At 63.6% G+C, this 46,235-nt stretch carries 39 protein-coding genes and 3 pseudogenes; 22 read left to right on the top strand and 20 right to left on the bottom strand.

Annotated features, from left to right (window positions below; translation table 11 throughout):
- Positions 1 to 476: 476 nt before the first annotated feature.
- Positions 477 to 1,640, top strand: a complete 1,164-nt coding sequence (locus tag AB0Y14_RS12120) for a hypothetical protein (RefSeq protein ID WP_436589515.1) — start codon at positions 477 to 479, stop codon at positions 1,638 to 1,640.
- A gap of 195 nt (positions 1,641 to 1,835) precedes the next feature.
- Here AB0Y14_RS12120 and AB0Y14_RS12115 read toward each other — a convergent pair whose 3' ends face one another.
- Positions 1,836 to 2,987, bottom strand: coding sequence for an ISAs1 family transposase (locus tag AB0Y14_RS12115; RefSeq protein WP_436589514.1), 1,152 nt, complete (start codon positions 2,985 to 2,987; stop codon positions 1,836 to 1,838).
- Positions 2,988 to 3,023: 36 nt separating this feature from the next.
- Here AB0Y14_RS12115 and AB0Y14_RS12110 point away from each other — a divergent pair, with 36 nt between their 5' ends.
- Together AB0Y14_RS12110 and AB0Y14_RS12105 are read left to right on the top strand one after the other, a co-directional pair.
- A complete protein-coding gene (locus tag AB0Y14_RS12110) occupies positions 3,024 to 3,398 on the top strand; it encodes a hypothetical protein (RefSeq protein WP_436589513.1) in 375 nt (124 codons plus the stop codon).
- Between the two features lie 20 nt (positions 3,399 to 3,418).
- Complete coding sequence (locus AB0Y14_RS12105) at positions 3,419 to 4,084, top strand: SGNH hydrolase domain-containing protein (RefSeq protein ID WP_436589512.1); 666 nt, start codon at positions 3,419 to 3,421, stop codon at positions 4,082 to 4,084.
- A gap of 94 nt (positions 4,085 to 4,178) precedes the next feature.
- On the opposite strand, the gene AB0Y14_RS12100 is transcribed toward AB0Y14_RS12105, so the two are convergent.
- From AB0Y14_RS12100 to AB0Y14_RS12085, 4 genes are all read right to left on the bottom strand, one after another.
- Positions 4,179 to 6,131 carry a DUF6541 family protein gene (locus tag AB0Y14_RS12100; RefSeq protein WP_436589511.1) on the bottom strand — a complete coding sequence of 651 codons (1,953 nt, stop codon included), beginning with the start codon at positions 6,129 to 6,131 and terminating at the stop codon, positions 4,179 to 4,181.
- 319 nt (positions 6,132 to 6,450) lie between these two features.
- A complete protein-coding gene (locus AB0Y14_RS12095; RefSeq protein WP_436589510.1) occupies positions 6,451 to 6,873 on the bottom strand; it encodes an anti-sigma factor in 423 nt (140 codons plus the stop codon).
- A 922-nt stretch (positions 6,874 to 7,795) separates the two neighbouring features.
- Positions 7,796 to 8,281, bottom strand: coding sequence for a hypothetical protein (locus tag AB0Y14_RS12090; RefSeq protein WP_436589509.1), 486 nt, complete (start codon positions 8,279 to 8,281; stop codon positions 7,796 to 7,798).
- Between the two features lie 567 nt (positions 8,282 to 8,848).
- On the bottom strand, positions 8,849 to 9,061 hold the full coding sequence (locus AB0Y14_RS12085) for a 2-hydroxymuconate tautomerase (RefSeq protein WP_436589508.1): 213 nt from the start codon (positions 9,059 to 9,061) through the stop codon (positions 8,849 to 8,851).
- A 29-nt stretch (positions 9,062 to 9,090) separates the two neighbouring features.
- Between AB0Y14_RS12085 and AB0Y14_RS12080 the strand changes: the two are divergent.
- Positions 9,091 to 9,399: pseudogene (locus tag AB0Y14_RS12080) on the top strand (winged helix-turn-helix transcriptional regulator); the annotation flags it as partial.
- The gene (locus tag AB0Y14_RS12075) at positions 9,362 to 9,499 is read left to right on the top strand and encodes a winged helix-turn-helix transcriptional regulator (protein ID WP_436589507.1); all 138 of its coding nucleotides are present in this window, start codon (positions 9,362 to 9,364) and stop codon (positions 9,497 to 9,499) included. The pseudogene AB0Y14_RS12080 and the gene AB0Y14_RS12075, both read left to right, overlap by 38 nt.
- 55 nt (positions 9,500 to 9,554) lie before the next feature.
- On the opposite strand, the pseudogene AB0Y14_RS12070 reads toward AB0Y14_RS12075, so the two are convergent.
- Positions 9,555 to 9,923, bottom strand: a pseudogene (locus AB0Y14_RS12070) (VOC family protein); the annotation flags it as partial.
- Positions 9,924 to 10,152: 229 nt separating this feature from the next.
- The gene (locus AB0Y14_RS12065; protein ID WP_436589506.1) at positions 10,153 to 10,719 is read right to left on the bottom strand and encodes a recombinase family protein; all 567 of its coding nucleotides are present in this window, start codon (positions 10,717 to 10,719) and stop codon (positions 10,153 to 10,155) included.
- A 120-nt stretch (positions 10,720 to 10,839) separates the two neighbouring features.
- On the opposite strand from AB0Y14_RS12065, the pseudogene AB0Y14_RS12060 reads away from it, so the two are divergent.
- Positions 10,840 to 11,097, top strand: a pseudogene (locus AB0Y14_RS12060) (YbaK/EbsC family protein); the annotation flags it as partial.
- 272 nt (positions 11,098 to 11,369) lie between these two features.
- Positions 11,370 to 13,643: a glycoside hydrolase family 3 C-terminal domain-containing protein gene (locus AB0Y14_RS12055; protein WP_436589505.1), complete on the top strand. Its 2,274-nt coding sequence runs from the start codon at positions 11,370 to 11,372 to the stop codon at positions 13,641 to 13,643.
- A 139-nt stretch (positions 13,644 to 13,782) separates the two neighbouring features.
- Here AB0Y14_RS12055 and AB0Y14_RS12050 read toward each other — a convergent pair whose 3' ends face one another.
- The 3 genes from AB0Y14_RS12050 to AB0Y14_RS12040 are packed head-to-tail and all read right to left on the bottom strand — an operon-like array spanning position 13,783 to position 18,087.
- The gene (locus AB0Y14_RS12050) at positions 13,783 to 15,417 is read right to left on the bottom strand and encodes an amidohydrolase (RefSeq protein ID WP_436589504.1); all 1,635 of its coding nucleotides are present in this window, start codon (positions 15,415 to 15,417) and stop codon (positions 13,783 to 13,785) included.
- Complete coding sequence (locus tag AB0Y14_RS12045) at positions 15,414 to 16,721, bottom strand: M20 family metallo-hydrolase (RefSeq protein ID WP_436589503.1); 1,308 nt, start codon at positions 16,719 to 16,721, stop codon at positions 15,414 to 15,416. Before AB0Y14_RS12045 ends, AB0Y14_RS12050 begins: the two co-directional genes overlap by 4 nt.
- Positions 16,722 to 16,743: 22 nt before the next feature.
- Positions 16,744 to 18,087: an MFS transporter gene (locus tag AB0Y14_RS12040; protein ID WP_436589502.1), complete on the bottom strand. Its 1,344-nt coding sequence runs from the start codon at positions 18,085 to 18,087 to the stop codon at positions 16,744 to 16,746.
- A gap of 104 nt (positions 18,088 to 18,191) precedes the next feature.
- Here AB0Y14_RS12040 and AB0Y14_RS12035 point away from each other — a divergent pair, with 104 nt between their 5' ends.
- Positions 18,192 to 19,307 (top strand): helix-turn-helix domain-containing protein, encoded by a 1,116-nt coding sequence (locus tag AB0Y14_RS12035; RefSeq protein WP_436589501.1) that lies wholly within the window; start codon positions 18,192 to 18,194, stop codon positions 19,305 to 19,307.
- Positions 19,308 to 19,671: 364 nt separating this feature from the next.
- Here the strand turns inward: AB0Y14_RS12035 and AB0Y14_RS12030 are convergent, their stop codons facing one another.
- The 3 genes from AB0Y14_RS12030 to AB0Y14_RS12020 form a co-directional block, all read right to left on the bottom strand.
- Positions 19,672 to 20,115 (bottom strand): N-acetylmuramoyl-L-alanine amidase, encoded by a 444-nt coding sequence (locus AB0Y14_RS12030; RefSeq protein ID WP_436589500.1) that lies wholly within the window; start codon positions 20,113 to 20,115, stop codon positions 19,672 to 19,674.
- A 3-nt stretch (positions 20,116 to 20,118) separates the two neighbouring features.
- A complete protein-coding gene (locus tag AB0Y14_RS12025) occupies positions 20,119 to 20,283 on the bottom strand; it encodes a hypothetical protein (protein ID WP_436589499.1) in 165 nt (54 codons plus the stop codon).
- 98 nt (positions 20,284 to 20,381) lie between these two features.
- Entirely contained in the window at positions 20,382 to 20,846 is a 465-nt protein-coding gene (locus tag AB0Y14_RS12020; protein ID WP_436589498.1) for an SRPBCC family protein, read from the bottom strand.
- A gap of 343 nt (positions 20,847 to 21,189) precedes the next feature.
- Between AB0Y14_RS12020 and AB0Y14_RS12015 the strand changes: the two genes are divergently transcribed.
- Both AB0Y14_RS12015 and AB0Y14_RS12010 read left to right on the top strand, forming a co-directional pair.
- On the top strand, positions 21,190 to 22,041 hold the full coding sequence (locus tag AB0Y14_RS12015; RefSeq protein WP_436589497.1) for a GH25 family lysozyme: 852 nt from the start codon (positions 21,190 to 21,192) through the stop codon (positions 22,039 to 22,041).
- Between the two features lie 142 nt (positions 22,042 to 22,183).
- Positions 22,184 to 22,912 (top strand): class I SAM-dependent methyltransferase, encoded by a 729-nt coding sequence (locus tag AB0Y14_RS12010; protein ID WP_436589496.1) that lies wholly within the window; start codon positions 22,184 to 22,186, stop codon positions 22,910 to 22,912.
- A 573-nt stretch (positions 22,913 to 23,485) separates the two neighbouring features.
- On the opposite strand, the gene AB0Y14_RS12005 is transcribed toward AB0Y14_RS12010, so the two are convergent.
- Positions 23,486 to 24,724: a PhoH family protein gene (locus AB0Y14_RS12005; RefSeq protein WP_436589518.1), complete on the bottom strand. Its 1,239-nt coding sequence runs from the start codon at positions 24,722 to 24,724 to the stop codon at positions 23,486 to 23,488.
- Positions 24,725 to 25,199: 475 nt separating this feature from the next.
- On the opposite strand from AB0Y14_RS12005, the gene AB0Y14_RS12000 reads away from it, so the two are divergent.
- The 3 genes from AB0Y14_RS12000 to AB0Y14_RS11990 all read left to right on the top strand — a co-directional run bounded on the left by AB0Y14_RS12000 (position 25,200) and on the right by AB0Y14_RS11990 (position 27,860).
- Positions 25,200 to 26,573, top strand: a complete 1,374-nt coding sequence (locus tag AB0Y14_RS12000; protein ID WP_436589495.1) for an MFS transporter — start codon at positions 25,200 to 25,202, stop codon at positions 26,571 to 26,573.
- The gene (locus AB0Y14_RS11995) at positions 26,570 to 27,439 is read left to right on the top strand and encodes an HAD family hydrolase (RefSeq protein ID WP_436589494.1); all 870 of its coding nucleotides are present in this window, start codon (positions 26,570 to 26,572) and stop codon (positions 27,437 to 27,439) included. Before AB0Y14_RS12000 ends, AB0Y14_RS11995 begins: the two co-directional genes overlap by 4 nt.
- A gap of 61 nt (positions 27,440 to 27,500) precedes the next feature.
- Complete coding sequence (locus tag AB0Y14_RS11990; RefSeq protein ID WP_436589493.1) at positions 27,501 to 27,860, top strand: aldo/keto reductase; 360 nt, start codon at positions 27,501 to 27,503, stop codon at positions 27,858 to 27,860.
- A 533-nt stretch (positions 27,861 to 28,393) separates the two neighbouring features.
- Here the strand turns inward: AB0Y14_RS11990 and AB0Y14_RS11985 are convergent.
- Positions 28,394 to 29,851 (bottom strand): MFS transporter, encoded by a 1,458-nt coding sequence (locus AB0Y14_RS11985; protein ID WP_436589492.1) that lies wholly within the window; start codon positions 29,849 to 29,851, stop codon positions 28,394 to 28,396.
- A 376-nt stretch (positions 29,852 to 30,227) separates the two neighbouring features.
- On the opposite strand from AB0Y14_RS11985, the gene AB0Y14_RS11980 reads away from it, so the two are divergent.
- From AB0Y14_RS11980 to AB0Y14_RS11970, 3 genes are all read left to right on the top strand, one after another.
- Entirely contained in the window at positions 30,228 to 30,416 is a 189-nt protein-coding gene (locus tag AB0Y14_RS11980) for a YegP family protein (RefSeq protein ID WP_178980525.1), read from the top strand.
- Positions 30,417 to 30,599: 183 nt separating this feature from the next.
- Positions 30,600 to 31,409, top strand: a complete 810-nt coding sequence (locus AB0Y14_RS11975) for a trimeric intracellular cation channel family protein (protein WP_436589491.1) — start codon at positions 30,600 to 30,602, stop codon at positions 31,407 to 31,409.
- 75 nt (positions 31,410 to 31,484) lie between these two features.
- Positions 31,485 to 33,140: an FAD-binding dehydrogenase gene (locus AB0Y14_RS11970; protein WP_436589490.1), complete on the top strand. Its 1,656-nt coding sequence runs from the start codon at positions 31,485 to 31,487 to the stop codon at positions 33,138 to 33,140.
- A gap of 105 nt (positions 33,141 to 33,245) precedes the next feature.
- Here AB0Y14_RS11970 and AB0Y14_RS11965 read toward each other — a convergent pair whose 3' ends face one another.
- Positions 33,246 to 33,761, bottom strand: a complete 516-nt coding sequence (locus tag AB0Y14_RS11965) for an asparaginase domain-containing protein (RefSeq protein WP_436589489.1) — start codon at positions 33,759 to 33,761, stop codon at positions 33,246 to 33,248.
- Positions 33,762 to 34,132: 371 nt separating this feature from the next.
- On the opposite strand from AB0Y14_RS11965, the gene AB0Y14_RS11960 reads away from it, so the two are divergent.
- The 5 genes from AB0Y14_RS11960 (at position 34,133) to AB0Y14_RS11940 (ending at position 40,785) form a co-directional block, all read left to right on the top strand.
- A complete protein-coding gene (locus tag AB0Y14_RS11960) occupies positions 34,133 to 35,617 on the top strand; it encodes an MFS transporter (protein ID WP_436589488.1) in 1,485 nt (494 codons plus the stop codon).
- Between the two features lie 774 nt (positions 35,618 to 36,391).
- Entirely contained in the window at positions 36,392 to 37,225 is an 834-nt protein-coding gene (locus AB0Y14_RS11955) for a carbohydrate ABC transporter permease (protein ID WP_436589487.1), read from the top strand.
- A gap of 2 nt (positions 37,226 to 37,227) precedes the next feature.
- Positions 37,228 to 38,229, top strand: a complete 1,002-nt coding sequence (locus tag AB0Y14_RS11950; protein WP_436589486.1) for a carbohydrate ABC transporter permease — start codon at positions 37,228 to 37,230, stop codon at positions 38,227 to 38,229.
- 58 nt (positions 38,230 to 38,287) lie between these two features.
- A complete protein-coding gene (locus AB0Y14_RS11945; protein WP_436589485.1) occupies positions 38,288 to 39,592 on the top strand; it encodes an ABC transporter substrate-binding protein in 1,305 nt (434 codons plus the stop codon).
- Between the two features lie 41 nt (positions 39,593 to 39,633).
- On the top strand, positions 39,634 to 40,785 hold the full coding sequence (locus AB0Y14_RS11940) for an ABC transporter ATP-binding protein (RefSeq protein WP_436589484.1): 1,152 nt from the start codon (positions 39,634 to 39,636) through the stop codon (positions 40,783 to 40,785).
- A gap of 68 nt (positions 40,786 to 40,853) precedes the next feature.
- On the opposite strand, the gene AB0Y14_RS11935 is transcribed toward AB0Y14_RS11940, so the two are convergent.
- A complete protein-coding gene (locus AB0Y14_RS11935; protein WP_436589483.1) occupies positions 40,854 to 41,267 on the bottom strand; it encodes a ChaB family protein in 414 nt (137 codons plus the stop codon).
- A gap of 2 nt (positions 41,268 to 41,269) precedes the next feature.
- Positions 41,270 to 42,721 carry a carboxylesterase family protein gene (locus AB0Y14_RS11930; protein ID WP_436589482.1) on the bottom strand — a complete coding sequence of 484 codons (1,452 nt, stop codon included), beginning with the start codon at positions 42,719 to 42,721 and terminating at the stop codon, positions 41,270 to 41,272.
- A gap of 616 nt (positions 42,722 to 43,337) precedes the next feature.
- Here AB0Y14_RS11930 and AB0Y14_RS11925 point away from each other — a divergent pair.
- Positions 43,338 to 44,702 carry an amino acid permease gene (locus AB0Y14_RS11925; protein ID WP_436589517.1) on the top strand — a complete coding sequence of 455 codons (1,365 nt, stop codon included), beginning with the start codon at positions 43,338 to 43,340 and terminating at the stop codon, positions 44,700 to 44,702.
- A 32-nt stretch (positions 44,703 to 44,734) separates the two neighbouring features.
- Here the strand turns inward: AB0Y14_RS11925 and AB0Y14_RS11920 are convergent, their stop codons facing one another.
- The gene (locus AB0Y14_RS11920; RefSeq protein ID WP_436589516.1) at positions 44,735 to 45,727 is read right to left on the bottom strand and encodes an LLM class flavin-dependent oxidoreductase; all 993 of its coding nucleotides are present in this window, start codon (positions 45,725 to 45,727) and stop codon (positions 44,735 to 44,737) included.
- 241 nt (positions 45,728 to 45,968) lie between these two features.
- On the bottom strand, positions 45,969 to 46,235 hold a 267-nt coding region (locus AB0Y14_RS11915; RefSeq protein ID WP_436589481.1), incomplete at its 5' end, for a hypothetical protein.

Raw genomic sequence — 46,235 nt, 5'->3', positions numbered from 1 at the left:
GAAGAACCCCCGCCATTTAAACGTGGAAGTCACAAACTAGCGATCACTCGACCTGGATCGGAGGCGCCGTCAGGTGTTCCAGTGAGGGACCCCCATACGGGCGCGGACTGTCGTCACCGTATGCCGAGGTGGTAGTTATTCGGGGGCAGTCCACGAGAGTCCTCATTGGCCGGGGCACCCACCCTTGTTAGCCGGATTGCGGTGGTGGAGGATGGGGTTGGGCCCCGATCGCGATTGCTCATCGAACGACCTCGGAAGGTCTTGGAGAAAACTCCACGTCATGTGGTTGATGTCCGCGATCAGCTCGGTCGCGACTTCTGTCGGGGCCGGGCGGTACGGCGCTTAGGTGTCGGTGGGCCGATGCCGGGACCCCCACGGGGTGTAGAGGTAGACCAGAAGTGTGGGGAGTGTTATGAACACACACCACCTCGACATAACCCCGACGGCCCACATTCAGCAGCGGAAGGAGCGGACCGGTGACGACACAGCAGAGCCACACGCAGACCCCCGGGCGGGAGGTGGTGATCGGCGTGGTCGCCGATCCGGTGGCTACCCCGCTACAGGTCGCGCAGCAACTCGAACAGGAACTACCAGGACTACTGGCCGAGCAGTTGCCGGATCGCCAGTGGAGAGTCGAGGTGCACCGTGAGCGGTTGCCTCCCAGCGACATGCAGCACTTCGAGATAATGAACCTCGCAACGGAGCACAAGCGGCAACGCGGCTGGGACTTCGCGGTGTGCGTCACCGATCTCCCGCTGGCCATCGACCGGCAGCCTGTCGTCGCTGATGCCAGTAGCAGTCGAAACGTCGCGGTGGTCTCACTGCCGGCCTTCGGCGCGATGGCATTGCGACGTCGAGTCCTGGGAGTGGTGGCACAGCTCATCGTGGACCTGCGCGGCGAGACAACCCCAGAGGAGGGCTCTGAGGAACATCGCCGATCCCGTCTGGACGCACTGGGTGGGGCCTTCCGGCGGGCCACACCCGATCAAGACGGCATCGACCTGCGTATCCTCGCGAGTCGGGGTCGGCTGCGGCTGCTCATCGGAATGGTCCGGGATAACCAACCGTGGCGGCTGGTGTCGGGTCTGCGGGGGGCGCTGGTGGGAGCGTTCGCGTTCAGCGCTTTCTATTTGATCAACGCCACCCTGTGGGAACTCGCGATCACCATGGCGGTGTGGCAACTGGTCGCCGTGGTGCTCGCCTCGATCACCGCGATGCTCACATGGCTCATCGTCTATCATCACCTGTGGGAACGGGTGAGGAATCTACCGGCATATCAACGTGAGCAAGCGGTCCTTTTCAATGCTTCAACCGTGATAACCCTCGCCATCGGGCTGACGTGTGGCTACCTGGGGCTCTTCGTCCTCAACCTGATCGCCGCGCTCATCGTCTTCACCCCTGAAGTCTTCAGCCAGTACGCCGGACCTGAATACGGACTCGGAGAACACCTCCTCGTCGCCCTGTTAACGACCGCCGCCGCAACCGTCGCAGGCGCCATCGGCTCAGGCTTCGAAAGCGAAGAGTCGGTCCACGAGGCCGCTTACAGCTACCGCGAACGAGCACGCCGCGAAGCGCTGCGACGCTCACGAGAAGCCAAGGAAGATGATGAGACGTTGGACGAGACCACGCGCGAAGGATAATCGACTCAGCGAAGAGATCGACCAGGCCCTAAGACGAGGAAGGAAGCTGTGCAGCACGCGCCTCGTCCCCCGAGAATGCATGGACTTTCGGATCGCAGCAGAACAGAAAGCTGGGAGGGGGCCAGGGGCGTGGATATGACCAACATGCCTAGAGTGCGCGATCTGCTCTCCCCAATCGGCAGGGCTCCGGCAAAGTCATGTGAGGCCGAGAATGGTCAGTGGTCGGTGATAGTCGCGGGCTGCCCAGCGGAGGGCGGCGGCGATGTTGGTGTGACCGGCCAGGCGGAAGGCGCTGATGGCCAGGTTGCGCAGGCTGGCCATGACCTGGGGCGCAGCACCGGTGCGGACCTGGGAGCGGTCCTCGTCGTAGGTGACATCGCGGACCCAGTGGACTCGGCTCTCGATCTCCCAGTGCCCCCGCACCAGCGCGCCGAGCCGAGCCGGGCCGGCCTGGGCGGGCGCCAGGCTGGTGATGCAGTAGGCGGTCTCCTTCCGGATGCGCTGGCCGTCCAGGCCGCCGGTGTCACGGCGGATCCGGAAGACCTGCGCGGCATGGGGGAAGTCGATCCCGTCGCCGTCGGTGACCGGCATGGTCCGGGTGGTGCGCTGCTCGGTGCGTCCGTGACCACGCTCGGAACTGACGTCCTCGGCGGCGAAGGCGCGGGACGGTCCGGATAGCGCCTGCTGGCAGGCGGCGAACAGGGTCGGCTGGTTGGCCTTGACGGTCAGCACGTAGTCGGCGCGCTGTGCCGTGACCAGGTCCTCGGCCGTGGCGCGCTGCGTGTGCAGGGCGTCCGCGGTGATCACCTTTCCGGTCAGGTCCACGCCCGCGAGCAGCGGGGCGAGCTCGGTGATCTCGTTGGTCTTGGCCGCCACGTCGCGCTGGGCGATCACGACACCGGCGTCGTGGACGACCGCGGAGAGCAGATGGGCCTGCTCGCCGTCGGCGTCGCGGGCGCCGCGGAGCGTCTTGCCGTCGACCGCGATCGCCTCCAGATCCTCGCGCACGGTGAGGTGCTCGGCGAGCCAGTCGCTGATCACCTCATCGAGCACGGCGGCATCGAAGGCTTGCAGCGTGCGCCGCAGTGTCGTCTCGTGCGGGGCGACATGGCGGCCGCGACCGAGGTGCCAGCGCGCGCCGAGGGTTGCCAGGATCCTTTGGGGCGCATCGGCTGCCCATTCCCCGATCGTGGTCAACGAGCGAGCACCGCAGGTCACCGCCGCCGCGGCGATCGCCAGAATCGCCGAGACCCGGTGCCGGACACCGCGGCGACGGCGGGGGTCAGGCAGCTCGGCGAACCGAGAACGCAGGTCAGCCAGCGACTGGACACAACGCGCAACGGGCATGGCAGAGTGGGACGACAACGAGGCTCCTGGAAAGACGTGGATCTTGGTCGATCACTCGTCCTACAGGAATCTCGTTCTATCTCAGCGCACCGACACGCCGACACCACCAGTCACGACTTTGCCGGGGCCCTGAACTACGGGCTCCTCTCCGGCACGCCAATTCACGGCAGTTGGGAATTTCCATCGCATGTGGAACTGAAGTATTTTCACCTGCGCCAGGATGCTCATAACAGCGACCCCGTGCAGTTCGCTCAGCGTTTTGAAGAAGTCTTCCGGCTCGTTGCGTCAGGTTTACTGGCCACGACACCCGCCGCAGAATTTCCGCTCTCGCAGATCCGGGATGCTCTCGCTTGGAACTCAGCGAACCGCGGAAAAGTGCTCCTGGAAAGCAATGCCGAGGTGCCCCGGTAGAGGACCCGCTTAAGAAAGTAGTGACTATCGGCAACAGCCACGTCGAGCAGTTGAATCCCGTGATCAAGGCCATGGGGGAGAAGGAAAGCTGGGAAGTAATCCAGATCAACCACGGTGGCTGTTTCTACACGACGCTGGAGGAGAATAAGAACGCCTTGGACCAGGGCCAGCAGTGCTCGGACTGGTTCGAGAACGCCCAGGAATGGGCCGATGGCTGGGATCCGGATGTCGTGTTCCTCCAGTCGACCAAATCCACCTACGATGGTGCATCCGAAGTGGTACCCGATGGTGTCGAGGACCACGTTCGCCACTGGACCGAACGCGGAACGGACGTTATCGGCCTGCGTGATAATCCCCGGTCCATCGAGTCCCAGCTCGAGTGTGAAAAGACCAAGTCAGCTGAGGACTGCACCTACACGCACCTCACGGCGCAGACTGCGGACCCAACCACGGAGTGGGAGACCAAGTACCCCGGATACGGCCCGGCGGCATTCAACGATCTGATCTGTCCTAGCGCCCGCTGCACCCCTACGGTTGGCAACGTCTACACCTACGTGGACACCGACCATCTGACCGCGACGTTCGTGCGGTCGACACAGGCCTTCTTTAGCCAGAGGGTCAGCGACGCACTGGATCGAGTGGACGAGAACCGCAACCGGGATGTGAGCCACTCCTCAGCGGCATGAGCGAAACGGAAGGTGTGGGGAAGCCCTAGCTATTATGAGTCATAAGGTTGTGAAGGCGCCCGCGCATGACGACCAGTCTCCGTCGCAGGTAAGGTCAGTCGCAGGCGCTGACCTTGTACAACCCTACCGATCCTGATGTATACACCGGCTTAACAGTGCCCGTTGAGTCGACATCCTCAAGCCCCTTATACATGTCCTTGCTGTCGGATCCAATATCCAGGGTGTCTTCAAATTCTAAATACCACCACGCCTTTTGGTCCCGCACCTCTTGGCAAACCTTCGGATCGAGTTGGGCTTTGTTGAGATGCTGGAGGATGGCCTCGTAGTTTTGAGATGACTGGCTCAAGGAGTGTTTGCTTGTCACGTTCCGGTCATTAAGCGCGTACGCCACAGCAGAACCCTCCCAGGGGTTGACGATGATGGTGTCATCTTTAGGAACGATTTGATCCACGTGGTCGAGGACCTTTTCCTCATCCGTAGTTATGAGGATTGATCCGGGGGTGACCTTGAACTCGTGAGCCGTGGAGGCGGCAGCCTTGGCCATGGGGCCCGACTTACCTATGACAAAGGCGGAGGTTAAAACGAACACGAGGCCAACGGCCGTCGTGGCACGCACTAGGCCTCTCTGCGGCACACCAAAATGACGAAGTGCAAACACGCCAATTCGTACGAGGTGGGAAGCCCCGAACGCCGCTAGGACAACAACCGGGATCGCTGTCAGTGCTGCGAGACGAATTTCGTCGGCGTACCAAGGGCCGACCATCAAGAGACGATAGGAACCTGCAGGCTCAGATGCGACGATCACCCAGAACCAGCACAAAAGTAGCCAAGAACCAACGATCCAGCGGTGATCCTTCGAACGTAATGTCCAAAATATCCCGACAAGGACCAGCATGCTCAGCCCCCACTCGGCCGGGTTCCGGTTGAACCCGTTCGAGACGAACTGGCCTAAGGCATCGACGTCAGAGTACTTCGGTTGCCACGTTGATGTTTCAGGGGCCGGACGTACCTTCCACCAGATCGCAACGCACATCAGCCCCGCGAGGCCTAAGAGCACACTCGGAAGTAGCCTTGGTCCATCGAATTTTCCGGTGATCGAGCGTACGAGCTGGATCAACACCAGTGGGAAAATGAGAAGCGCAGCTGAAGTCAAAGCGTTCGGATGGGCCAAAATGATGCCTGATGCCCCGACGAGCAGGCTCGGCACAACTGGCCACCATGACCTCCATCCTCGGTGAACTACTATCCGCACCGTGGAGATCAACATCGCCAGAAACGCAGGAAGAATCGCATATCCCAGAAGGTTGGGATAAAGAACCCCCCATTTCAGAAGCAGACTGGGGAAGGCGACAGTTGCACCTGACAACCCGGTTGCAGCGGCCACAAAAATTCGGTCCGCAGGCTTCAGTGTTAATGCCAGAGCAAGAACAGAGAGTGGCCAAACGAACGCTGCGACTACGATTGTGGTGGCGTTTGTGGCCACGGGAATGGAGCCGGGAAATACGGAAAAGACAAGGTAGACAAGGTCGTGCCAGCCCCCCGGGTAGAAGGCATCAGACCCGTCCGAGGTGGTCATGGCGCCTAGGCTCAGGCTCGAGCCATTACCCGTCTGGCCAATCCAACGAACCCCGTTCAGATGGAAAATGTTATCGAAACTCTGAGAAATAGCATCGGGGTGAATAAGACTTTTTTTGAGCTGTCCGACGATCGTGGTGGCCGCAATGGCTAGACCAAGCAGACCAGCACCCAAAGAAGTCCCTGAGGGGCCCCGGTCTTGCACTGGATGCCGCTTCATCAACAAATACGAGACGAGCCCGGCGACTGCTATGAAGGTCAAGCTGAGTATGATGTATGGGGCGAATCCCCAGTGCCAGCCTAGTTGCCCTGAAATGACTGATGCTACGACTATGGAGCCGATGGAGAATATTGGCGCGTACGTAGCGCAAAAGCGAAGAGGTAGCCGTAACGCTAGACCGAAGAGAAACCCTGGGAAGAATACTACGGCTAGCCCCACGAGGACAGGCGCTACTATGTGAGTCCAAACCATTAGTTGGACTTTACCAGAAAAATGTCCCATTTTTTCGGCAAACTACGAGTTCTTGCATGTTGCAAGGCACTCATGGGGCAGTTAGACCGTAACCGCCCTGCCTTCGTGATGACTGTTGCATGTCCCCCGTCATAACCGCCACATATAGGTAGCTTCGACCACTGAAATGGAGAGTGGCTACTTCACCATGTAAGAGGCTTAAGGATGGGTAGCGAGTGTCCCCCCCCCCCACCCCCATTGCAAAGTGCCCTTGTCGGGTACCCAAGACAAAAGCCTGACCTAAAAAGTGGGCAAGGCTGCGCAGGTTCAGTCGGTGATTCTATAGTTCGGCGGTCATCATCACATCACTAGTCGGAGCTTCAGAGCCTCCCTCAGGTTCAACCGTCACCGCCACGGCCTCAGCATCACGAACATCACCACTCAGCCACACGCTGGAGTCGCCACCGTTGAAGGTCGTGTCCGGGACGGGAGCCCCATCTTTCATCAGCCAGAGCTGATACTGCTTGCCTTCTCCTGGATCGGTGAAATTCGAACCGAGAAACCATCCGGTGCCTCGTTGCCGGGAAGCAACCACCGTCGCGGCGACCCCATCTTGACTGAGATGTTTGACGGCCACATCCGGTGCGGTCAAAAGATCATCCTGGCGTTGCTGCTGCTGTTGCTGTTGGTCTGCACTGACCTGCTGGCTGTCCTCCCCGGCTTGATGACCTAGGCTCCAACCTCCCAACCCCAGACCAGGCACCAGAATGACCGTGACCCTCGAACAACACGGCCTCCTCCTCGCCTATGCCGGGACCAAACCCAAGCGCACAAGCCTGGCAAGGGCACCCGGCTCCGATTAACACTCGATTCTCTCGCATTTAGCTTCTCGGGCCCTCCCGATAAAGGGGGTGGACCTGGAGGCCGGGCTAGGGTTGGGACTGTCTAGCAGCCTTTAAGCAGGTATTTTTCAATATAGCTAGACGGTTGAGGCCCCTTGCCGTACGAGCTGCGGGGGTCTTTTCCGTGCTTGGGATCAGCTAGTGTAGCCACATGCCTCATGATCTTTGATCGGGTCGATGAATCTCATGAGGCAGACACAGACCCCCGCTCGCCGCAACCCGGCGGGCGGGGGTATTTTAATCCAGGGGATACAAGCGTGGTGGTCACTGTGAGGGTGAAAACGCTGGCTCACCCGATTTGCTCATGTGGTGCTCGATGGTGGGCTGGCGAACCGCTAGAAGGGGCCGTACTGATGTGCGGTGCCTCTTTTACAGGCCAGAGCTCTTTGCTATGGTTCTTTGACTTGGTCACCGAACTATTATGTGGTCGGATTGCTGGTTAAGTGTCTGAGGCCCCCTTGTTTGCCTACCCCGGCCAAAGGGGGCCTCATTCTTGTTCGTTTGCCAGCCTGAACTCGCCCAGCAGCCATCGGTTCTTGGCTCCCCTACACACTAGACACACTAGAACCCTCCCCACTTGACCCTCCCAGAGCAGGTCGGGCCCATTCTTCGTCGTGAGGCACAATGTGCTGTGGCACCTAGGTGCTAGTTGCGAGAACCCCAGATGTCTTGCGTGGCCGAGATTCAAAGCCGTAAAATATAGGGCTTTTAACCTTGCGACTCATAGGCTCCACCTGGCAGGACAGTCCGAATAGGCCTCCCAGTGAAGGGATACAGGCCAGGTCAATTCGTCCCGTCTTGAAAGAGTGCACCGGCTGAGGTGGCAACGGGAGGCAGACCCGCGAGCCGGTAGGCGTCCCAAAGACTAACTTGAGTAGCAGTCAACACAGGTATCCCCGCAGCGGCATCGAGTACATCCCCAATATTGGCGGTGTGCAGCGCGGTCTCGGGAACGACAACGGCCTGGGCTTCAGGTACCAGAGACCGCCTCACCAGCTCGGTGATCTGTTCGGGGCCCCAGTCGGCAACTTCACGGTCGGAGTCTGCTTCATCATCGACACGACCCACCGTTCGGACCCCGACCTCTAAGAGCCGGTCGATAAAGTGCTCAGAGACATCTGGATGGTAGATCGAAGCCAGCGAGATGTAGGAGATCCCCAAATAGGACAGTGCTCGTTGGAACGCCGCGGTAGCGCTAGTCAGGGCGGCAAGAGTATCCAGCTGATACCAGACGCCGCGCCGGCCTTGAAGGAAGCTAGCGCTAGTCACTCCAAAGATCGAGACGTCCGGTTTATCCCTCACCGCCACTCGAGGTGGAATTGACTCGCGAAGATGCGCATCGCTTCCGAGTCGAGGGACCGCGTCGTACCGTTCGCTGGGGGACAGTATTTCTAAGTCACCGACGTCATTCGGCCAGGAAAAACAGACCGGGCGCACTACGGTGGCCGGGGAAGCCCGTTGTGCAAGGTCGATGAAATCGTCCTCGCCGCTATTCGGCGTGGGGTATAGCAAGCAGATCGAACGTCAGCATTGGTCAAGTCTGCCGACCCGATCGAGAGACCTCAACCGGTCTCTTACCGGCAAGATACAAAATGCAAAAACTACGCGGCCTAGCGGTTCTAGTTACTCGCAGGAACGACCGAAAAAGCGACTCGTCCAGGGAGGCTAAGCACCCTCAGAGGACAGATGCAGATCATGAGAGGAGGCAAGCGCCAAGACATCATCAATCGTGCTCATGAAGACATGCTCTCACCCGCGAATCACTCGGATCTACTGGATTTTCTGGGCACCACAGACCTGACCAACCGGGCTATCGAAGGCTGGATGCTATTCTAGCTAGTCAGGTTTCGGCATGGCACGCTGAAGCATGACCCCACCCACGGAATACATATCAGAGTGCACCTCTTCAATCAGCACATGCACCGATTCTTCGGGAGCACCGGTGACCTGGACAATGGCCTCAGTAATACCCTGGACGACATCGCGATATTGAGCTTGACGGTCACCGTTCATCAGCTCCGGCACGATCGCAAGATTGACGATAGGCATAAGATCTCCTCCTCGATTTGACTGCTTTCATGCTTAACCATGCGCGTGAACAGTCCCTTCGAGAAGACGGCACCTTAAAATCAGGACCATACCTAGAGGTAGGCAGTGGCAATAATATGGCAGCACATACCCCAAAAGACTTTTGCGGAGATACTGTGCACCAAACAGTCAACTTGATCGGCGGCAAGTGGACGATGCTGATCCTCTGGCGTCTACTGGAACGCGAACACCGTTATGCCGACCTGCACCGCCAGGTTGGTGACGTCTCCCAAAAAGTGCTCTCGTCCGAGTTGAAAACACTTGTCCAAGCCGGCTTGGTCGAGCGAGAGGTCAATCCCACTACCCCCCCCGCAGGTCACCTACCGGATCACCCCCAAAGGACAGTCTCTTGATTTCGTTTTCACAAGTCTCTGGCACTGGGGCGAAACCCAACTATAAGCCAACCGGCTGGACTCAAGCAAAGAAGTTCCCGTCGAGAACTCGATACCTCAGATCAGCCCTGCGCCGGAGGGGCGATCAGTTCCAAAAGACCTCCATCTGGACCCTCGAGGTAGATGATGCATGTTCCTGCCCGCGGGCCTTCGCACATCAGATACGGTGACCCGACTGCACACCATCGGTAGGCCTGGCACACTTCCAAGGCTTGATCCAAGTCCAACACCGTCAGCGCGATATGGGTCGCCCCGCTGTGGGCAGGGCTTGGCTGTACCCGCCCAGCGGCAGCCGAAGTGTACTCCAAAAGTTCGATGCACTGATGGCCAAGAGTAATCGTTGCCGCATGGATACTGGCACCGGCCACTCCCGTCGTACCAGCCGTAACTGTCTCATCCAGATCAAACCTGCGCTCGAGGGCAAAGCCAAGGCCATCGCAATATCCAGGTCAGGAACGGTTAGTCCAGTATGCGCCACCTCGGAAACAATTGGAGTGTTCATCCCCACGATTCTGGCCCACTCCACTGATGAACGCGAGGCCTTTGAGTAAAAGCTTCACGTGGCTACTCCTAGCGTGCTACATCGGTCGATCCTGCACGGTTCGCCCCTGCAGCATAACCCCCTTCCAGAGGCCCAGTCCGCCATCTCACGACAAGCTCTCAACTACGCTCGGAATCTCGTTCCAGGTGGCGATAGATCGTCGGACGAGAAACCCCAAAAGTCTCCGCGATCTGTTGAACTGTGTACTTGCCCTCGTCGTACATGGCACGCGCCTGCTTCGCTTTAGTCGGGGTCATTTTGAACTTCGGTCCGCCCTTCCGGCCCCTGGCTCGGGCGGCAGCCAACCCGTCACGGGTTCGTTCAACAATCAGATCATGCTCAAACTCGGCAATCGCAGCCAGCATATGAAAGAACAACCGACCACCGGCCGTGGTGGTATCGATCCCCTGGGATAGGGCAACCAATCCAACACCTTGATCCTGCAACCGGTCGGCCACTTGTTTGAGGTTGCCCACCGAGCGCCCCAACCGATCCAGCTTGGTGACCACCAACGTGTCACCCTCCCGCAAGTACTCCAACGCTCTGTCTAACGCAGGCCGTTTCGCCAGGGTGCCCGAGGCGTGATCAACGAAAAGCTTCTGACACCCGGCGGCATTCAGGGCATCTGTTTGCCCCTCCGGATTCTGGTCTCGGGTCGAGACCCTCGCGTAACCGATCATCACCATGCCCACAATGTACCGCAAACGTTGCGGATGATACATAGATTGCGGACACGGTTTGCGATACATAATCCGCCGCGTCGGCGCGTTGCGTCTCGGGATGTCTTATAAACGGTCCGGAAGCATCTCGACGCTCGCAAGGTCTCGTTCGCGGACCAGGCGTCCACCGAAGAGGCAACGGGGATGACGTCGGGCGGGATCACTCCGGTGGGACTGCCGCGCGACTGGAGAATCCTGATCGATCGTCGGGTGGCGGATTCCGACGCCGTCGTGGTCGGCGGGGGCGTCCGAGGCTCGAAACTGCTCGTACCGGGATACGAGCTCGCCCAATTGCCCGGTGCCGAGGTCCTCGAGCTGGCCGTTCCGGTGCAGGCGGAGGAGTAGGCGCGGCCGGTCCAGGTCGGCGCCTGCCCTCAGCTGGTCGAGCCGGCCCCGGTTGCCGACTCCCAGGGACTCTTCCCCGTGGCGATCGTTGTCGGCATCATGGGAGCCATGGCTGTGATGCCGATCAAACCGGCCCGATAACCGGATGGCCCGCCCTTGATCCGGGTGGCCCACCCTTCTGCACCCACCCCTTCACCCGACCAACGCCCCCAACGATCCCCAACGCCCCCCCAATACCCCACCACCGAATCAGCGACATCGAGGGAGACACCATGACGAACGTCCGAGAACTGACTCTCGAGGAAAAAGCAAGCCTGCTCAGCGGCAAGGACTTCTGGACCACAAAGAATATTGGCCGGGCCGGTGTCCCGTCGATCATGATGACGGACGGGCCCCACGGCCTGCGCAAGCAGACGGGGTCCAGCGACAACTTGGGTATCAATGATTCGATCCCCGCCACGTGCTTTCCTCCGGCCGTCGGCCTCGGTTCGGCCTTCGATCCGGATTTGGCCGAGAAAGTCGGCGTCGCCCTGGGGGTGGAGTCCGCGATCGAGGACGTCTCGGTTCTTTTGGGCCCCGGCGTCAACATCAAACGTTCGCCCTTGTGCGGTCGTAATTTCGAGTATTTCTCCGAGGACCCGCATCACGCGGGCGTCGTCGCCACTGGGATGGTGCGGGGCATGCAGTCGCAGACCGTCGGCGCATCCCTCAAGCATTTCGCGGCGAACAACCAGGAGACGGACAGGATGCGCGTCTCGGCCGACGTCGACCCCCGACCGCTCCGCGAGATCTACTTCCGTGCTTTCGAGCGCGTGGTCAAGAACGCGCAGCCCTGGACCGTGATGTGCTCGTACAACAAGGTCAACGGGACGTACGCGTCGGAGCACCCGTGGCTGCTCACCGACGTCTTGCGCGACGACTGGGGCTTCGAAGGTCTGGTCGTCTCCGACTGGGGCGCGGTCAACGACCGGGTCAAGGGCGTCGCGGCGGGGCTGGACCTGGAGATGCCGTCCTCGGGTGGCGTTACGGACGCCCAGATTGTCGACGCCGTGCGCCGCGGCGACCTGGACGAGGCGCTCGTCGACCGGGCGGCGCAACGGGTCCTGGACCTGGTCGAGAAATCCGGGCACCGCGAGAAGCCTGACGACCCCCTCGACGTCGACGCCCACCACGCCCTGGCACGCGAAGCCGCGACGCGATCCGTCGTCCTGCTCAAGAACGAAGGGTCGCTGCTTCCGCTCTCCGAGGGACAGGACATCGCCTTGATCGGCGAGTTCGCCCGGACCCCGCGCTACCAGGGCGGAGGCTCCTCCCACATCAACCCGACTCGGGTGGACACGGCGCTGGACAGCTTCACCCGGGCCGCGGGGGACAGGGTCTCCTTCGCTCCGGGCTTCACGTTCGACGGCGAACCGTCGGAGTCCCTGCGCGCCGAAGCGGTCGAGGCGGCCCGTTCGAGCGACGTCGCCGTTCTCTTCCTCGGCCTGCCCGACGCCGCCGAGTCGGAAGGCTTCGACCGCACCACGATCGATCTGCCCGCCGACCAAATCGAACTCTTGGACGAGGTCGTGGAGGCGAACCCACGGACCGTGGTCGTTCTGTCGAATGGCGGGGTTGTTTCCTTGCCTTTTGCGGACACCGTGCCGGCGATTGTCGAGGGCTGGCTCCTGGGACAGGCCGGCGGCTCCGCGGTCGTGGACATCCTCACGGGCGCGTCCGATCCGTCCGGGCGGCTCAGCGAAACGATCCCGCACCGGCTTGAGGACAACCCCTCCTTCGGCAACTTCCCCGGTGAATTGGGGCACGTGAGGTACGGCGAAGGTATCCACGTCGGCTACCGGTGGTACGACAAACGCGGCCTCGACGTCGCCTTCCCCTTCGGCCACGGCCTCACCTACACCGAGTTCGAGTACGGGGAACCCGCGGTCCGGGTGAACGGCCAAGGCGACATCGACGTCTCAGTGGGCGTGACCAACGTGGGCCCGCGCGACGGACGCGAAGTCGTGCAGGTGTACATCGGGCGAGATGAATCCGCCGTGGACCGGTCCCCGCGCGAGCTCAAGGCGTTCTCCTCGGTCGAGATTGCCTCGGGGCAGACCCGGTTTGTGACGCTGACCGTCGACCGCTCCGACCTCGCGTACTGGGATATCCGGGTGGACCGCTTCGTGGTGGAGGGAGGCACCTACCGCGTGGAAGTCGGTGCCTCGAGTCGGGACATTCGGGGAGAGGCCTCGGTCTCGATCGACGGCGACGATCCCGACGTCGAACTCACCCGGGAATCCTCCCTCGGTGAAGTCCTGGCCCACCCGAAGGCCGGACCTGCGGCACGTCAACGGTTGGCCGAGTTCATGGGCAACCCAGAGGCCGACGACGCCGAACAGAAATCCGAGAGCGAGCCGGGAACCGACCCGGTCTCGGAAGGCCCGGCCGGGGACGAGCCGATGGACCTCGACATGATGATCGCCTCATTCCCTGTGGGGCGGCTCGTCAGTTTCGGGGTGCCGCAGGACAAGGTCGACGAGTTGATCGAGCTGGCACGGAGCTAGACGGCACAGATCGGGGCGGCAGCCCGGTGCGGCTCTTCCGGCGAGGTGGCAGTCTTGGGACGAATACCGGCCGAAAACTGCACGGGGTTGCCGCCTCGCGCCGATCTCACCTGGACCCCGCCGGCCTCACCCCCCCTCGTCACGCTCGGCGGTAGGTGGCCTCACCGCCCACGAAGGTCTGGAGGATCCCGATCTCTTCGATGGAGGCGGACTCCAACGGGTTCGACTCCAGGACCACGAAGTCCGCGCAGTATCCCGGGGCGAGCGTGCCACGGGAATCGCCGAAGCCCGTGGCCTCGGCCGCGTTGACCGTGTACGTCTTGAGTGCGTCGTAGGGGGTCATGCGCTCGCCAGGTCCGATGATGAACCCTTCGTCGGTCGTCCGGTCCACGGCGCGCTGAATACCGAGGAGGGGTCGGCCGTCGGCAACCGGTCGGTCCGAGCTGCCGGCCACGCAGACCCCTGCGTCCACGAAAGACTGTCCGCGGTACAACCACTCCGTCTTCTCGGTGCCGACGAGGCTGCTCATGTGCTGCCCGAGGGACCCGATGAATGCGGCCTGGGGAGTGACGGCGACGCCGAGTTCGGACAGTCGTGCCACCTGGTCAGGGGTCGTCACGCCCACGTGCTCGATCCGGTTGGGGGTGGGGCCCGGCCCGTGATGCTCCTGGCAGTGCTCGATGGTGTCCATCGCGACGTCCACCGCCCGGTCCCCGATGGCGTGGATGGCCAGCGACCACCCGGCGCGGTACGCCTGCTCGGCCACGTCGATCAAACGATCGGGAGGAATCAGGAATTCCCCGCGGGAGTGGCTGCCACCGCACAGCGCGTCGTGCATCGCCGAGGTCTCTCCCAGCAAGGAACCGTCGGAGAAAATCTTGACCGGCCCGATGCTGAGGCGGTCGTCGCCGACGCCGGTGCGTATGCCCAGGTCAAGGCCCAGGCGGGGGCCGGTGACCGATGCGTTGAGTTCGCCCGGTTCCGGTAACGCGTGCAGGGTGTCCATCACGGGCATGACTTGGGCCCTCGCGTGGAGTCGACCGCTATCGGCAGCAGCCTGGTACGCCGAGAACTCTGCGGGTGAATGACCGATCCAGCCCAAACCGACCCCCGCGTCCGTGAAACTCGTGATGCCCTCGCTCGCGTAGCGCCGAGTGGCGAGGTCGAGGCCACGAACGATCAGATCCTCCGGATACGGCTTGACCAGGTTCTGGATGCATTCCTGCGCGTTCTCCTCGACGAGTCCGGTCGGGCGCCCGGCGTCGTCGGTCGGGATGCCGCCGCCACCCGGTGCCTCGGAGGTGCCGTCGAAGTACCCGGCCCTGCGCAGCCCCTCGCTGTTGGTGGTCAGCGCATGACCGGATGTGTGACGGAGGTACAGCGGGCGGTCGCCGGCCGCGTCGTCGAGACTGCTCAGATCGCGGTCACCCGTGAGGGCCGAGGGTGTGAGTCCGGCGCCCAGGATCCATTCCCCGGGGGCGACCGCTTGGGCCCGCTCGCGCACCAGGTCATACACCTCCGGCCACGACGCCGCGGCGGAGCAGTCCAGTCCAAGCAGCGTCTGACCGAACCATGCCGTGTGGCAGTGCGCGTCGATGAAGCCGGGAACCACGGTCGCCCCGTCCAGGTCGAGCTCACGGGCGGCGTGATCCGTGGGGATCTCTTCGTCGAATCCGACGACCAGACCGTGCCACACGCCCATGGACCGCGCCTGGGGCCGATCCGGATCCATGGTGATGATCCGGGCATTGGTGATCAGCAGATCGAGCTTCATGCGGAGACTCCTTCGACGTCGTCCGTGCCCGGTCGCGTGGTCGCGAGGGCCTTCAGCGTCTCGGTGAACATGCTCAGCCCGGCAACCATGTCGGAGTCCTCGGTGAACTCGAGTTCGTTGTGGGATATGCCCTGGTAGGAAGGGACGAACAGCATCACAGTCGGCAGGACGTCCTTGACGTTCGTGGAGTCGTGACCCGCCCTGGTCCGGGTCCGTACCGCGGGAAGGCCCAGATGCTCGGCAATGGACTCGGCCAGGGTCACCCCTTCCGGTGTGTACGACTGTTCCTCCCAGGCGTGGGATCCCCGCAGTTCGATCCGCACGTTCGCCCGGTCCTCGATGTCGTGGAGTGCCGCCCTGAACTCGTCGTCGGCGGCCTGGAGCGTCGACTCCTGACCGCACCGCAGATCGACCAGGAGCTCCGCACCCCGGGCGACGACGACCGGCGAGTTCGGGACCACCGTCAGCTGTCCGCAGGAGGTCACCAACGGGTTCTCCGGGGTCGTGTACTTGTCGCCGATTTCGCGGATGCTGGTGATGATCGATGCCGCGCCGTAGAGGGCGTCCTGTCGGTCCTCGAGAAGGGTGGACCCTGTGTGGGACTGGAAGCCGTGTACCGTGAGCTGGTACTTGCGGGCGCCCCAGGTCTTCTCCACGACGCCGATGGTGTACCCCTTCTCGTCCATGTCCTTGCCCTGCTCGATGTGGATCTCGGCGTAACTGCTGAACTGGGAGAGGGGAACGTCCGTCGGTCCCGGGAGTTCCGCGCCGTCCAGGGCCTCCCGAACGGTCACGCCGTCGGCGTCCGTCACGGCGAGCATGTCGGCCGCGGTGCTCTTGCCGGTGAAGACGGAACTGCCCATCATGGACGGCTTGAAACGGCTGCCTTCCTCGTTGAACCAGTTCACGACGGCGACGTTGTGGCGTGGCGCGTTGAGTTCACCCGAACGCACTCCGGCGGCGAGGCGCGCGCAGGCGTGGGCCCCGCAGAGTACACCGTAGGCACCGTCGAAGCGCCCGCCGTAGGGCTGCGAATCCAGGTGGGAGCCCAGGAGAACATAGGGCTGACCGGGGACGAGCTCCCAGAGTCCGAACTGGTTGCCGATGTCGTCGTAGACGACGGTCGCGCCGTATCCCTCGAGCAGACCGTGGAACCAGTGACGGTTCGCGGTGTCGGCGGGGGTTCCGGCCTCTCTGTGCACACCCCCGGCCGCCGTCGCCCCGTGCGCGCTCATGGAGCGGAAGTCGGCGAGAAAGCGGTCGTCGGTCAGTTCGAAGGTCGTGGGACGTCGAGACGGTGACATGAGGTCCTTTCCTCGTGGTTTCTTAGTGAAGGTATCCGGTGATCTTCTGGCTCAGGCGAGGTGCGCAGGCGCCGCAGACCACGGAGATGAGGGAGACGAGAACAAGCAGGAGGGCCGCCGGCCACCAGGCGTTGTCCGCGGCGGCGACGACGGCCGTGGCGATCAGGGGCACGAAGCCGGCCGCGACGCCCGAGAGGTTCTGCGCCATCGCCATCCCGGACAAGCGGGTGGTCAGGGGGAACAGCGCGCTCAGCACCGCGCCCGAGGTCGCGTACGGGTAGGAGAGCGCTGCGACGCCGAGAGTCATGCCCAGAACCACGAGGATCGGCTGTGCCGTCTGGATCAGCAGGAAGGCGGGGAAAGCGAGGATCGCGGAGGCGATTCCACCCCAGACGATCACCTTGCTCGCCCCGAACCGTGAGCCGAGGTTTCCGCCGGTGATGAGCACCAGGATTTCCACGGCGGCCGCGAAAATCGACCCGAAGAGCAGCAGATTCGGGGAGATTCCCAGTTGTTGTTTCCCGTAGGAGACCACGAACGTGGTAATCAGGTAGAAGCCGCCGACGCCGAGGAAAGCGGCCCCGGCACCCACCAGAATCTGGAGCCACGAGGTGCGCCAGACCGTTCGCAGGGGCGTGCTCTCCTGACGTCCGGATTCCTTGACCCGGAGGAACGCGGGCGACTCGTCCAGACGACGCCGCATGACCACCGCCAGCAGGAGCAGGGGGATCGCGGCGAGGAACGGGATCCTCCAGCCGAAGGAGTCGAAGCTGTCCTGACTCGCGAGCGCGGAGACGAGGAAGAACCCGCCCGAGGCCAGGATGGTGCCGATGGGGGAGCCGATTTGGGGGATGGCGGAGAGTTTGGCCTTGCTCTCGGGAGGGGCGTTTTCGATGGCGATCGTCATCGCCCCGGACCACTCGCCCCCGACGAAGATGCCCTGACAGAACCGCAGGATCACGAGCATGATCGGAGCGACGACGCCGATCGAGGCGTAGGTCGGGAGGAGGCCGATGAGGGCCGTGGCCGCGCCGATTCCGGTTACGGTAATCAGCATGACGGCCCGGCGTCCCACCTTGTCCCCCAGGGAGCCGAAGATCATTCCGCCGAGGGGCCTGGCCAGGAAGCCGACCGCGAGGGTCGCGAAAGAGCTCAGGGTCGCGGCGACCGCGTCGTCGTTGGTGAAGAACTGAACATTGAAGACCAACGCGGCCGCGGTATTGAAGAGGAAGAAGTCGTACCACTCGAGGGCTGTCCCGATCAGGGCGCCGAAGGTGACCTTGCGTGCTTCCTTCGCGGAGAGCGTCGTCGAGAATTCGCCCTCGTCCTCCAGCGGAATAGTCCCTGCATGCTGCGGAGTGCTCATGGTGTGTCCTCGGTCGAAAACAGGTAATAGTGACCAGTATTACAGTTGTAAAAAGACCAACTGAAGGCGAAACTGCCCCGTCTTTCCGGCAATGGAGTGTGCAGATGACCAAAATGACGAAGGTTCAGGCCGCGCTGGAACGCCACATGGAGGAGACCGTCGAGGCCTACGTACGGCGCGTCCTCGAGCTGGAGGACTATCGGGACGGGCTGGTGAGCACGTCCGATATCCGGGCCACCGCCCGGAGAAGCTTCGCCGTGCTCATGGCCCAGGTTTTCACCGACGCACCGTCCCGCGCCGGCGACCTCGAGGAGACGGCCACGGATCTCGTCGCGCGACGGCGCTCGCAGAATGTGCACCTGGACCCGCTGCTGACCGCGGTGCGTCTCGACTTCACCGTGCTGTGGGAGATTCTGAAGCGCATCTGCCAGCCGGACGACGTCGACGTCTTGGTCGACCTGGCCGAGCCCCTGTGGCGCGCCGTCGAGGACTACGCCAACGGTGTCTACCGGGCCCACCTCGAACTGAGTCGGCGAGAGGTCCGTGAGGAGTCGGTTCTGCGTCAGGAATACCTGACCCAAGTCCTGAGTCGTGACATGGGCCCGGAGGCCGTGCGGCAGGCCTCGCGCATGGTCGGATTCGAGACCAACGAACGGTTGGTGCTGTGCGTGGCCCTCGGCGACGAGGGGCGCACTCTTCGGGACGTCGTCTCCACGGCATTGCGGTCTGCTCTGCCGGTGCACTGGGTCAACTTCGGCGGGTACGCGGTGCTGATCTTTCCTTCACGCCTCGGGCACGTGCGGGACCTGGTCTCCCGTGCCCCGTGCGCCGTGCTCGACGACCTGCCGGGGCTGGACAGCGTCCGTCAAAAACTGCGTTTGGGCCAGGTGATTGCGGAGGCCGTGGGACCGAATGACGACGGCGCGCTGACCCCCGAACAGGCGTGGCCGCGTTTGGCGAGGCGCGGGCTCGAGGAAAACGGTTTCGACCTCGCCGAACGGGTGGAGAACGACCTGAACCGAACCCGGTCCAATGAGGCTGCCCGGATCAGGGTCACGGTGGGGCAGTTCCTGCGTTCCGGGTCAGTGGCGGACACCGCCGCGGCCGTACCCTGCCACCGCAATACGGTCCAGAACCACCTGAACAGGTTCAGGGAGCTGACTGGAATCGACCCCGGGATACCGCACGAAGCGGCCCGGCTGGTGCTGGCCTGGGGGTAGTGGGGGCTTTCCGGACGCGAGGTGGCAGATTTGGGGCAGAATAGCGGCGAAATCCGCACGTGGTTGCCACCTCGCGAGGGCGAACCGGGGTTTCGTGCGCGGTCTGGGGCGGTCGTGGCACGTAGATCACGAAGATTGCAACGAGCCCGGAAGGTCGTTCCGGCCCAGCGGCTGCGAAACGTCGACGGCGATCGCGTCACCGAGGTGCGTCCGTCACCCTGCACAGAAATTTGTCGTCGCGCACGAAGAAGCCCTCGCTCCACCGCGCTCAGAGAGCGGATGGGGCGAGGGCTTGGGAGTCGGCCATCGACGGGCCGGGTTGCGAATCCGGCGGTGCCGATGGGTTGTGGACTGCTCGGGGGAATCAGAGGATCGCGGAGACTCCGTCACGGATCGCCTGGATGTCCACGGTGCCGGGGCAATCGGTGGAGACCACGAAGCTGTGCGGAACAATCTGCGACTGTGGGTCGAGCCCGTAGGTGCGGCAGATCGTTGCGCACAGGTCGATCGATTTGTTGTAGGTGTCCTGAGTTGGTGCACGGGACGGGTCGGCGGAGTGCTCGATGCCGATGCTGCGGAGATTGAAATTCCAATCACCGGCGTGCCAAGCGGTATTGGCCTCGTCCACGAACTGGTGGATTTCGCCTTCGCCGATTCCGTAATGGGCGCTGACTCCCGCATTGGGGTCGCTGAAAGTGGCGTCCGCGGCCGCAAGGGTTCCCACGATGTAGTGGATGACGATGCGGTCCACGGCCGTTCCCTCGCGGCCCTCGGTGAAGTTGGGAGAACTGACCTGTATTGCTGCCACGGCCTATTTCCCCTTCCCCAACGGGCAGCTCAGCGGCTGCTTGGATTCCATGGTCTTGTTGGCCGGAGCCGGTGCGGCCTGGGCCGCGGGTGCGGTGATGAGTGCTGTTCCGGTGACGGCCGATGCGGCCGCGCCGAATGCGAGCACGTTGCGTCTCGAAATTGCCATAACGGCAAGGTACGTATTCGGCCGTGGGTGCTCAAAACACGAGACGAGTATTACGCCAGAATGAGTGGAATTATTCACAAATGCTGGCGCGCGAGGTATCAGTTTGTTTCTTCGACGATTCGCTTGATCTTCGCGAGAGTTTCCGGGATCCCGGACTCGGCCGCTTCCTTGCGAATTTCGATCTGGTGATCTGCGTCCTCTCCGAAACGTTGCCGAAAGGATTCCCGGGATTGTTCGGAGAAAGCTGTGTATTCCGTGAGAACACTGCCTTCGCCCTCTGGGGATATTTTGTACCCCCAACGTACACGAGCCGGGACGACCTCCCAAGCGAAGTGGGTTCCGGGCTCGGCGGCGACGACCTCCGACGTCGTCGTCCACTCGCGCTCGGGCGTGCGGTTGTGGCCGGTGAAGGTGGCCCCGACGTCGTGCAGCCCCGGTCCGTCCCAGTCACACCGGTAGCACTGCTGGCTCCACTCGCCCGTCCGGGTGACGTCCGAGATCAGGTCGTAGATCTCCGCGGGGGGTGCGTCGATGTGTATTGAATCGGAAAGTTCGTATGTCATGAGTCCAGTCTAGGGTCCACAAAGCTTTGTGCGATTTGTCGATTTTCATAAATATCTCGACAACTCGAGATTAATTCCATGCGTGTTATTCAATGCTGCGGCAGGCCCCGCCGACCCCGAGATTGCGCGGAATTCCGGGCTGGTGAACTGTTAGCCCTTGTCATTTCAAAGACGAATTGTGGTGTGTGGTCCTGGACATAGGTTCTGGTTTGCCATACGGTCGTGGCCATCGCCTTGCGCCTGACCTATTCATGGTCACGTGCGTGAGGAGTCGGTCGGACCGGGGCCACTTCCCCTCCCGATGCTCATGTTCGCACTCGACACCCCATATTGAGGTACGAAAATGTTCGAATCCGAGAGCCGATCCACGAGTCGGAGACCATGGTCTGCCCTGAGGCGCCGCGGGGCGGCGTGCCTCACGGTCTCGGCGGCGCTTGTTCTCGGCGGAACGCTCCTGGTGGAGCCGGCTGCCCAGGCGGCGTCGGACGCGGGACCCAAAGAAGGTATCCAAGGCCGCGATATTTCGGTGAACCAGGGAACCGATTACCCCTGGAGCGAGGTCGCCTCCGCCGGAGTGGAGTTCGGCCAGGCTCAGGCCACCGATGGCGACTGGGCGTCGCCGACCTTCGACAAGCAGTACAAGGCGATCGGGAAGGCCGGCCTGTACAGGGGCGCGTATCATTTTGCCCGCCCCAATCACAGCAGCGGTTCGGAGCAGGCCCGGTTCTTCATGGACCACGGCGGCAAATGGGTCAATGATGGCACCACGCTCCCCGGCATGGTCGACCTGGAGCCGACGCCGAGCGCCAAAACCGCCGACGAGCAGTGCTACCACCAGTCTCCGGCCCAGATGAGGGCCTGGATTCAGGATTTCACGGTCGAGTACAAGTCCGAGACCGGCCGTGCCCCCATGATCTACACGACCAACGCGTGGTGGAACCAGTGCGTGGGCGACACGACCGCCTTCATTGACAGCCCACTCATGATCGCCAAGTGGGGCAGCGGGTCCTCGGGCGACGTCCCGGCGTCGTGGGGTGACTACGACTTCTGGCAGCACACTGAAAGCAGCAAGGGCAGCGTTGCGGACCGGAGCAGATTCAACGGTCCCAAGTCCCGGTTGCAGGAGCTCGCGACCAATCCCCAGTACGTGCCGACGGGGTCCGCCAACAAGCAGCAATCGCCCTTGGGCTACTGATTCACCGCTTCCAGCCCGCGTGGCCGTGCTTGTGCCCCAGGTGGCCGCGCTTCCCCCGGTTGCGCCCCAGGCGACTGAGTATCACCCGGCTGTGCCTCACGCGGGGTCGCACGGGCGGGATGGGCGGTCCATCATGGGGGACGTGACCGTCCCCGAAGCCTACGCCGCCCGCGCCTCCGAGTACGCCGAGGTGCTCGGTTCCATGGATGCGACGGCCGCGGCCGACCGGGTCACCGTGAGCGAATGGGCTCAGGCCCTCACGGGTCCCGTTGCCGACGTGGGGTGCGGGCCGGGTCATTGGACGGAGTTTCTGCGTCGTCACGGCTGTCGGGTTTCGGGTTTCGACCCCGTCCCGGAGTTCGTCAGCATCGCCCGACGTGCGTTCCCCGCCGCAGAGTTCCGGCTAGGCGATATCCAAGATCTGGCCGGGGCGCCGTCGCGGTACGGAGGCATCCTCGCCTGGTACTGCCTCATCCACCTGGAGCCCGACGTCGTCCCATCGGCCCTGGTTTCCCTGCATTCTGCCCTGCGCCCGGGCGGCTCCTTGCTTCTCGGGTTCTTCGACAGCCCCGCGAGTGACGCCGGCGACGCCGTCGGCTCAGCGGCGTCGCCGGATGACGATTCTTCCTTCCGTGACGAGGCACGTCAGAGTGGGGCGGCTTGGCGGGCGTTGACTCGGGTTGAACTCCAGGACCGGGCCGAACCGTTCGATCACGCTGTGACTACCGCATACAGGTGGCCGTGTGACGTCATGCTGCGGATGCTCCGGGACGCCGGCTTCGTCATCCGGTCGGTCCGACAGCGGCAGGACCCAGGGACGCGGCCACATGCGGACGTCGTTGCCGTGCGACCCGCAGCGGATCATAGATAGCGAGGCGCCTGCCCGATTCAGAGGCGCTCGCCGTCGTTACGTGGCGCTCCAACCCCCACCCAACGACGGGAAACGCCACCCAATCGGGAAACCGCCACCGAAAGGGCGCTCGGATGGCGTCGATTTCCGCTGATTTCGTCGGGAAATCCCCACCGAATCGGGAAACCGCCACTGAACAAGCGATGAGCGTCGGTGGGATTTCGGCAGAACCCGCCGACAACCGCCACCGAATCGGGCAAGCACCACTGAACTCGGCGCGAGCAGCCCCGAATTCGGCGCCTGCGGTCCTGAACTCTGCGGCTGCGGCCCCGAATTCGGCGTGTGCGGTGTCGGATCGAAGCCCGCGCGTGCTCGAGGTGGCAATTTTGGGCTGTTTGTCCCGCGAGGTGGCATTCTCGGGACGAAAAACGCAAGATATTGTCCCAAAACCGCCACCTCGCGGGCCTGAGCGCTCAGGATTGCCGCCTCGCGGGCCGGACCGCTCAAAATTGCCGCCTCGGCGAAAGTAGACCGCCCGACCTGCCCGCCGCCTCACCGCCACCGACCCGCCGACCCGCCCAACACACCAGCCCCCTACACCAGCTCGCCGTCCTCCAGAACATCCGTCACGAGGTCGGCGATCTCCGACCGTTCCGAACGTGTCAGGGTCACGTGGCCGAAGAGGGGGTGTCCCTTGAGCCGGTCGATCACGGCGGTGATTCCGTCGTGCCGGCCGACGCGCAGATTGTCGCTCTGGGCGACGTCGTGGGTCAGGACCACCCTGGAGTTTTGTCCGAGACGCGACAACACGGTGAGCAGAACCGTGCGCTCAAGCGACTGGGCCTCGTCCACGATCACGAAGGTGTCGTGCAGCGAGCGGCCCCGGATGTGGGTCAGCGGGAGAACCTCCAGGATGTCGCGCGAAACGACCTCGTCGAGCACGTTCTTGCTGACCAGAGCGCTGAGGGTGTCGAACACGGCCTCGGCCCAGGGGTTCATTTTCTCCCCTTCCGAACCGGGCAGGTATCCCAGGTTCTGCCCGCCGACGGCGTAGAGCGGGCGAAAAACCGTGATCTTCTGGTGGGTGCCCTTCTCCAGAACGGCCTCGAGCGCGGCCATGAGCGCGAGAGCGGATTTCCCGGTTCCGGCGCGTCCGCCCAGGCTCACGATGCCCACCGACTCGTCGAGCAGAAGATCGATCGCGATGCGTTGTTCGGCCGAGCGACCGCCCGTCCCGAATACCTGCTGGTCGCCCCGGACCAGTCCGATGGTGTCCGGACCGACGGCTCGACCGAGAGCGGATCCCTGAGGAGAGGTCAGCACGAGTCCCGTGTTGACGGCTTCCCCGGCGGCGGCGTCGGTGTCGATCGACCCCGTCGAGTACAGCCGGTCCATCTCGTCTTGATCCAGGAAGATCTCGGACAGGCCCGTGAACCCGGAGTCGACGGCCTGTTCGGCCAGGTACTGTTCGGCCGCCAGCCCGATCGAGGCGGCCTTGACCCGCATCGGCACGTCCTTGGTCACGACGACGACGTCGGACCCCTCTGCCTTCAGGTTCCTGGCCACCGCGAGGATCCGGGTGTCGTTCTCTCCGCGATCGAAGGCCACTGGCAATGGGGAGGTCTCGATGTGGTTGAGCTCGACCCGCAGGGTCCCGCCGGTGTCGCCCACCGGTATGTCGTGGTCCAGCCGCCCGAATTCTTCCCTGAACTCGTCCAGGATCCGCAGTGCCTTGCGTGCGGTGTACCCCAGTTCGGGGTGATGGCGTTTCCCCTCCAGCTCCGAGACGACGACGAGCGGGATCACGACCTCGTGTTCGTCGAACCGCAACATGGCGCGGGGGTCGGAGAGAAGGACCGAGGTGTCGAGGACATAGGTGGTGACGGACGAGCTCACGATGAGTTCCCCTTCGACGTCGTGAACGGGGCGCCTCGTGGCGTTCGGCCTCTGCCTGATCGTGTCGAGGCCGGGACCCCGAGTCGGCGGGTGCCGACTGCTCCCAACCTAGGGTCCCGGGAAACGCAGGCTTCCAGCAACACCCGTGCGGGCCGTGACATTTGCGTGAATGCCTGGTGAATCGGGGCGCGCCCCTCCGCCCCTCCGCCCCTCCGGCCCCCTGGCCACCTCCGGCCCCCTGGCCACCTCCACCTCCTCGCCCCCCCCGTCGGGGCCGAGGCCGCTCGGCCGTGGCCCGGCACCGAGGCGCAATGTCCCCTCCTCGGCTATGATCCAGCTCTCAGTGAATGTATTCTGAGGCGACTGAAATCAAGGGGAACCACACACCGCACCGGAGAAGGGAAAACTCACGATGGCCTCATTCCGCCCTGATGGAGCGCAGAGGGAGCGCACCCCGTCGACGTGGCATACCGTCAAGTCGATCCTCGCCGCCTCGAGCGGAAACCTCGTCGAATGGTTCGACTTCTACGTCTACTCCTTCTTCAGCGTGTACTTTGCCCAGCAGTTCTTCGCAGGGGCGGGCCAGACGGGCGCCTTCATGAGCACGGCAGGCGTATTCTTCGTCGGCTTCCTCATGCGCCCGCTCGGCGGCTTCATCTTCGGTCGGATTTCCGACCGCTACGGGCGCAAGGTGTCCATGCTGTCCTCGATCCTGCTCATGTGCGCCGGCTCCCTCGCCATGGCGATCCTGCCGACGGCCGCGACGGCGGGCGTGCTCGCTCCGATCCTGCTGACCCTGGTTCGGTGCGTCCAGGGCATCTCGGTCGGCGGCGAATACGGTTCGACGGCGACCTTCATGTCCGAGGTTGCGACCTCCGGCAAGCGCGGATTCTTCTCTTCCTTCCAGTACGTGACTCTGGTCGGTGGCCAGCTGCTGGCCAGCCTCCTCGCGGTGATCATGACGCACACCCTCGGCGACGACAAGATCTCCGCGGGCTGGTGGCGCCTGCCCTTCGTGATCGGTGCCCTCGCCGCGCTGGTGTCCTTGTGGTTGCGGTCGGGACTGACCGAGACGACGAAGCCTTCCGAACGCAACGCCAAGGGGTCGGGAAGCCTCCTCGAGGTCTTCCGGCACCCCCGCGCCTTCTGGGTGGTCTTCGGGATCACGAGCATCGGCTCTCTGGTCTTCTACGTGTTCACCACCTACATGCAGAAGTACTTGATCAACACCGGCGGCTTCGACAAGGGGCGGGTCGCGGACACGATGACCGTGTGCCTCCTGCTTTTCATCCTGATGCAGCCGGCGGCCGGTGCGTTGTCGGACAGGATCGGCCGCAAGAACTCGATGCTGATCTTCGTGATCGCGATGATTGTTCTGCCGGTCCCGTTGCTCGCCCTGATTGGTTCGCAGAGTTCGATCCTGGTCTCCGGGGTGTTCATTGTGGTCGCGATGTTCTTCGTCAGCTTCTACACGTCGATCTCCGGCGTGGTGAAGGCGGAGATGTTCCCGGCCCACGTGCGCGGGCTCGGCGTCGGGTTCACGTACGCCATTGCCAACTCGCTGTTCGGAGGATCGGCGGAGTATGTCGCCCTGTTCATGAAGAACCAGGGAATCGCCGGAGTGTTCCCGTGGTACGTGGTCGTGATGGCGGTTCTCGGCCTGATCGCCGTGGTCGCGATGCATGACAATCGCAAACACTCGACCCTGGAGAATCCCGAAGGCAGTGCGTACGCGGTGCGATCGCGGGAATCGGTGACGTCTGGCGCCGAGAGCGACCGATCGTGACGTCCGGGGAGGTCGACCGGGTCGACGTCGTCGACGGCCGGCTCCTGGTCGCGCGCCGGCGCGGACATGAATCATTCGGCATCCCCGGTGACGACCAGGACCCCGCGGAGATCGAGGAGACCACGTGGGCCACCGCGGAGGACGACGCCGTCCTCTCGACCTCGGCGCGCGGCGTCGTCGCCACGCTCGCGGACAAGGGCGAAATCCGTCGGAAGCGACCCAGGCCGCGCGCGATCCTGTTCGATCTGGACGACACCTTGGTGCACACCAGGGTCGTCAAGTGGAGGCACCATCAGGAGGTGGCGCGCCGCTTCTACGGCATCGACCTCACCGAAGCCGAGCTCGCGGAGGCTTGGGGCATGCCTTTCGACTCGATGATCGCCCGGTTGTACAGGAATTCCGCTCCGCTCGACACCATGCGTGCCGACAACCAGTCGATTGCCTCAGACTTCCACAAGACCGAGATCCATGGTGCCGTGCGTGCGGTGACCGGTCTGCTCGACCGCGGGTACGAGGTGGGGGTGGTGACATCCACGAACACCGACTTCGCGAACGCCGATCTGGAACGCCTCGGATTCCCGGTGTCGCGGTTCCTCGGGGTTCAAGGGGCCGACCGTTCCGCGTTCCACAAACCGGATGGCAGGGTCTTCGACGAATTCTTGGCCCAGCTCGCCTCACGAGGCATCGGTCCCGCGGAGACCGTGTACGTGGGCGACTCCCTCGCTGACCGTGCGGCTGCTCTTGCCGCGGGACTCGACTACATCGGTATCGAATCCGATCTCCCGCGCGACGCCGCGCCGGAAGGGCACCGACCGCCCGTTCTCGAGACCGTGGCGGAGGTTCCGGCGGCTCTGGGTGAGCACTGAGCGCCTGCCCAAGTTGCGTGCCTAGCCTGAAGTGGTCGGCAACAACCACCAAGGAGGCGACATGACCGCACAGGAACATTGTCCTGGAGGACCCGTCGCAGTGAATGGCCGGACGCCCTCGCGCATGGGGTACGGGATGGGGAGCCTGGGCCGGGCCCCGGATTCCGCCGAGGAGCGCGCACGGTCCGTGGTTCTCCTGCGTCGCGCCTTCGACCTGGGCGTCCGGATGTTCGACACGGCCCACTTCTACGGCAACGGGCACGCGAATGGTCTGCTCGCCGAGGCGTTCGCGGACCGGCGCGACGACGTCGTCCTGGCCACCAAAGCCGGGGCCAAAGTGGTGACGGGATCCAAGGTCCCGATGACCGCGGCCCAGAAGCCGGCGGTTTGGCCGGGCTGGCCGCGTCGGCCGCGCCATTGAGAGCCGGTTCCCCGAATGGGTGCCGGTTGCCGCCGTTAGGTGGCGGCTTAACCCCCACCTAACGACGGCAATCGCCACCTTTTCGGGTAACCGGCACCGAAGGCGGCTGGGCCGCCGGGGCGATGGGGCCGCTAACCCCCACGCGATCGGGTAACCGCCTCCCATCATCGGGGGTCGTTGGTAAGCGCGACCGAAAGCGGCTGGTCACCGAAAGTGGCTGGTCACGTGGGGCTAGGGAAGAGTCCTCGCGGGCCAGGATGACCCTGCGCCCCTGCGCCCCTGCGCCCCTGCGCCCCTGCGCCCTTCGCCCTCCGCCCCAATGCTGCGGCCGGCGTCGGGAACCGCGGGGGCCGCAAACCTCACCGTGCGAAACCGCAGCCCCGAAACCTCACCACCCCGAAACCCGCGCCCGCACACCCCCAAACCCCGGAACCGCAGATGCACGAAGGCCCTGGCTACGTCGGTGCGGGACGTGCCCGCCCGGCGGAGCCAGGGCCATGAGATTCAGTTGATGCCGAATCGGCTGTGCGGAGTCAGGCCTTGGCCATTTCCGTTTCGTACTCCTCGTTGAGGTCGGCGACGTGTTCGCGGGCCTCAGGCTTGGACTCGGCCGAGGGGGTCGAGCCCCACAGCGGCCGGCCGTTGCTCTCCGGGGTGAAGTAGACCGCGATTAGGCCGATGGCGCCGGCAGCCATGAGGTAGTACGCCGGCCACATCAGATTTCCGGTGCCTCCCACCAGCGCGTTCATGACGGTCGACGTCGTTCCGCCGAAGAGCGAGATGGCGATGTTGAACGAGATCGACAGCGCACCCGCCCGGACCAGGGTCGGGAACAGGGACGGCAGGGTCGAGGGCATCATCGAGCTGAAGCAGATCAAGCTGAGGCCCATGATGAGCAGGCCGAACATGACCGTGAGGTCCGCGCTGCCGCGAATCAGGAGGACGGACGGGATCGAGAGCACGATCAGTGCGATCGAGCCGACCACGATGATCGTCTTTCGCCCGATCCGGTCCGAGAGGCGGCCCAGTACGGGGATGGTCACCAGGCAGACTGCCATGACGATGATCTGAAGGATCGATGAGGTGAACTCAGAGACGCCGCCGTCGCCCTGGATCGACTTGACCGAGTCGAAGTACACCGGGATGTACGAGGTCAGCATGTAGTTGGTGACGTTCCACGCGAGAACCAGGCCGGTGCAGATGAGCATCGAGGGCCAGAGCTTGAAGATGTTCTTGAATTCGCCGCCCTTCTTGGCCCCGCCGCGGCTCGATTTCTCGGCCTTCTCGGCTTCCTTCTCGAGCTGCAGGTAGGCCGGGGTGTCAGCCAGCTTGGAACGCAGGTAGACGCCGACGAGACCAAGCGGCAGCGCGATGAAGAACGGCAGACGCCAGCCCCAGCTGAGCATCTGATCGTCGGTGAGCACGCCGGTCATGACGGTCGCGATGATGGCGCCCATCAGGTAGCCGCCGAAGGTTCCGACCTCGAGCAGGGAACCGAAGAAACCGCGCCTACGGTCCGGGGCGTACTCGGCGATGAAGGTCATCGCGTTTCCGTACTCACCACCGGTCGAGAATCCCTGCAGCAGGCGGCACGCAAGCAGCAGGAACGGTGCCCACATGCCCACGGTCGCGTACCCGGGAAGAATACCGATGGCGAAGGTTCCCAGCGCCATCATGATCATGGTCATCGCGAGGACCTTGTTGCGGCCGATCTTGTCCGAGAGCGGGCCGAAGACCATGCCGCCGATGGGGCGGACCAAGAAGGCAACCGCGAACAGCGCCGCCGTGATGATCTTGCCGATCGCGCCATCCAAGTCGGGGAGGAATACCTTCTCGATCGTGACCTGGAGATACGCATAGACGCCGAAGTCGTACCACTCGGTGATATTGCCGATGGCGGCCGCGCTGATGGCGCGCTTGATGACATTCGGTTTGGTGACCGTCACATCGTCGACGTTCCACCGCCGACGGACGTTCTCTGGTCCGAACATGTCCTAAAACCTTCCATAAGGGGGTGAATCCCTGGGCGCAGGATGCGGGCAGGGCTCAAAAAATCAAATACTGATAGCCGACCATACAACTCATAAGGAGGCTATGTATACGGATCGGAGCCGCCATGCCGGGTGAGAGGAGGCCTGTCGATGCCGGTGCATCCCACTGTTCGCAAGGGAAGGAGCGGGCTTCGACTGTGGTTCCGACCACTGATCAGGATGCTTGTCATTTGTGTACAAACTCATCGCTTCGCTCAGTAGTAACCGAGCGGATCGTGAGTGGTCGCCAAAAATTTGCCCAAAAATATTCACAGGCAATGTGATCTGGGTCTACTCTCGGAGCATCAGAGGACAGCATCCCGGAAAGGAGCCCACCGTGGCAGGGAAGTTCGAGATCTACGAGGACAAAGCAGGAAAATTTCGGTTCCGCCTGAAGGCCGGTAACGGCGAAGTCGTTGCAACGGGCCAGGGGTACGAGAGTCTTGCCTCGGTGAAGAAGGGCGTTTCCGCGGTTCAGCGAGCGGCCGACGGCGCCACGGTGAACGAGCTCGAAAAGGAAGACTGATCCCGAGCGTCTTTCTGCCCCCTGTCGCGTCCGCCAGGATGTGGCAGGGGGTTTTGTGCGTTCGACCCGGCGATCGGCGCAACATTGGCCAAACCGTTCACCCGCGGGGCGGCGCTCACTAAGATCGAGATGTGCCTGAGGTCGGCTCGGGCCGTCCCTCGGTGTGGAAGCAGGTGGCGAACGGTGACCGAATGGGATCCGAGTATCTGGTTCCGGATCGTCGACGTCGGGGCGGTCGTGACCAACGGGCTCCTCGGTGGCGCGCTCGCCCGAGCGTTCAGGTTCGACGTCGTCGGTTTCGTGGTGCTGGCCATCGTGACCGGAATGGGCGGCGGCATCATCCGCGATGTCCTCCTCAACACCGGGTTTCCCATAGCCTTGACGGACGGCGGGTACTGGGTTGCCGCCATCGTGGCCTCCGGGCTCGCGTACACCATCGATCTGGGGACGCGGTGGGCCGATCGCGCCCTGATCCTGGTCGATTTCATCGGTATGGGTTGCTGGGCGGCCACGGGCACGTCCAAATCCCTGGCCCTCGGCCTGCACTGGATTCCCTCGGTGATGTTGGGCGTGACCACGGCGGTCGGTGGGGGAGTCATTCGCGACGTCATGGTGAACAGGATCCCCTCCGTCCTCGGCGGCAGCTCCCTCTACGCGACCGTGGCCGTGGTGGGTGGCCTCGAGATGGTGGTCTTCTCCGAATTCTTGCACCGGCCCGACGCCGGTATGGCCGTTTCCATTCTGACGTGCGGCGTCGTCGGGGTCCTGGCTCGGTGGCGGAACTGGAAACTGCCGGAGCCCATCGATCTCAAGGTGCCCCGTCCGCGGTTGACGCTTTCCTTCGGTGCCCGCTCCCGTCGCGCTCGGCGCATGGAGGGGTGGACTCCGGGCGAGCCGCTCACGAAGAACCTGGAAGCTGTCACGGAGGAGCAGATCCAGGCGCATCGGGAAAAGAAGAGGCGTCGGCTCCGTCGAAAGCGGGCTGGGGGCTGACCAACCGTCGGACCTGCGCAACCGTCGACACCGAATGCGCGCGGGCCCGTCGCGACGAACCCGGAGGTGGGGAACATGGATGCTGACATCATTGTGGTCGGAGCCGGCTTGGCCGGACTCGTGGCCGCGGCGGAGGCGGCCGATGCCGGTCGTTCCGTCCTGGTCCTCGACCAGGAACCGGAGCAATCCGTGGGCGGCCAGGCCCACTGGTCGCTGGGCGGGCTGTTCTTCGTCGACTCTCCGGAGCAGAGGCGCTCGGGCATCCGGGATTCCTTGGAGCTGGCGCACCAGGACTGGATGGGTTCCGCCCAGTTCGATCGCGAATGCGACTCTTGGCCCCGACAGTGGGCGGAGGCGTATCTCGATTTCGCGGCGGGGGAGAAGCGATCCTGGTTGCGGGGCATGGGGCACCGGGTGATCCCGATCGTCGGTTGGGCCGAACGTGGCGACGGCCGAGCGGAGGGGCACGGCAATTCCGTGCCCCGGTTCCACATCACATGGGGCACAGGCCCGGGTCTCGTGGCCCCGTTCGAGCGTCGGTGCCGTGACCACGCCCGGTCCGGCAGGCTCCGGTTCGCTTTCCGACACCGTGTTGAGGGGCTGGTGAAGACCGGAGGCGCGGTCACCGGAGTCCGGGGTGACGTGTTGCGACCGGACCTCACGCGGCGCGGGACGGCGAGCAACCGCGACGTCGTCGGTGGTTTCGAGTACTCGGCCCAAGCCGTCATCGTGACCTCGGGCGGTATCGGCGCCAACCACGATCTTGTGCGCGAGAACTGGCCCGAACGCCTCGGACCCCCACCGAAGACCATGGTTTCGGGAGTGCCCGCCCACGTGGACGGGAGGATGCTGCGCACCGCCCAGAACGCGGGAGCGCGCGTCATCAACCCGGACCGGATGTGGCACTACGTCGAAGGGATCCGGAATTGGGACCCCATCTGGGGCAACCATGGGATACGCATTCTTCCCGGCCCGTCAAGCTTGTGGCTCGACTCCGACGGCGTCCGCCTCCCGGGCCCGAACTATCCAGGATGCGACACCCTGAGCACCCTCGGTCACCTGCGTCGTACCGGGCACGAGTACAGCTGGTTCGTGCTGACTCAGAGGGTCATCGAAAAGGAGTTCGCGCTCTCGGGATCCGAACAGAACCCCGACCTGACGGGCAAGGATTTCAAGCTGCTGGCTTCCCGCGTGCTCTCGAAGGGAGCGCCCGGGCCGATCGAGGATTTCAAGAAGCACGGGGAGGACTTCGTCGTTGCAGAAAACCTGGAGGACCTCGTGGACGGAATGAATCGGGTGGGTGACTCCGGGCGAGAGATCGACGCCGACCGGTTGAGGAAGTTGGTCGAGGACCGCGACCGTGAGCTCGCGAACCCTTACGGCAAGGATGCTCAGCTGACGATGGTGCGTTCCCACCGCAAACATCTCGGTGACCGCATACTGAGGACTGCCCCGCCCCACGCATTCCTGGATCGTCGAAATGGGCCGCTCATCGCGGTTCGCCTCAACATCCTGACCCGAAAGACCCTCGGAGGCCTGGAGACCGATCTGCTCGGCCGGTGCCTGGGCATGCAGGGGGATCCGATACCGGGTCTCTATGCCGCGGGCGAGGTCAACGGGTTCGGCGGTGGGGGAATGATGGGGTACAACGCCCTGGAGGGAACTTTCCTGGGCGGTTGCTTGTTTTCCGGTCGGGTTGCCGGACGCGCGGCCGCCGACGCCGTCGCCTGAGCCACCGACGCCGCGACCCGAGCCGCTGTCGTCGCGGCCGGAGTCGCCGTCGTCGCCGGCCGGAGCTCAGCCGTGTCGCCCGATCCGGCCCGACGAAGGGGGGCGTTACTGCTTGTCGACGAAGACCCCGCGAGAGCGGTCCTTGGATACCGAGCCCGCCTCGAAGATGCGACCGCTCATCGAGATGTACACCCCCGGTTCGAGCAGCTGGACGCTGGCCACCGCGGAGCCGAGGTTGAAGGGCGCGTCGGTTTGCCGCATGCAGGAGGGCTGCATGGCCCCGGTCAGCACGATCGTCTTGGCCGCGATCGCTTCCGGATGTCGTGCGAGGTATTCGGCGGTCTCGGGCATCGTGTCGGTTCCGTGGGTCACGACCACGCGGCTCGCCTCGGCGTCGACCAGCGCCTGGACGAGCTCGGCCCGGTGTTCGTCGGTCATGTCTAAACTGTCAATGGCGACGACGGACCGCACCTCTGTCTCGATGTTCGTCGCCGCCTGGTCCAGGATGGGCCCGATCGTGGGCTCGTCGATCTCGAGCCCGCCGGCCACCGAATAGTATTTGTCGATCGTTCCGCCCGTGGTCAGAACGAGGATTGTCTGGGCGGTGCGGGGTGCGGGCACGGGTGGCTCCTTCGGGAATGACGTCGGTATCGGATGTGGCCGAACAGGCCCGGCGCACGGTATCAGCCTATCCGGGCTCTCGAACCCTCGAGGCACCGGTGCTGTGCTGTGTAATGGGTCACAAAAGACGTCGCAATGTGCGAGAGATTCATCGCGTCTCTCTGGCGGGGCAACCAGGTCCGTCCGATGTGGGTCAAGTTCGGAAGAATAGGTGTCTGACTAGCGGAAACGCGACTCTTTCGAGTTTTTTGGCGCGGCGTGCGATCTCGCAGTGCAGGGTCTTGGAACGTGGAACCCGGGCCATCTCAACGGTTGCACCCGAGGGTCAGGGGAGTACAGTGGCACGCGTTTGTCGAAAAGAAAGCGTACTTATGAGTGATTCTCAAACTTCACAATCACCCTCCCTAACCGCTGACGATATCCACGTTGTCGACCAGGCCGAGATGAAGAAGGCGCTTCGTGCGACCCTCCTGGGGAACTTCATGGAGTGGTTCGACATCGGCGTCTTCGCCTACGTGATGACCTACATCGCGCTGGTCTTCTTCCCGTTGCCCGCCCCCTGGGACAGCTTGGCGACGTTCGCGACCCTCGCGGTGACCTTCCTGGTCCGTCCGCTTGGTGGTCTGATCCTCGGTCCCATTGGTGACAAGGTCGGTCGACGCAAGGTCCTGGCCTTCACCATCCTCATGATGTCCCTGGGCACCTTCCTCATCGGTTGCCTGCCGGGATACTCGACCATCGGCGTTCTCGCGCCGATTCTGTTGATCCTGCTCAAGTTCGTGCAGGGCTTCTCCACCGGTGGCGAGTACGCCGGTGCCGCTACCTTTATCGCGGAATACGCTTCCGACCGTCGTCGTGGTTTCTGGGGCTCCTTCCTGGACTTCGGTTCCTACCTCGGCTTCGCCGCTGCCGCCACCCTCGCGACCGTGATCGAGGTCGTCGGTGGCGAACAGTTCATGACCGATTGGGGCTGGCGCATCTGCTTCTGGGTTGCCCTCCCGCTCGGAATCGTGGGTATGTACATGCGAACCCACATCCAGGAATCGCACGCCTTCGAGGCGCAGAAGGACGCGCAGGACGAAGAAGCGAAGAACGAGAACAAGACCGTCATGGACGAGCTCATGGAGGTCGTGCGCGCGCACTGGCCGCGCCTGCTCATCGGCTCGGCCATGGTCATGTGTGCCCAGGTGGTCGGCTACGCCGTGACCACGTACATGCCCGAATACCTCTCCGACGTTCTGGGCTACGACACCCTGCACGGCAATGCCCTGCTCGTTCCCGTCCTGATCATCGTGTCCGTGAGCTTGCCGATCTTCGGCGCGATCTCGGACCGTGTGGGACGCCGCCCGGTCATGCTGATCGGTTGCGTGATCGGCGTCATCGGCTCGATCCCGTCCTTCGTGCTCATGACGATGGGACACACCTGGTCGACGTTCCTGGGTCTGCTGATCATGGGCATCATCATGATGTTCCAGGTTTCGATCCAGGCATCGGCGTTGCCCTCGCTGTTCCCCACCAGGGTCCGTTACACCGCGATGGGAATCATGTTCAACCTGGCCGTCGCCGTCTTCGGCGGTACCACAGGTTTCGTGATCACTGCGTTGCAGAACGTATTCCACTCCGATCTGATGGGCGCGTACTACATCATGCTCGCCTGCATCGTGGGTGCCATCGGCGTGTACTTCATGAAGGAATCCTCCGGGCGCAACCTCCACGGCTCGATGCCCGCGGTCGAGGACGAGGAAGAGGTCTCCGACGTCATCGAGAACATCGAGGAGAACGAGAAGTACGACCTGTCGACCATGCCCATCGACATCGTCGACGACCCTCGCGCCGACAAGGAAGGTGCGCTCTGATCGCAGAGCAACGTCCGGTCTGAGGCCTTCGGCCTTGCGGCCTTCGGGCTGGCGGCCCTCGGGTTGGTGACCCGGATCGGCATCGTCACGGGGCCGGTCTCCCTCGGGGAGGCCGGCCCCGTTGTCGTTTTCACCGACGTTCACCGCACAGTGCCGTGGTCTCGGTCTGCGCAAGCCGCCGACGTCGTGCGCGGCCCCTGGCCCCCGGTCCCTCGGCCCCGGCCTGGTGCCGTTCGGAAGTGGATACCGGATCGAGAGGCGGTTTCCGCCGTTTGGTGGCGGCTAAACCCCCACCTAATGACTGGAAACAGCACCGAATCGGGTAACCGCCACGCTACGGCGCTGTACTTTGGGTCGTTCCGGGCGCGAATCTGCCGGTAGCCGCCACCGAATCGGGTAACCGCCACCCCATGGCGTAGTACTTCGCGGCTCTCCGGAGGCCTCGCCGCCGTTAGCCGCCACCGAATCGGGTAACCGCCACGCGATTCGTGCGTCTCCGACACCCCCGCCCGCGCCACGCCACACCCCCCCCTACGCCACGCCACACCCACGCCAACACGCCCTCCACCCCACCCCGGATCGAACTCGCCGATGTGACTTGCGATTATGGGGCTGTTCACCCTTATGTGGCCTCTGTTTAAAGGGCCGAGGCTAATATTTTTGGTTGTGACTGTACCGACAATTCCCGGCCTAGAAGGCTCCGCACCGGGGAAGGAGCCGCCCCGACGTCGTCGACGGAGGGGATCTCGACGCACGCTGTTGGCAACCGCTTTGGTGGCACCGAACTTGCTGCTCTTGCTGCTGTTCACCTACCGACCTTTGCTCGACAACATTCGCCTCTCGTTCTTCACATGGAACATCTCGGCGACCAGGCCCGCGGTGTTCGTCGGTCTCACGAACTACATCGAGTGGGCCAAGGACCCGGAGAGCTGGCAGGTCGTACTCCAGACGGTGGTCTTCACGGTCTCGGCCGTAGGCGGCTCGATGGTGCTCGGTCTGGCTTTGGCCTTGTTGCTCGATCGGCCTCTTCGTGGCCGGAACGTGGTTCGTTCCCTGGTCTTCGCGCCGTATGTGATTTCCGGGGCGGCGGTCGGCGTCGCCTTCCAGTTCGTGTTCGACCCCAAGTACGGGATGATCCAGGATCTCCTGGCCCGGATCGGGATGGAATCTCCCGAGTTCTACACCCACCCGCGGTGGGCCCTGTTCATGATCATCACGACCTACGTGTGGAAGAACCTCGGGTACACGTTCGTGATCTATCTGGCCGCATTGCAGGGGCTTCGCAAGGATCTGGACGAGGCCGCCGAGATCGACCGCACGTCGGGCCTCCGCAAATTCTTCCGCGTGACCCTCCCGCAATTGCGCCCCACAACCTTCTTCCTGTCCGTGACCGTGCTGCTCAATTCGATGCAGGTGTTCGACATCATCAACGTGATGACTCAGGGCGGCCCGTTGGGCAACTCGACCAGCACGATGGTCTATCAGGTCTACCAGGAGACCTTCGTGAACGGCCGGGCGGGTTACGGCGCCGCCGTCGCGACTCTCATGTTCCTGGCCGTTCTGGTGGTCACCGTGGTTCAGGTTCGTCTGCAGGACCGGAAGGGATAGTCATGCGCAACACAGATCCGACGACGCCGTCGACCACGGCCGCCCCGTCGACCACGACGACGCCCCGCGCCTCCACGGGGACCACCAGCCCCGCGCCCCTGCCGTCTCACCCGGACCGGACGCCGGGGACCAACGATGTCGAGATGGGCCGAGACCGCCGACGGGCCCTGAAGCAGGCCAATGGTCTGCTGGGCATGAAGGTCCTGGGCTACCTCGGCGCTCTGCTCGCCGCCCTCGTGATCGCCCTCCCGTTGTATTTCGTGGTCGTCACGTCCTTCAAAACGCATCCTGACATCTACTCGGACCCGATTTCCTGGATCCCGCATCCTTTCGCCCCGGAGAACTACTCCTACGTGTGGAACGAGGTGGACTTCGGACAGTTCCTGCGCAACTCCGTGGTCATCACCGTCGTCTTGACCGTGGTCAAGGTCGTTCTGGGCGTGCTGAGTGCATACGCCTTCGCTTTCCTCAGGTTCCCTGGCCGGAATGTGCTGTTTCTCTTGGTGGTCGGGACCCTCATGGTTCCGAATGAGATCACCATCATTTCCAACTACGCCGCGGTGGCGCAGCTCGGGTGGAGGGATTCGTTCCCCGGCATCATCGTGCCGCTCGCGGGCGTGGCCTTCGGGACGTACCTGATGCGGAACCATTTCTTGTCCCTGCCTACCGAGATCCTGGAAGCCGCGACCATGGACGGCGCCGGATTCCTGCGCACGCTCTTCCGCGTGGTTCTGCCGATGTCCTGGCCGACTCTCATGGCCTTCGTTCTCATCACCGCCGTCACCGAATGGAACCAGTACCTCTGGCCATTCTTGATGTCGGACACCGGCCGCGTCGCACCGTTGCAGGTTGGCCTCACGCTGCTCCAGAACAACGAAGGACCCACCAACTGGGGTCCCGTCATGGCCGGAACGCTGCTCGCGAGTATCCCGATGATCGTCATCTTCCTGCTGCTGCAGCGTTCGATGATCAAGGGCCTGACCGCGGGCGCGGTCAAGGGCTAGCTGCGCGGTCGATTCACCGCATCCCTCATTCCAACCTTCCGAGAAGGAGAACTTCGTCATGGCCTCTCTGAGCCGTCGTCACGTCCTGGGCCTTGCGGGGCTGGGCGCCGCGTCCCTGGCTCTTTCGGCGTGCGCGGGCACCGGCAGCAGCGCGAACCGGCCGAAGCAGAAGGGCAACGGCACGTTGCAGTTCTGGTCCAACCACCCCGCCGAGTCGAAGAAGACCGAGCAGAAGATCGTGGAAGCATGGAACGCCGCCCACCCGGACACTCCCGCGCAGCTCGTGGACGGAGGCAAGAATTACGAGGAGCTCTCCCAGAAGTTCAATGCCGCGCTCGCGGGCGGAGACCTCCCGGATGTCATCGTCGCCTCCGACGTCACCTGGTTCAATTTCGCGTTCTCCAAAGCGACGACGCCGCTCGATGACCTGTGGGCCGAGAACGGGATCGACCCGAAGTCGTACGTCTCCACGTTCGTCGAGGACTACACCTACGAAGGCAAGCACTACGGCGTGCCCTACAGCCGCTCGACCGCTCTGCTGTACTTCGACCGGTCGGTCCTGGAGAAAGCCGGGCTGCCTCTGGACCGGGGGCCGAGTACGTGGCAGGAATTCGACGAGTGGGCCCCGCACATCATGGATGCCAGTGGTGGAAAGCCCGCCCTGACGATCCCGGACGGAACCGCCTATCTGGACTGGTATTTCGAAGGCATCGCGTGGGCCTTCGGCGGTCGGTACTCGGAGGAGTGGAACCTCAAATTCACGGATCCCAGGACGATCGAGGCCGGTCGGTTCCTGCAGGCTCAGGTCCGGAAGGGACACATCGAAATCACCAAGGATGCGATCAACAACTTCGGCATCGGCACGGCGAGCGGTCTGCTCGAGTCCACCGGATCCCTCGGTGGTCTCAAGGAGATCGCGGGATTTCCGATCACCACGACGCCGCTGCCCGGCCCCGCGCCCGGGTGCCCGACGGGTGGCGCGGGCCTGTCCATCCCCGATGGAATCAGCGACGAGCGCAAGAGGACGGCGATCAAATTCGTCGACTTCCTGACCAATACCCAGAACACGATCACATTCACGCAGGCCACCGGCTACATTCCGGTGCGCACCGCGGCCCACGAGGATCCGGAGGAGGTGGCTTTCCTCGATCAGAACCCGAACGCGAGGACCGCGTTCGGCCAGCTTCAGGGCAACACCAAGCCTCAGGACTACGCACGGGTGTTCGTCAACGGTGCTGGCCGTCGTATCGGGGGCGCCCTCGACAAGATCACGACTGGCGACGCCGACGTCGAGAAAACCTTCGGCAGTCTCCAGGCGCGGATCGGTGACGCCATCAACCGCGACATCAAGCCCTACCTGTAGAAACTCCGCTCCCACGAACCAAGTCAAGGAATCAACTCATCATGGTCGAAGTCCATCTCCAACACATCTCTCGCATATTCGACGAAAAGAAGCGCCCCGCGGTCAACCGGGTGTCCCTCGACGTCCGCGACGGCGAATTCCTGACCCTGGTGGGGCCCTCCGGCAGCGGCAAATCAACGTGCCTGCGCATGATCGCCGGTCTCGAGCCCGTGGACGAGGGCACGATCCTCATCGGAGGCAAGGACGTCACGGAATCCCGGGCACGGGACAGGAATGTGGCGATGGTCTTCCAGTCCTACGCGCTGTACCCCAACATGACGGCGCGCCAGAACATGGCCTTCGCCCTTGAGAACGCGAAGGTGCCCAAGGCTGAGGTTGCGGAGCGGGTCGACAAAGTGGCTCGGATGCTCGAACTCGAGGATCTGCTCGATTCCAAGCCTGCGGCGATGTCCGGCGGCCAGCGGCAACGTGTATCGATGGGCCGGGCCATTGTCCGAGAACCCAAGGTCTTCCTGATGGACGAGCCGCTGTCCAACTTGGATGCCAGGCTGAGGGTCTCGACCCGTGCCCAGATTGCCTCGCTCCAGACGGATCTGGGCGTGACGACCATCTACGTGACCCACGATCAGACCGAGGCCATGACCATGGGGGATCGAGTTGCCGTGCTCAAGGACGGCGAAGTGCAACAGGTCGATGCCCCGTTGCACTTGTACCAGTACCCCGGAAACACGTTCGTGGCCGGGTTCATCGGTTCGCCGTCGATCGGATTGTTCGAGGCCGTACCGGTCGAAGAGGGCACAGCCCGTTGGGGCGGCGTCGCGGTCCCGCTCCCGGAGCACCTGGTCGGTCGCGCGAAGGGCAGGGTCATTGTGGGCGTCCGTCCCGAAGAATGGGACATCGTGCCGCAGGCCCCGTGGGTCCGGGAACGGCCCGGGGCCGAGGACGCCGGAACCACTTCCGAAGCGACCGGGATGCGGCTGAAGGTCGAGCACATCGAGCAATTGGGGTCCGAGGCTTTCGCCTACTGCGTCCCGGTCCAGGAATCCGACGTTCGTTTGCGGGGCGGGAGGATCGCACTGCGGGTCGAGAGGTCCGGGGAGCTCGAGATTGGCGACGTCGTTGACGCGACACCCCGTACCTGTTCGTTCTTCGACGCCGAGTCGGAAATCAACCTGGAGTACCTCGGGGAGTAGCCCCGAGGGCCAGGCCCGAGGGGTGCCTAGGGAGCGGAACCGGCCCGGGAGGGGCGGGTTCGTGTTCCTCAGGAGCCTGAAGTGCGGCGCCGACTTTCCTTTTCGAGGGCCTCGACCAGTTCGTCCTTGCTCATCTCTGACCGGCCCTCGATACCGAGCTTCTGGGCCTCCTCGTACAGGTGCTCCTTGGACGCGTTCGCGTCCACGCCGCCCGCGGTTTCTCCGCGGTCCCGTCGGGACGACTCGGCACGGTCGTCCGAGTCCCCGTACTCCTCCTTCTCCTGCCACGCGTCGCCGACCTTTTCGTGCGTGTGCTTCAGCTGAGCGTAGGCGGTCCGGGCGGCGCGCTCGGCGTCCCCGTACTCGTCCATCGCGGAGTCGTAAGTCTGAGCGAACGTGGTCTGGGCTTTGCGGTCCGATTTCTTGATGGTCTCGGGCAGCTCATCACGAATCGGCTCGCCGTTCTGATTCGTTTTCGGCATGATCAGTTCCTTCCTCGTTTTCGACGTGGTGTGCGGGGCGGCAGGAGCTCCAGCACGTCCGGAATCGCTCGGACGTCCTTCGAGTCGAAACCGTCGCGCACGAATCCGGCCCAGGTGGCCCGGAGCGCGCGGCCGGCGTCGTCGAGGGCGTCCGGGTCGAAGGTTTCCATGAGGTCAGGTCCCGTGACTCCGGCACCCGCGTTCTCCCCGCTCTCGGTCCAGGAAGTTCCGGGGAAGAGGAGGGGCAGCTCGGCGATGTGGCAGCAAGCGAGGGCGGCATCGGGCTTGCCGAACACGAAGCGGTACAGGCCTGCGCGTCCGCCCGCGTTGGCGAGTCTTTGGGCCCAGATGGCGTTGTCGACGGCGTAGACGATCTGGGTCGCGGCTCGCACGATTGGTTCGACGATGCCCTGACGGCCGCGCCGGAATCCGGCCAGGACCTTGAGCAACGGGACTCGGCCGGTATAGAGCGCGGCCTCGCGCGCCGTCGTCCCCATGAGGACGTCGACCTTCCCGGCCAGTTCCTTCCACCGTTTCTTGAGGAGCTTCTCGGGCGGCAGGGGCCGTTGGCCGTACCTCGGGGAGAAGGGCATGAGGGCGGCGCGTCCGTGGAGCGCCGCCTTGCGGTTGATGACGCTTTCGGCTTCGGCCAACTCGGTTGTGGTCGCCTGACGCATACGACCGGTCTTCTCGGGGCCGGGGGTGATCGCATTCCACGCGCGACGTCGTCCGTGGACGATCCCGAGTGGCGCGCTCTGGGGGATAGCGCGTCTGATCATGCCCCGAATTTCGGGAACCATGAGCAGGTCCCAGCACGCGTGGCCACCGGCTGACTGGCCGGCGATCGTGATGCGGTCCGGGTCCCCGCCGAAGGCTTCGATGTTCTGGTGAACCCATTTGATGGCCTCGACCTGGTCGAGCAGGCCGGGGTTGGCCTCGCGGGTCCGTCCGTCGCCGAGGTACCCGAACAGCCCGAGACGATAGGTCACGTTGACGACCACCAGGTCCTGCTCCTGTACCAAGACCGTGGGATCGTAGTGGGGCAGGTCCCCAGCGCCGCCGATGTAGGAGCCGCCGTGGATCCAGACCATCACAGGTAGCCCGGACCTGCGGTTCTCGGGTCGGGTGACGGTCAGCCGCTGGCAATGTTCGTCGAATCCGAGCCGTTGGAGCTCCAGATCGGTCTCGTCGAATCGCTGCGGGCAGGCCGGCGCCGGAGTGTCGGCGGTGAAGGGCTCGGTGTAGGCGTAGGCGATCGGCGCCCCGAAACGCTCCGCGCGGGCATACCTGATACCCCACGCCTTCACGACGCCACCTTGCCGGACCGTCTCGAACGTTCCCGCGGGAGCGCTCACCCTGTCCCACGGCCCGACCGACCTGTTCCCCGGGGCCGAGGAGTCCGTGGCGGGTGCAGAGGGCTGGGGAAGAGCAGTTCCGTTGCTGGTATCCGTCATGGTCCCGAGTCTAGGACGCGAAGCTACGAAGAAACACAGAATCCGCTGTTGGTCCGTCTTGGTTTGGGGCGGGATGCGGCGGGGGCGAGGTGCACGGGGCGAGGTGGCAATCTTGTGCGCTTTTGGTGGTCGAATCCGCCCAAGCCTGCTACCTCGGGCCGGCAAGGGTCCCACGGGTGCACGGGATTGCCACCTCGAGGGGGTTGCCGACGACGTCGTCCCCACGTTGTCCCCGTATCCTTCCGTGATTGCCCGCCCTGAGCGCTCATGGGTGGCGGTTGCCCGAAGGGGAGGCGTTTTCCCTCGTTAGGTGGCGCTTTAACCTCCACCTAACGGCTGCAATCGCCACCGAATCGGGTAAACCCCACTCAACGCGGCGGGCAGAAAATATCGGAGCGCCGCCCGAAACGCTCCCAATGACAGCAGTCGTCGCCGCACCCGCAGCCACCGCGGCAGCGTCCGCACAAAATTTACTGACCGATCGGTCGCTTAAATCAGATACGATACTGTATTCTCACCTTTTATGAGTCATAGATCACACTCACCCGAAGGGGTCACAAGCTCCAGTCAGTCGGTCGACCAGCCGAACAACAGCCTGAAATCGCGTCACCTCGTGATGATGGCTCTTGGGTCGGCGATCGGCACAGGCCTGTTCGTCGGCACAGGCTCCGCGATCAAAGCCGCCGGTCCGGCCGTTATCGTTTCCTACCTCGTCGGTTGCCTGCTCCTTGTCCTCGTCATGCGGGCGCTGGGCGAGATGGCGGCCGCGGATCCGGCCTCCGGGTCCTTCTCGACCTACGCGGGCAAGGCGCTGGGTCCCACGGCCGGCCGTGCGTTGGGTTGGTTGTGGTGGATCCAGATGGTCATCGTCATCGCGGCGGAGTCCACCGCCGCGGCCCAGATCGTCAACGAGGCGTGGCCGGTTCTCCCGCAGTGGGTGCTCGCCCTTGTGTTCATGTGCGCATTCACCCTGGTGAATCTCCTGCACGTGGAGACTCTCGGGGAGACGGAATTCTGGTTCGCCCTGTTGAAGGTCCTTGCCGTCTTGGCGTTCCTGGTGGTGGGCGTCCTTCTGCTGATCGGCCTGCTTCCGACGCCGTCACCCGGCACGAGCAACCTGACGGATCACGGCGGATTCATGCCGCACGGTGTCTCGGGTGTGGCGGCGGCGCTGCTCGTCGTCGTCTTCGCCTTCGGTGGCACAGAGCTGGCGACGATTGCCGCCGCCGAAACCAACGAACCGGCCAAGAACGTCACGACGGCGATTCGGACCATCCTGGTTCGCGTGCTGGTTTTCTACGTCGGCGCGGTGGCGGTCATGGTCCTGGTCATGCCGTGGGACGACGACAGCCTCTCTGCCAGCCCGTTCGTCGCGGTACTGAGCGTGGCCGGTCTGCCCGGCGCGGACAAGGTGATGACCGTGATTATCGTGCTCGCCCTGTTGTCGGCGCTCAACGCCAACATCTACGGCGGCTCGCGCATGCTCTACTCGCTGGCCAGGAGGGGCTCGGCCCCGCGCCGCTTCGCCGCCATCTCGGACAAGGGCGTCCCGTATTCGGCTGTCATTCTCTCCGTGCTCGGTGGTTTCGTCGCCGTGGTGCTGAATTACCTCTGGCCCGAGGTCATCCTCAACATCATGCTCAACATCATCGGTTCCACGATCCTCGCCGTGTGGACCTTCGCGCTGATCTCGCAGATCGTTCTGCGCAAGCGGGCAGACAAGGAAGGGCGCAAGCTGCCGCTCAAGATGTGGGTCTTCCCCTGGGGTTCCTATTTTGCGCTGTTGCTGGTCGCCGTGATCGTGATCCTGGGCCTGACCGACACCGAGGTGCGCTTCCAGCTCATTGCGACGACGGCGCTCATTTGCGTCATTGCGATCCTGTCCAAGCTGCTGGTCAAGAACAAAGACGCCTCTGAGTTCAACGACCTTCCGCCGAACACCGCCGCGATCCAGAAGATCGAGAACCGCGAAGGGGAGTAGCGGGTGCATCGTCGGCTCGGCGGCGACGTGGATCAGGCGTCGTCGTCGAGCCCCCAAGCCTCCGCAAGGATCTCCATCGAGCGGGAAGACTCCTCGGTGGAAGGCGCCTGGAGCGAGATCATCAGCTCATCTGCCTGGGCCATCGTGGCAAAACGGTCGAGGTATTCCTTGATATCGGGGCCGGTGCCCTGCGCGGTGAACCGGAGCATCTCGATGATCTGTTGGCCCGCCGGCGAATGGACCAGCATGTCCAGCTCGGACTCGGTCAGATCACGACCGCGACCCACCATGGCCTCGACCCGCTTCCTCCGGACCTTGCGAGTCTGTTCTGCCGCTTCCTCCGCTGTATCGGCAGCGGTGACATTGACCGCTGCGATCACATACGGCTCGCTCAGATGCTCGGAGGGCTGGAAGTTCTCGCGATATGCCGTGGTGGCCTGCTCGAGGGCAGCCGGTGCGAAGTGGGACGCGAAGGAATATGGGAGTCCGAGTTGTGCAGCCAACTGGGCTCCGAAAAGCGAGGACCCGAGGATGTACAGCGGGACGTTCGTGTTCCTGCCGGGGATGGCCTGAACCCCCTCGATACGTGACTTCCCCTCCAAATACCCCTGGAGCTCGACGACGTCACTCGGGAAGCGGTCCGCATCCTGGGGGTCACGGCGCAAAGCCTGAACGGTCTTCATATCGGTCCCGGGTGCTCGACCCAGGCCGAGATCGATGCGGTCCGGGTACAGCTCCTCGAGGGTCCCGAACTGCTCAGCAATAACCAAGGGCGAGTGGTTGGGAAGCATCACGCCGCCTGAGCCGAGACGAATGCTCTCGGTCTGGGAGGCGATGTGCGAGATCAGGACTGCTGGAGCCGCGGAAGAGATATGGGGCATGTTGTGGTGCTCCGCGTACCAGATGCGTGAGAAGCCCAGCCGCTCGGCCTTGCGGGCCATGTCCACGGAGCGCCTGAAGCTGTCCCGGGGAGTTTCCCCGCTGTAGACGGTTGCGAAGTCAATGAGGGACAGAGGGAGCACGATCTTGCCTTTCGACGATGTTGGTCTACCCGTTCAACGCTGGGGCGCCTCAACTCATTCCGGGCTGTTTTTCCTTGTGGTGGTGGGGTTGTGTGGTTTGTGGTGTGTTTCACGTGGGTGTGGGTTGGTGTTTGGGGGTGGTGGTGTGTAGAGTTTTTTCTTGTCGCCGCGAGGCTCGGGGGCTTGTTCTGACAGGTTCTTCCGGTTCTGGTCTTGGTGCGTGACTGTTCTCGAAGGTTTTTCTTCATTCTTTTGCCTGGTGTGCTGGGTGCGGCTGTGTGTCGTGTTCTGGTGGGTCGGGTGGTGTGGGGTTCGGGTTCGGTTTGCGGGCCGGGTTTGGTTCTGGTAGGTTGGAGAAGTTGCCGCGATGGTTTTCGTGGTGGTGCGACCGGCACTGGTTTTTCCTCATTTTTGTGTGGGGTTGGTTGGTGTGTGGTTTGTTGTTTGAGAACTCAATAGTGTGCTTTGTTTGAATGTTGTACCAAGTTTTTTGAATTCTTGTTGGTTTCAA

It is taken from the genome of Rothia sp. HC945 (assembly GCF_051370785.1).
Classification (GTDB): Bacteria; Actinomycetota; Actinomycetes; order Actinomycetales; family Micrococcaceae; genus Rothia.
The sequence above is the reverse complement of the archived record's forward strand: the minus strand, read 5'-3'. Positions and strand labels throughout refer to the sequence as shown.

What these genes read in the sequence shown, in the direction of transcription:
- AB0Y14_RS12115 (WP_436589514.1), bottom strand. Translation starts at nt 2,987, where the DNA reads ATGCCCGTTGCGCGTTGTGTCCAGTCGCTGGCTGACCTGCGTTCTCGG.
- AB0Y14_RS12100 (WP_436589511.1), bottom strand. Translation starts at nt 6,131, where the DNA reads ATGGTTTGGACTCACATAGTAGCGCCTGTCCTCGTGGGGCTAGCCGTA.
- AB0Y14_RS12085 (WP_436589508.1), bottom strand. Translation starts at nt 9,061, where the DNA reads ATGCCTATCGTCAATCTTGCGATCGTGCCGGAGCTGATGAACGGTGAC.
- AB0Y14_RS12065 (WP_436589506.1), bottom strand. Translation starts at nt 10,719, where the DNA reads ATGGTGATGATCGGTTACGCGAGGGTCTCGACCCGAGACCAGAATCCG.
- AB0Y14_RS12055 (WP_436589505.1), top strand. Translation starts at nt 11,370, where the DNA reads ATGACGAACGTCCGAGAACTGACTCTCGAGGAAAAAGCAAGCCTGCTC.
- AB0Y14_RS12050 (WP_436589504.1), bottom strand. Translation starts at nt 15,417, where the DNA reads ATGAAGCTCGATCTGCTGATCACCAATGCCCGGATCATCACCATGGAT.
- AB0Y14_RS12045 (WP_436589503.1), bottom strand. Translation starts at nt 16,721, where the DNA reads ATGTCACCGTCTCGACGTCCCACGACCTTCGAACTGACCGACGACCGC.
- AB0Y14_RS12040 (WP_436589502.1), bottom strand. Translation starts at nt 18,087, where the DNA reads ATGAGCACTCCGCAGCATGCAGGGACTATTCCGCTGGAGGACGAGGGC.
- AB0Y14_RS12035 (WP_436589501.1), top strand. Translation starts at nt 18,192, where the DNA reads ATGACCAAAATGACGAAGGTTCAGGCCGCGCTGGAACGCCACATGGAG.
- AB0Y14_RS12025 (WP_436589499.1), bottom strand. Translation starts at nt 20,283, where the DNA reads ATGGCAATTTCGAGACGCAACGTGCTCGCATTCGGCGCGGCCGCATCG.
- AB0Y14_RS12020 (WP_436589498.1), bottom strand. Translation starts at nt 20,846, where the DNA reads ATGACATACGAACTTTCCGATTCAATACACATCGACGCACCCCCCGCG.
- AB0Y14_RS12015 (WP_436589497.1), top strand. Translation starts at nt 21,190, where the DNA reads ATGTTCGAATCCGAGAGCCGATCCACGAGTCGGAGACCATGGTCTGCC.
- AB0Y14_RS12005 (WP_436589518.1), bottom strand. Translation starts at nt 24,724, where the DNA reads ATGTTGCGGTTCGACGAACACGAGGTCGTGATCCCGCTCGTCGTCGTC.
- AB0Y14_RS12000 (WP_436589495.1), top strand. Translation starts at nt 25,200, where the DNA reads ATGGCCTCATTCCGCCCTGATGGAGCGCAGAGGGAGCGCACCCCGTCG.
- AB0Y14_RS11990 (WP_436589493.1), top strand. Translation starts at nt 27,501, where the DNA reads ATGACCGCACAGGAACATTGTCCTGGAGGACCCGTCGCAGTGAATGGC.
- AB0Y14_RS11985 (WP_436589492.1), bottom strand. Translation starts at nt 29,851, where the DNA reads ATGTTCGGACCAGAGAACGTCCGTCGGCGGTGGAACGTCGACGATGTG.
- AB0Y14_RS11970 (WP_436589490.1), top strand. Translation starts at nt 31,485, where the DNA reads ATGGATGCTGACATCATTGTGGTCGGAGCCGGCTTGGCCGGACTCGTG.
- AB0Y14_RS11960 (WP_436589488.1), top strand. Translation starts at nt 34,133, where the DNA reads ATGAGTGATTCTCAAACTTCACAATCACCCTCCCTAACCGCTGACGAT.
- AB0Y14_RS11950 (WP_436589486.1), top strand. Translation starts at nt 37,228, where the DNA reads ATGCGCAACACAGATCCGACGACGCCGTCGACCACGGCCGCCCCGTCG.
- AB0Y14_RS11945 (WP_436589485.1), top strand. Translation starts at nt 38,288, where the DNA reads ATGGCCTCTCTGAGCCGTCGTCACGTCCTGGGCCTTGCGGGGCTGGGC.
- AB0Y14_RS11940 (WP_436589484.1), top strand. Translation starts at nt 39,634, where the DNA reads ATGGTCGAAGTCCATCTCCAACACATCTCTCGCATATTCGACGAAAAG.
- AB0Y14_RS11935 (WP_436589483.1), bottom strand. Translation starts at nt 41,267, where the DNA reads ATGCCGAAAACGAATCAGAACGGCGAGCCGATTCGTGATGAGCTGCCC.
- AB0Y14_RS11930 (WP_436589482.1), bottom strand. Translation starts at nt 42,721, where the DNA reads ATGACGGATACCAGCAACGGAACTGCTCTTCCCCAGCCCTCTGCACCC.
- AB0Y14_RS11925 (WP_436589517.1), top strand. Translation starts at nt 43,338, where the DNA reads ATGATGGCTCTTGGGTCGGCGATCGGCACAGGCCTGTTCGTCGGCACA.